The sequence below is a fragment of the Pseudomonas sp. SWRI99 genome (assembly GCF_014270125.1).
Lineage (GTDB): Bacteria > Pseudomonadota > Gammaproteobacteria > Pseudomonadales > Pseudomonadaceae > Aquipseudomonas > Aquipseudomonas hamedanensis.
Genome location: NZ_JABWQR010000037.1, coordinates 1 through 55,710, shown reverse-complemented (window position 1 = coordinate 55,710; position 55,710 = coordinate 1). Strand labels below are relative to the sequence as shown.

General features: G+C 60.2%; 53 protein-coding genes and 3 tRNA genes (1 of these 56 only partly in view). 23 read left to right on the top strand and 33 right to left on the bottom strand.

From position 1 onward, the window contains the following. Both HU743_RS24390 and HU743_RS24385 read right to left on the bottom strand, forming a co-directional pair. Positions 1–1,518: the 5' portion of an FAD-dependent monooxygenase gene (locus HU743_RS24390; RefSeq protein ID WP_186651714.1), read on the bottom strand. The gene continues 12 nt to the left of window position 1, outside the view; the window shows 1,518 of its 1,530 coding nt (coding positions 1–1,518); the start codon lies at positions 1,516–1,518; the stop codon falls past the left edge of the window. A gap of 155 nt (positions 1,519–1,673) precedes the next feature. Next, on the bottom strand, positions 1,674–3,878 hold the full coding sequence (locus HU743_RS24385; RefSeq protein WP_186651712.1) for a TonB-dependent siderophore receptor: 2,205 nt from the start codon (positions 3,876–3,878) through the stop codon (positions 1,674–1,676). Positions 3,879–4,364: 486 nt separating this feature from the next. Here HU743_RS24385 and HU743_RS24380 point away from each other — a divergent pair, with 486 nt between their 5' ends. Beyond that, positions 4,365–5,456, top strand: a complete 1,092-nt coding sequence (locus tag HU743_RS24380) for a DUF1615 domain-containing protein (RefSeq protein WP_186651710.1) — start codon at positions 4,365–4,367, stop codon at positions 5,454–5,456. A gap of 69 nt (positions 5,457–5,525) precedes the next feature. Here HU743_RS24380 and HU743_RS24375 read toward each other — a convergent pair whose 3' ends face one another. The 12 genes from HU743_RS24375 to HU743_RS24320 all read right to left on the bottom strand — a co-directional run bounded on the left by HU743_RS24375 (position 5,526) and on the right by HU743_RS24320 (position 18,828). Beyond that, a complete protein-coding gene (locus HU743_RS24375) occupies positions 5,526–5,927 on the bottom strand; it encodes a hypothetical protein (protein WP_186651708.1) in 402 nt (133 codons plus the stop codon). Between the two features lie 132 nt (positions 5,928–6,059). After that, a complete protein-coding gene (locus HU743_RS24370; protein WP_186651706.1) occupies positions 6,060–6,752 on the bottom strand; it encodes an anti-sigma factor in 693 nt (230 codons plus the stop codon). Then, on the bottom strand, positions 6,749–7,276 hold the full coding sequence (locus HU743_RS24365) for a sigma-70 family RNA polymerase sigma factor (protein ID WP_186651704.1): 528 nt from the start codon (positions 7,274–7,276) through the stop codon (positions 6,749–6,751). The genes HU743_RS24370 and HU743_RS24365 overlap by 4 nt, the downstream gene beginning before the upstream one ends. Before the next feature lie 158 nt (positions 7,277–7,434). Further along, positions 7,435–7,956 (bottom strand): DUF3455 domain-containing protein, encoded by a 522-nt coding sequence (locus tag HU743_RS24360; RefSeq protein WP_186651702.1) that lies wholly within the window; start codon positions 7,954–7,956, stop codon positions 7,435–7,437. Between the two features lie 170 nt (positions 7,957–8,126). Then, positions 8,127–9,761, bottom strand: a complete 1,635-nt coding sequence (locus tag HU743_RS24355) for an ABC transporter ATP-binding protein (RefSeq protein WP_186651700.1) — start codon at positions 9,759–9,761, stop codon at positions 8,127–8,129. A 14-nt stretch (positions 9,762–9,775) separates the two neighbouring features. After that, positions 9,776–10,798 carry an ABC transporter permease gene (locus HU743_RS24350; protein ID WP_186651698.1) on the bottom strand — a complete coding sequence of 341 codons (1,023 nt, stop codon included), beginning with the start codon at positions 10,796–10,798 and terminating at the stop codon, positions 9,776–9,778. Continuing rightward, positions 10,798–11,862 (bottom strand): microcin C ABC transporter permease YejB, encoded by a 1,065-nt coding sequence (gene yejB, locus HU743_RS24345; protein WP_186551784.1) that lies wholly within the window; start codon positions 11,860–11,862, stop codon positions 10,798–10,800. The genes HU743_RS24350 and yejB overlap by 1 nt, the downstream gene beginning before the upstream one ends. A gap of 1 nt (position 11,863) precedes the next feature. Further along, complete coding sequence (locus HU743_RS24340; protein ID WP_186651696.1) at positions 11,864–13,729, bottom strand: extracellular solute-binding protein; 1,866 nt, start codon at positions 13,727–13,729, stop codon at positions 11,864–11,866. Between the two features lie 200 nt (positions 13,730–13,929). Then, positions 13,930–16,641, bottom strand: coding sequence for a TonB-dependent receptor (locus HU743_RS24335; protein ID WP_186651694.1), 2,712 nt, complete (start codon positions 16,639–16,641; stop codon positions 13,930–13,932). Positions 16,642–16,849: 208 nt separating this feature from the next. Then, positions 16,850–17,251 (bottom strand): biopolymer transporter ExbD, encoded by a 402-nt coding sequence (locus HU743_RS24330; RefSeq protein ID WP_186551787.1) that lies wholly within the window; start codon positions 17,249–17,251, stop codon positions 16,850–16,852. Beyond that, a complete protein-coding gene (locus HU743_RS24325; protein WP_122703670.1) occupies positions 17,251–17,958 on the bottom strand; it encodes a MotA/TolQ/ExbB proton channel family protein in 708 nt (235 codons plus the stop codon). The genes HU743_RS24330 and HU743_RS24325 overlap by 1 nt, the downstream gene beginning before the upstream one ends. A 45-nt stretch (positions 17,959–18,003) precedes the next feature. Further along, positions 18,004–18,828 (bottom strand): energy transducer TonB, encoded by an 825-nt coding sequence (locus tag HU743_RS24320; protein WP_186651692.1) that lies wholly within the window; start codon positions 18,826–18,828, stop codon positions 18,004–18,006. Positions 18,829–19,909: 1,081 nt separating this feature from the next. On the opposite strand from HU743_RS24320, the gene HU743_RS24315 reads away from it, so the two are divergent. Further along, the gene (locus HU743_RS24315; RefSeq protein WP_186634019.1) at positions 19,910–20,539 is read left to right on the top strand and encodes a glutathione S-transferase N-terminal domain-containing protein; all 630 of its coding nucleotides are present in this window, start codon (positions 19,910–19,912) and stop codon (positions 20,537–20,539) included. Positions 20,540–20,664: 125 nt separating this feature from the next. On the opposite strand, the gene HU743_RS24310 is transcribed toward HU743_RS24315, so the two are convergent. Further along, positions 20,665–21,105, bottom strand: coding sequence for a CBS domain-containing protein (locus HU743_RS24310; RefSeq protein WP_186551790.1), 441 nt, complete (start codon positions 21,103–21,105; stop codon positions 20,665–20,667). 294 nt (positions 21,106–21,399) lie between these two features. On the opposite strand from HU743_RS24310, the gene HU743_RS24305 reads away from it, so the two are divergent. Next, positions 21,400–23,760: a DNA polymerase II gene (locus tag HU743_RS24305; protein ID WP_186651690.1), complete on the top strand. Its 2,361-nt coding sequence runs from the start codon at positions 21,400–21,402 to the stop codon at positions 23,758–23,760. Between the two features lie 13 nt (positions 23,761–23,773). Here HU743_RS24305 and HU743_RS24300 read toward each other — a convergent pair whose 3' ends face one another. Both HU743_RS24300 and HU743_RS24295 read right to left on the bottom strand, forming a co-directional pair. Further along, positions 23,774–24,595, bottom strand: coding sequence for an aldo/keto reductase (locus tag HU743_RS24300; RefSeq protein ID WP_186651688.1), 822 nt, complete (start codon positions 24,593–24,595; stop codon positions 23,774–23,776). Positions 24,596–24,874: 279 nt separating this feature from the next. Further along, a complete protein-coding gene (locus HU743_RS24295; RefSeq protein WP_186651686.1) occupies positions 24,875–26,023 on the bottom strand; it encodes an aldose epimerase family protein in 1,149 nt (382 codons plus the stop codon). Positions 26,024–26,268: 245 nt separating this feature from the next. Between HU743_RS24295 and HU743_RS24290 the strand changes: the two genes are divergently transcribed. The 3 genes from HU743_RS24290 to HU743_RS24280 all read left to right on the top strand — a co-directional run bounded on the left by HU743_RS24290 (position 26,269) and on the right by HU743_RS24280 (position 29,447). Beyond that, positions 26,269–27,018 carry a hypothetical protein gene (locus HU743_RS24290; protein WP_186551795.1) on the top strand — a complete coding sequence of 250 codons (750 nt, stop codon included), beginning with the start codon at positions 26,269–26,271 and terminating at the stop codon, positions 27,016–27,018. A 197-nt stretch (positions 27,019–27,215) separates the two neighbouring features. After that, the gene (locus HU743_RS24285; RefSeq protein WP_186651684.1) at positions 27,216–28,430 is read left to right on the top strand and encodes an MFS transporter; all 1,215 of its coding nucleotides are present in this window, start codon (positions 27,216–27,218) and stop codon (positions 28,428–28,430) included. Between the two features lie 231 nt (positions 28,431–28,661). Continuing rightward, entirely contained in the window at positions 28,662–29,447 is a 786-nt protein-coding gene (locus HU743_RS24280; protein WP_186651682.1) for a sulfite exporter TauE/SafE family protein, read from the top strand. Position 29,448: 1 nt separating this feature from the next. On the opposite strand, the gene HU743_RS24275 is transcribed toward HU743_RS24280, so the two are convergent. After that, positions 29,449–29,913, bottom strand: coding sequence for a GNAT family N-acetyltransferase (locus tag HU743_RS24275; RefSeq protein WP_186651680.1), 465 nt, complete (start codon positions 29,911–29,913; stop codon positions 29,449–29,451). 208 nt (positions 29,914–30,121) lie between these two features. Here HU743_RS24275 and HU743_RS24270 point away from each other — a divergent pair, with 208 nt between their 5' ends. Beyond that, on the top strand, positions 30,122–30,679 hold the full coding sequence (locus HU743_RS24270; protein WP_186651679.1) for a DUF4174 domain-containing protein: 558 nt from the start codon (positions 30,122–30,124) through the stop codon (positions 30,677–30,679). A 180-nt stretch (positions 30,680–30,859) separates the two neighbouring features. Here HU743_RS24270 and ampC read toward each other — a convergent pair whose 3' ends face one another. Further along, the gene (gene ampC / locus HU743_RS24265; RefSeq protein WP_186651677.1) at positions 30,860–32,026 is read right to left on the bottom strand and encodes a class C beta-lactamase; all 1,167 of its coding nucleotides are present in this window, start codon (positions 32,024–32,026) and stop codon (positions 30,860–30,862) included. A gap of 159 nt (positions 32,027–32,185) precedes the next feature. On the opposite strand from ampC, the gene HU743_RS24260 reads away from it, so the two are divergent. Beyond that, positions 32,186–33,058: a LysR family transcriptional regulator gene (locus HU743_RS24260; protein WP_186651675.1), complete on the top strand. Its 873-nt coding sequence runs from the start codon at positions 32,186–32,188 to the stop codon at positions 33,056–33,058. 262 nt (positions 33,059–33,320) lie between these two features. Here HU743_RS24260 and gudD read toward each other — a convergent pair whose 3' ends face one another. Then, complete coding sequence (gudD, locus tag HU743_RS24255) at positions 33,321–34,664, bottom strand: glucarate dehydratase (protein ID WP_186651673.1); 1,344 nt, start codon at positions 34,662–34,664, stop codon at positions 33,321–33,323. Between the two features lie 25 nt (positions 34,665–34,689). Next, complete coding sequence (locus HU743_RS24250) at positions 34,690–36,036, bottom strand: MFS transporter (RefSeq protein ID WP_186549765.1); 1,347 nt, start codon at positions 36,034–36,036, stop codon at positions 34,690–34,692. A gap of 356 nt (positions 36,037–36,392) precedes the next feature. On the opposite strand from HU743_RS24250, the gene HU743_RS24245 reads away from it, so the two are divergent. Both HU743_RS24245 and HU743_RS24240 read left to right on the top strand, forming a co-directional pair. Beyond that, positions 36,393–37,106 (top strand): FadR/GntR family transcriptional regulator, encoded by a 714-nt coding sequence (locus HU743_RS24245; RefSeq protein ID WP_186549767.1) that lies wholly within the window; start codon positions 36,393–36,395, stop codon positions 37,104–37,106. Positions 37,107–37,197: 91 nt separating this feature from the next. Next, entirely contained in the window at positions 37,198–37,428 is a 231-nt protein-coding gene (locus tag HU743_RS24240) for a hypothetical protein (RefSeq protein WP_186651671.1), read from the top strand. Positions 37,429–37,651: 223 nt separating this feature from the next. Here the strand turns inward: HU743_RS24240 and yegQ are convergent, their stop codons facing one another. After that, positions 37,652–38,983 carry a tRNA 5-hydroxyuridine modification protein YegQ gene (gene yegQ / locus HU743_RS24235; protein WP_186651669.1) on the bottom strand — a complete coding sequence of 444 codons (1,332 nt, stop codon included), beginning with the start codon at positions 38,981–38,983 and terminating at the stop codon, positions 37,652–37,654. A gap of 153 nt (positions 38,984–39,136) precedes the next feature. Between yegQ and HU743_RS24230 the strand changes: the two genes are divergently transcribed. Then, entirely contained in the window at positions 39,137–40,198 is a 1,062-nt protein-coding gene (locus tag HU743_RS24230) for an AI-2E family transporter (protein WP_186549773.1), read from the top strand. Here the strand turns inward: HU743_RS24230 and HU743_RS24225 are convergent. From HU743_RS24225 to HU743_RS24215, 3 genes are all read right to left on the bottom strand, one after another. Continuing rightward, the gene (locus HU743_RS24225) at positions 40,195–40,377 is read right to left on the bottom strand and encodes a hypothetical protein (RefSeq protein WP_186635141.1); all 183 of its coding nucleotides are present in this window, start codon (positions 40,375–40,377) and stop codon (positions 40,195–40,197) included. The genes HU743_RS24230 and HU743_RS24225 overlap by 4 nt on opposite strands. A 105-nt stretch (positions 40,378–40,482) precedes the next feature. After that, the gene (locus tag HU743_RS24220) at positions 40,483–40,677 is read right to left on the bottom strand and encodes a hypothetical protein (protein WP_025108897.1); all 195 of its coding nucleotides are present in this window, start codon (positions 40,675–40,677) and stop codon (positions 40,483–40,485) included. A 232-nt stretch (positions 40,678–40,909) separates the two neighbouring features. Continuing rightward, positions 40,910–41,287, bottom strand: coding sequence for a hypothetical protein (locus HU743_RS24215; protein WP_186549777.1), 378 nt, complete (start codon positions 41,285–41,287; stop codon positions 40,910–40,912). A 242-nt stretch (positions 41,288–41,529) separates the two neighbouring features. On the opposite strand from HU743_RS24215, the gene HU743_RS24210 reads away from it, so the two are divergent. Together HU743_RS24210 and HU743_RS24205 are read left to right on the top strand one after the other, a co-directional pair. Further along, positions 41,530–42,348: a shikimate 5-dehydrogenase gene (locus HU743_RS24210; protein ID WP_186635138.1), complete on the top strand. Its 819-nt coding sequence runs from the start codon at positions 41,530–41,532 to the stop codon at positions 42,346–42,348. Positions 42,349–42,531: 183 nt separating this feature from the next. Continuing rightward, positions 42,532–43,050 (top strand): cupin domain-containing protein, encoded by a 519-nt coding sequence (locus tag HU743_RS24205; protein WP_186651667.1) that lies wholly within the window; start codon positions 42,532–42,534, stop codon positions 43,048–43,050. A gap of 133 nt (positions 43,051–43,183) precedes the next feature. Here HU743_RS24205 and HU743_RS24200 read toward each other — a convergent pair whose 3' ends face one another. Next, the gene (locus HU743_RS24200; protein WP_186549783.1) at positions 43,184–43,828 is read right to left on the bottom strand and encodes a DUF480 domain-containing protein; all 645 of its coding nucleotides are present in this window, start codon (positions 43,826–43,828) and stop codon (positions 43,184–43,186) included. Between the two features lie 125 nt (positions 43,829–43,953). Here HU743_RS24200 and HU743_RS24195 point away from each other — a divergent pair, with 125 nt between their 5' ends. Then, complete coding sequence (locus HU743_RS24195; RefSeq protein ID WP_186651665.1) at positions 43,954–44,463, top strand: DUF1993 domain-containing protein; 510 nt, start codon at positions 43,954–43,956, stop codon at positions 44,461–44,463. Between the two features lie 185 nt (positions 44,464–44,648). Here the strand turns inward: HU743_RS24195 and sstT are convergent, their stop codons facing one another. Continuing rightward, positions 44,649–45,881, bottom strand: coding sequence for a serine/threonine transporter SstT (gene sstT, locus HU743_RS24190; RefSeq protein WP_186635129.1), 1,233 nt, complete (start codon positions 45,879–45,881; stop codon positions 44,649–44,651). A gap of 305 nt (positions 45,882–46,186) precedes the next feature. On the opposite strand from sstT, the gene HU743_RS24185 reads away from it, so the two are divergent. Beyond that, positions 46,187–47,350, top strand: coding sequence for an MFS transporter (locus tag HU743_RS24185; protein WP_186651663.1), 1,164 nt, complete (start codon positions 46,187–46,189; stop codon positions 47,348–47,350). Here the strand turns inward: HU743_RS24185 and nhaR are convergent. After that, on the bottom strand, positions 47,345–48,244 hold the full coding sequence (gene nhaR, locus HU743_RS24180; RefSeq protein ID WP_186651661.1) for a transcriptional activator NhaR: 900 nt from the start codon (positions 48,242–48,244) through the stop codon (positions 47,345–47,347). The genes HU743_RS24185 and nhaR overlap by 6 nt on opposite strands. Positions 48,245–48,378: 134 nt before the next feature. Here nhaR and HU743_RS24175 point away from each other — a divergent pair, with 134 nt between their 5' ends. Together HU743_RS24175 and HU743_RS24170 are read left to right on the top strand one after the other, a co-directional pair. Next, positions 48,379–48,621 carry a hypothetical protein gene (locus tag HU743_RS24175; protein WP_186651659.1) on the top strand — a complete coding sequence of 81 codons (243 nt, stop codon included), beginning with the start codon at positions 48,379–48,381 and terminating at the stop codon, positions 48,619–48,621. A 29-nt stretch (positions 48,622–48,650) separates the two neighbouring features. Next, entirely contained in the window at positions 48,651–49,400 is a 750-nt protein-coding gene (locus tag HU743_RS24170) for a TerC family protein (protein WP_186622090.1), read from the top strand. 104 nt (positions 49,401–49,504) lie between these two features. On the opposite strand, the gene HU743_RS24165 is transcribed toward HU743_RS24170, so the two are convergent. Next, positions 49,505–49,672 carry a hypothetical protein gene (locus HU743_RS24165; RefSeq protein ID WP_186651657.1) on the bottom strand — a complete coding sequence of 56 codons (168 nt, stop codon included), beginning with the start codon at positions 49,670–49,672 and terminating at the stop codon, positions 49,505–49,507. A gap of 233 nt (positions 49,673–49,905) precedes the next feature. Here HU743_RS24165 and HU743_RS24160 point away from each other — a divergent pair, with 233 nt between their 5' ends. The 3 genes from HU743_RS24160 to HU743_RS24150 all read left to right on the top strand — a co-directional run bounded on the left by HU743_RS24160 (position 49,906) and on the right by HU743_RS24150 (position 51,094). After that, entirely contained in the window at positions 49,906–50,577 is a 672-nt protein-coding gene (locus tag HU743_RS24160; RefSeq protein WP_186651655.1) for a peptidase C39 family protein, read from the top strand. 91 nt (positions 50,578–50,668) lie between these two features. Next, positions 50,669–50,875, top strand: coding sequence for a DUF6021 family protein (locus HU743_RS24155; protein WP_186549819.1), 207 nt, complete (start codon positions 50,669–50,671; stop codon positions 50,873–50,875). A 12-nt stretch (positions 50,876–50,887) separates the two neighbouring features. Beyond that, positions 50,888–51,094, top strand: coding sequence for a hypothetical protein (locus HU743_RS24150; RefSeq protein WP_186651653.1), 207 nt, complete (start codon positions 50,888–50,890; stop codon positions 51,092–51,094). A gap of 52 nt (positions 51,095–51,146) precedes the next feature. Here HU743_RS24150 and pbpG read toward each other — a convergent pair whose 3' ends face one another. The 4 genes from pbpG to folD all read right to left on the bottom strand — a co-directional run bounded on the left by pbpG (position 51,147) and on the right by folD (position 54,960). Further along, a complete protein-coding gene (gene pbpG / locus HU743_RS24145) occupies positions 51,147–52,085 on the bottom strand; it encodes a D-alanyl-D-alanine endopeptidase (protein WP_186549823.1) in 939 nt (312 codons plus the stop codon). 300 nt (positions 52,086–52,385) lie between these two features. Beyond that, the gene (locus HU743_RS24140) at positions 52,386–53,291 is read right to left on the bottom strand and encodes a hypothetical protein (RefSeq protein ID WP_186651651.1); all 906 of its coding nucleotides are present in this window, start codon (positions 53,289–53,291) and stop codon (positions 52,386–52,388) included. Further along, positions 53,278–53,853, bottom strand: a complete 576-nt coding sequence (locus HU743_RS24135) for a hypothetical protein (RefSeq protein WP_186651649.1) — start codon at positions 53,851–53,853, stop codon at positions 53,278–53,280. Before HU743_RS24135 ends, HU743_RS24140 begins: the two co-directional genes overlap by 14 nt. Positions 53,854–54,105: 252 nt before the next feature. Beyond that, positions 54,106–54,960 carry a bifunctional methylenetetrahydrofolate dehydrogenase/methenyltetrahydrofolate cyclohydrolase FolD gene (gene folD / locus HU743_RS24130; protein WP_186622080.1) on the bottom strand — a complete coding sequence of 285 codons (855 nt, stop codon included), beginning with the start codon at positions 54,958–54,960 and terminating at the stop codon, positions 54,106–54,108. A 275-nt stretch (positions 54,961–55,235) separates the two neighbouring features. On the opposite strand from folD, the gene HU743_RS24125 reads away from it, so the two are divergent. The 3 genes from HU743_RS24125 to HU743_RS24115 all read left to right on the top strand — a co-directional run bounded on the left by HU743_RS24125 (position 55,236) and on the right by HU743_RS24115 (position 55,562). Beyond that, positions 55,236–55,312: transfer RNA gene (locus HU743_RS24125), tRNA-Arg, on the top strand. A gap of 32 nt (positions 55,313–55,344) precedes the next feature. Next, positions 55,345–55,420 (top strand) — tRNA-His (locus HU743_RS24120). A gap of 57 nt (positions 55,421–55,477) precedes the next feature. Further along, positions 55,478–55,562 (top strand) — tRNA-Leu (locus tag HU743_RS24115). Positions 55,563–55,710: the final 148 nt, after the last annotated feature.

The following is a 55,710-nucleotide window of genomic DNA, read 5'->3' as shown; positions in this document are numbered from 1 at the left end:
AGGCCGAATCCCGTGATCGCGCAAGTAGCGCTCTATCACTTTCGGGTCGGCGCTGTTCTCGGCAATCGCCACATAAGTGTCCGGGCGCAGCAAGTAAAAGCCGTTACGCCCCAGACCCGCCGTTTCAAACGCCGGGCGCCAGTCGAACACATGCAGCGGCAGATGGTGTTCATGGCACCAGGCAATCATCTCGTCACTGGTATCGCCGTACACATGCACTTGCCAGCACGGCTGTCTTAGCGGTTCATAGTTATCGCCTTCACCATCATGTGCCCACGGCAAGCGGTCGCCGCCGTGCACATGCCCGGCCACGCCCTGGCTGAGTGGCATGCCGCGGTAGTTGAGGGTGACTTGCGAAACCGTACGGAAAAGGAACTCGCGGCTGGCCTCGAACGCGGCCATTTTCGGGATCAGAAACGGCGCCAAGCGCATGCGCAACATATCTGCCATGCGGCCCTCGGCGGTGACAAAACTGAAGACTTTGTCCGTGGTCGACACCAGTCGGCGGGCGAAGGCGATGCGTTCGGTTTCGTAGCTGTCGAGTAGCTTGGGCTCAGCGCCACCGCCGAGCACGGCGGCGAGTTTCCAGGCCAGATTGATCGCATCGCCGATGCCGGTGTTCATGCCCTGGCCGCCGGCAGGGCTGTGCACATGGGCGGCATCACCGAGCAGAAAGGCGCGGCCGCTGCGAAAATGCTCGGCCACGCGGTGATGCACGCGGTAGGTGGAGAACCAATGAACGTCTTCGATGTGCACTTTCAAGTGGTCGATGGCGCGGCTGCTGACGTCCGGGAATTGCAGGCTGTCGGCACGCTCGGCGCGTTCGTCACGCACGGTACCGATCAGCCGCGCACGACCTTCACTGGCCAAAGGAAACACTGCAAGAAAATCAGCTTCGTCGAGATCCAGATGCAGTTCGCCATTCATCGCCGGGCCGCTCGCGCTCACATCAGCAACATAGAAAATCTGCTGATAGGTGCCGCCGGGGAAGTCGGTGTCCAGCGTCTTGCGCACTACCGAACGGGCGCCGTCGCAACCGGCAAGATAACAGGCCTGACAGACTTCCTGCTCGCCATCGGGCAGACGCAGATGTGCGGTGAGACCGTCGGCGTTCTCTACGAAGCTTTCCAGCGAAGTATTGCGTTCGACGTTGACGCCATAGTCTTCCAGACGCTCAAGCAACAGCCGTTCGTGCTCGTCCTGCGGGAAGATTTCGACGAAGGCGTAGGGCGTCAGGCCTTCGCCGATGCGCTTGAGCGGCAATTGCGCGACGGGTTTGCCGTTGACCCAGAAATTCGCCGCCGCGATTTGATGGCCGCGACGCACGATGGTGTCGGCCAGGTCCAGTTGGCGATACAGCTCCAGTGTGCGCGCCTGCACGGCCAGGGCGCGGGAGGTGGTGCCAGGCGCCGAGGTCTTGTCGATGATGCGCACGCGCACGCCGAGTTTGCTCAGCCACAGGCCCAGCACCAGCCCGGTCGGGCCGGCGCCGATGATCAGGACGTCGCTGCGGTTCATGGGGCTGCCCTCCTGTTGCTGTGCAACAAGTATGGATCAGATGTAGAAGGTAGTCAGTTCCGGCCCCTTCGCGAGCAGGCCCGATCCAGCACCGCAAAAACAAAAAGGCTCCGCAGCCATCACGCTGCGGAGCCTTTTTCACAGGATACGGTCGCTTAAAAGTCGATAGTCCCCGACAACTTCGCCACCCGCGGTTCACCCTGGGTCAAATACCCACCCTGAGCCGACTCCCAGTAGCGCTTGTTCGCCAGGTTTTCCACGCCCAGACGAACAGTGACGTCCTTCTGCGACACCTTGAACGCGTACCGCGCGCCCGCATCGAAACGGTTCCAGGTCGGCAAGCTGAGGTTGTTCGCCGCGTCGGCATATTGCCCGCCGGTGCGCAGCATCCGCGCGTTCAGCGCTACGCCTTGCAGGCCGGGCACGTCCCAATCGGCACCGGCATTGAACTGGAAGGTCGGCACGCCAATGGCGCGGTTGCCGTCGTTGGCGCCGTTGAGGGTATTTTTCAGTTCGGTGTCCATCAGGGTCAGGCCGCTGATCAGGCGCAGGCCTTCGAGCGGCTCGCCGAACACGTTCATTTCCACGCCTTTGTTGATCTGTTCGCCTTCACGCACATAGGTGCAAGTGGTCGGACCGTTGATTTCGCAGTAGCCATCGCTTGGCTGCTCGATGCGGTACACGCCCAGGCTGGCCCCGTAGGTGCCCATGTCGACTTTCACGCCCAGTTCGGTCTGCTTGGAGCGCGCCGGTGCGTAGACTTCGTTGCCATTGGTGACGCGAAAGCCGCCGGAGCTGGTCGGCGAGGTCGGACCCTGCGCCAGGCCTTCGATGTGGTTGGCATAGAGCGACACATGCTCCCACGGCTTGAACACGATGCCGTACACCGGCGTGGTGATCGCTTCGTCGTAGCTCGATTTGCGCCCGCCGCTGCCCCAACTGGCGTAGTTGTAGCCTTGCACGACCATCTGCTGACGACGCAGGCCGGCGGTGACCAGCAGGCGATCATCGAAGAAGCCGAGGGTGTCGGAGATCGCCACGCTGCGGTTGAAGGTTTTGCCGACGATGCCCGGGTCATTGAGATCGCCGCCGGCAAAGTTGCCGACCGGCGCCGGGGTTTGTACCGGGTGATCGATGTTGTTGGGGTAGCGGGTCAAGTCGAAATCATAGGCGCTGCGCTGCTCGGCCCAGATCCCGGTGAGGCCGACATTGAGCTTGTGGCTGACAGGCCCTGTGTTGAATTTGCCGTTGAGCCCGGCCATGACGCTGGTGTTGTCCTCGTCATGGGGCACAAACGAGCCGGTGGTGAACGACGCACCGTTGTTGCCGACCAGCGTGGTCGAGTTGTAGCGGCCGACTTCGCGGGTGTGCTTGGCGCCACCGGCTGCGTAGGCCGTCCAGTTGTCGTTCAGATCGTATTCGGCGCGAAGCATGCCGAAGGTGTCTTCGATATCGGTGTAGCCCCACTCCGGCGCGTAGTTGGTGTCGGCCGACGGCGCGTCCGGCAGGTGCGTGGCGGTGCCGAGGTTGACCGAACTGCGGCCGCCGTTGACGCGTTCTTTCTGGTAAGCGAAGTCGCCGGAAAGGCGCAGCGCATCGCCGCGGTAATCGAGGCCGATGGCAAAGAGCTTCGAGCGCTGGTTTTCGTGGTCGATGGCGGTATCGCCTTCGCGTTGGGACAAGTTGATGCGCGCGCCAAACCGGTTGTCTTCACCGAAACGCTGGCCGATGTCCAGGTGCTGGCCGACGCGGCCTTCACTGCTGATGTCGGTGGTGAAGCGGCGCAGCGGTTCGTCGCCGGCACGTTTGGGTTGCAGGTTGACGCCGCCACCGATGCCCGAACCGGTCGGGGTCACGCCGTTGATAAAGGCGTTGGGGCCTTTGAACACTTCCACGCGCTCCAGGGCGTCGGTGGAAATGATCTGCCGTGGCAGCACGCCGTACAGGCCGTTATAGGAAATATCATCGCCATTGAGCGGCAGGCCGCGAATCATGAAGACCTGCGCCTGGTTGGAGAACCCCGAGGCCTGCCGCACCGATGCATCGTTGAGCAGCACGTCGGCGACGTCTTCGGCCTGTTGATCCTGGATCAATTGCTCGGTATACGACGCAGCGCTGAAGGGCACATCCATCATGTCCTGATTGCCCAGCACGCCCAACTGGCCGCCGCGGGCGACCTGACCGCCAGCGTAGACCGGGGGCAGGGCGTTGGGTGTCGGGGCCTGGGCGTTGATGTTGACGTCGTCCAGCACCAGCTCTTTGCGGTTTTCTTCAGCGGCGTGAGCGGTGAAGGGCAGGGAGCACAGAAGGGCAAGCAATGTCGGGCGCAAGGGGGCGCCGAGTCGAGCTGAAGCGGGCATGTCGATTACCTGGAGGCGCGCGGCCGGTTGGAAAAATAAGGACAGCGCGCAACTCCTTGCGCAAATACGACTCCAGGCGCGAATGATAGGTTTTCGCAGTAACGTTTTGCAATCAGATTGTGACCAGCCTGGAAGGCTCTATGGCGGGTTCTGTGGCAAGGGAGCTTGCTCCCCCTCGGGCGGGTTCTGTGGCGAGGGAGCTTGCTCCCGCTCGGGCTGCGAAGCGGCGCGAATCCTGTCATCGCGGTGCAGCAGATAACCGGGGGGCCGGGTTTGCGACGGCTGCGCCGCCGAGCGGGAGCAAGCTCCCTCGCCACAGGGGGCGGAGCGGGAGCAAGCTCCCTCGCCACAGGGATTGGAGCGGGAGCAAGCCCTCGCCACAGGGGGCGCGCAAGCCGAGGGAACAGGCGTTCGACATCGCAGTCCTAGCCTGCGCCATCCGCTGAACGTATGGTGAGCGCGGCACAACGGACTGGAAGGAACAACATGCACACCCCAAGATTGATCATTGCCCTCGGCGCTTTGCTGCTGCTCGCCGGTTGCGCCAGCCAGCGCAGCCACGAACCGGCGCCGCGCCCACCGGCTGAAGTGAAGGCTGAGATCGTTCGTCTGCTGCCGGCGAAAACCGCCGACCGCCAGGGCTGGGCCACGGATATTTACGCCGCGTTTGCCGCGCAGGGCTTCAGCACAACCACGCAGAATATTTGCTCGGTACTGGCCGTGGCAGAACAGGAATCCACCTTCCAGGCCGATCCGGCGGTGCCCGGTCTGGGCAAGATCGCCCGCGACGAAATCAACCGTCGCGCGGCCAAGGTGCACATCCCCAGCCTGTTGGTCAGCGGCGCTCTGCAAGTGCGCTCGCCCAATGGCAAGACTTACAGCGAACGCCTGAATGCAGCGCGCAGCGAAAAGGAGTTGAGCGCCATTTTCGACGATTTCATCGGCATGGTGCCGATGGGCCGTACGTTGTTCGGTGGCTTCAACCCGGTGCACACCGGCGGACCGATGCAGGTCAGCATTGAATTTGCCGAGGCACACGCCAAGGACTACCCGTACCCGGTGGACGGCACGATTCGCCGCGAAGTGTTCAGCCGTCGCGGTGGCATGTACTTCGGCATCGCCCATTTGCTCGGTTACCCGGTGAATTACCGCGAGCCGCTGTATCGCTTCGCCGATTTCAACGCCGGCTGGTACGCCAGCCGCAACGCCGCGTTTCAGAACGCGGTCAGCCGCGCTTCCGGCATTGCGTTGACCCTGGACGGTGATTTGATTCGCTACGATTCAATCATGCCCGGCAGCACCGAACTGGCAGTGCGCACCCTCGGCAAGTCGCTGGGCATGCGCAACCCGACGATTCGCGATCAACTGGAGAAGGGCAAAACGCTGGAGTTCGAAGAGACCAAGCTCTATCAGCGCGTGTTCGAACTGGCGGAGCGAGCCGAAGGCAAGCCGTTACCGCGCGCGGTATTGCCGGGAATCGTGCTGCAGAGCCCGAAAATCACCCGAAAACTCACGACAGCGTGGTTCGCCAAACGCGTGGACGAGCGCTACAAGCGGTGCATGGCCAAGGCCGGCTGATCCTGCGGACATAAAAAACCCGGCTGCGGGAGCCGGGTTTCTCTGGGGTGTTGCGCTTGCAGTCGTGCATCAGGCCACGCGACGTTCAATCAGACGATCCGAACCGCCTTCAGCCACGCGGCGTTCGATCAGACGATCCGAGCCACCCTCGGCCACGCGGCGTTCGATCAGACGATCCGAGCCACCTTCGGCTACGCGGCGTTCAATCAGACGATCCGAGCCACCTTCGGCTACGCGGCGTTCAATCAGACGATCCGAGCCACCTTCGGCCACGCGGCGTTCGATCAGACGATCCGAACCACCTTCGGCCACGCGGCGTTCGATCAGACGATCCGAGCCACCTTCAGCCAGACGGCTTTCGATCAGCTTGTCCGAGCCGCCTTCGGCGACCAGCGTGTGCGCCGGGGTGGCGGCGAAAGCGTTTACTGCGAAAACCGAGAAGGCGATGCTGAGAAGAGTCTGGCGTTTCATGAGGGTGTGCTCCGGGGTGTTGTTGGTTGGTATGGAGCCGATGTTACGCCCGGATTTTTTTATGAGAACTTCATTGCCATGATGGTGAACATCGACGGCGATGATGGTTGCTGGCAACCGTGTATTAGAGCCTTAGAGGACTTTCACCGCACGCCCGATCGCCTGAATCGGTCCGGTCGGTTTGCCGATTGGCGAGCCATTGGCGCCTTCCAGCGTCAGCTCAAACAATTGATTCGGTTGCAGCGGCGGTAACTTGTCCAGCGGCACCGACAAGGCCTGCCCCGGTTTGACCAGCCCCAATGACACCGGTCCCGACCAGCCGTCAGCCTTGGTCCAGAATTCCAGCGCCTTGTCAGCCGGCACCTCGACCACCCCCAGCGGAATCAACTGGATCTCGCGCGTATTGCTCGCCTGAATCACCCAGCCCGGCGCCTTGTCCTGCGGCGCGACCAACACCACCAGATAACTCGGTTTCGGCGTGGTCTGGGTCAGCAGAATCGTGCCGAGAATCAAAGTTGCGGCCAGACCGGCAGCACTCAAACCGCGCCACAGCGGCAGCAGGTTCCACCACGAAGTCAGCGGTTCTTTAACCGTCAGCCGTTCGAGACTGCGCTCGATGCGCGGCCACAGCTGCGCCGACGGTTGCTGAGGTTCGGCCAGATCGGTCAACTCCAGCAAACGCCGCTCCCACGCGTCGACCGCCGCACGCAGTTCGGGCTCATTGGGCAAGCGGCGTTGCACCTCGACCCGCTGCTCGAACGACAACGTGCCGAGCACATATTCGCCGGCCAGTTCATCCCGTTCCTGCGCTGATTCGCTGGTCATCCCATGCACTCCCGCAAGGCGTTGAGGCTGCGCTTGATCCACGCTTTGACGGTGCCCAGCGGCGTGTCGAGGCGCGCGGAAATCTGCGCGTGGCTGTAACCGTCGACGTAAGCGTGAAGGATGCAAGTGCGTCGTTGCGGTTCCAGTTGCTCCAGACAGCGATGAATGCGCGCCGAATGGGCGTCGAAGGCCTCGTCAGGCGCCGCTGCTTGATGTTCTTCGCGCAGCGGCATTTCCCGAGCCTGATTGCGCAGCTGGTTCAAGGCCAGGTGCCGGGTCACGCTGAACATCCAGCCCCGCGCCGAACCGCGCGCGGGGTCGAACCCGGCGGCGCCGTTCCAGATCTTGATGAAGGCTTCCTGCACGATGTCCTCCGCCAGCGCCGTATCGCGCACCAGCCGCCTGGCGACACCGAGCAGCCGCGCACCTTCCTGCACATACAAATCGCGCAGGGCCGCACGCTCGCCCCGGGCACAGGCTTTGAGGCGGGCTTCGTAATCGAACATGGAATCGGGTAAGGGCATGGCGTGCAATCTAGCTCACATTCTTCAAAACCACACAGTTCCCCTTGTAGGAGTGAGCCTGCTCGCGATGGCGGTGTGTCAGTGAACAATATGTCGGCTGACACACCGCTATCGCGAGCAGGCTCACTCCTACAGGGGATTTGCTGTGTGCCCGACGATCAGCTAGCCGCCCAGAAAATATAATCGGCCTGATATTTCACCACTTCCTGCTTGCCCTTGTTCGCCACCGTGCATTCGCTGGCCGGGGCCACACCGCCCTTGAGCGCGACACGCTGGATGTAACTCACTCCGGTCATCGCGCCTTTGCCCTCGGCGGGATTGGCCTTGACCAACTGGTAGGGCAGGTTGCCGGGCGTCGACGGTGCCACGGCCAATTGCGTGCCGGTGACCTTCGAACCGTCTTTGGCCTGCCAGGTGGCGGGAGGGCCGAAGTAGGTGCCGACCTGCTTGCCGCTGCGATCATTGAGCACCGCTTTGGGGCCGACAAACGTCCACTCGGTCTGGCCGGCGGCATTGGGCTTGTCGCGGCATTCATACGTGATCTCGCCGACCCCGGTGGTTTCCAGCGCAACCTTGTGCCCGTCCGGCACCTTGATCGCGTCGGGATAACTGCTTTGCGCAAAAGTCGTCGAGGTCATGGCGAGCAAACCGGTGAGGCCAATCAACTGGGTGATGTTCATCCGATGTTTCTCCGAAAAAGGCTAGGTCACTGACAACCCGGGAGTGGGCTGTTACAGGGACTACCCGTGGCGGAGGCGATTGGATGCAGGGCCGGGAAAATAAATTCCAGACACCACCGATCCCCCTGTAGGAGTGAGCCTGCTCGCGATAGCGTCGTGTCAGCCAGCATTTATGTCACAGGCATACCGCTATCGCGAGCAGGCTCACTCCTACAAGGGGTTGTGTGTGGCTTGAGGCCCGAGGCGTTGAGCAGTTCCTGGGTGTAGGGGTGTTGTGGCGCAGCGAAAATCTCCCGCGACGAACCCTGCTCAACCACCTTGCCATCCTTGATCACCAGCAAGTCATGCGCCAGCGCATGCACCACCGCCAAGTCATGGCTGATGAACAAATAGGTCAGCCCATGCTTGATCTGCAATTGCCGCAGCAACTCCACCACCTGTTTCTGCACCGTGCGATCCAGCGCCGAAGTCGGTTCGTCGAGCAGGATCAGCGAAGGTTCCAGCACCAGCGCGCGGGCGATGGAAATGCGCTGGCGCTGGCCGCCGGAAAACTCGTGGGGATAACGATGGCGGCTCTGCGGATCGAGACCGACTTCACCGAGCACGCGAATCACCGCCGCCTCACGCTCGGCCTCGCTGCCGATGCCATGGGTCAGCAGGCCTTCGGCGATGATCTGCTGCACCGACATGCGCGGGCTGAGGCTGCCGAACGGGTCCTGAAACACCACTTGAATCTGCCGCCGCAACGGGCGCATCAGACGCTGATTAAACAGGCTCAACTGCTTGTTGCCGAAGCGGATATTGCCCTGCGATTCGACCAGCCGCAGGATCGCCTGACCCAGCGTCGACTTGCCCGAACCGGACTCGCCAACAATGCCCAGCGTCTTGCCGCGTTGCAGGGTGAAACTGACACCGTCCACGGCTTTGATGTAATCCTGTTTGCGGCTGAACAGGTTTTTCGGCAATGGAAACCACACCTTCAAATCATCGACTTCCAGCAGGTTGTGATCGTACTCACTGGGTACCGGCGCGCCGCTCGGTTCAGCCTCGATCAACAAGCGGCTGTAGGGGTGTTGCGGCGCTCGGAACAGCGTCTCGCAATCGGCCTGCTCGACAATCTCGCCCTGACGCATCACGCACACGCGCTGAGCGATTCGCCGCACCAGATTGAGGTCGTGGCTGATCAGCAACAGCGACATCCCAAGGCGTTGCTGCAGCTCGATCAGCAGTTCGAGAATTTTCTGCTGCACCGTCACGTCCAGCGCCGTGGTCGGCTCATCGGCGATCAGCAACTCCGGTTCGTTGGCCAGCGCCATGGCGATCATCACCCGTTGTCGCTGGCCGCCGGAGAGTTGATGGGGATAGGCTTTGAGTCGCTGCAACGGCTGGCGAATACCAACCAGTTCCAGCAGCTCCAAGGTGCGCGCGCGGGCAGCGCGGCCCTTCAGACCCTTGTGGACTTCCAGCACTTCGCTGACTTGTTTTTCCACCGTGTGCAGCGGATTCAGCGAGGTCATCGGCTCCTGGAAAATCATCGCAATGCGGTTGCCACGCAAGCCGCGCATGTGCTGTTCGCTGGCGTGCAGCAAGTCGACCCCGTTGTAGCGGATTGCGCCGCTGCTGCTAACGCTGTTGCCTGGCAGCAGACGCAGGATCGAATGCGCCGTCACCGACTTGCCCGAGCCGGACTCGCCGACCAGCGCCAGGCACTCGCCACGGCGAATGTCGAGGTTCAAACCGTGGACCACTGCCTGCCCGGCGAAGGCCACACGCAGGTCGCGAATTTCGATCAGATTGTCGTTCATCTCAGCTCCGGGGATCAGGATCGGGGATCGAATGCATCGCGGCAGGCCTCACCCATGAAAACCAGCAAGGACAGAATCAGCGCCAGGGAAAAAAACGCTGTCAGTCCCAGCCACGGCGCTTGCAGGTTACGCTTGGCCTGGCCGATCAGCTCGCCCAGCGACGCGGTGCCGGCGGGCATGCCGAAGCCGAGAAAATCCAGCGCGGTCAGCGTGGCGATGGCGCCGGTGAGAATGAACGGCAGGTAGGTGAGGGTAGAGGTCATCGCGTTGGGCAGAATGTGCCGACGCATCAGTTCGCTGTCGCTCAGGCCCAGCGCCCGCGCGGCTTTTACGTACTCCAGATTGCGCCCACGGAGAAACTCGGCGCGCACCACATCGACCAGCGCCAGCCACGAGAACAGCGCCATGATCCCCAACAACCACCAAAAACTCGGCGAGACGAACCCGGACAAAATGATCAGCAGGTACAGCACCGGCAGCCCCGACCAGATTTCCAGTACGCGTTGCCCTATCAAGTCGACCCAGCCACCGTAGTAACCCTGCAACGCCCCGGCAACGACGCCAATCAATGCGCTGATGGCGGTGAGGATCAGCGCAAACAGAATCGAAATCCGTGTGCCGAAAATCACCCGCGCCAACACATCCCGCGCCTGATCATCGGTGCCCAGCCAATTGCTCGATGACGGCGGACTCGGCGCCGGTTCAGTGAGGTCATAGTTGACCGTGTCGTAGCTGAACGGGATCGGCGGAAACAGCATCCAGCCGCCCTGATCCTCGATCAGCTTGTGCACGTAACTGCTGGCGTAGTCAGGCTGAAACGGCAGCTCGCCGCCGAAATCGGTTTCCAGGTAATCGCTGAGGATCGGAAAGTAAAAGGCATCGTGGTAGCGGATCACCAGCGGCTTGTCGTTGGCGATCAGCTCACCGCCCAGGCAGATCAGGCACAGACCGATAAACAGCCGCAACGACCAGCGCCCACGGCGGTTGGCCTTGAATTGCGCCACGCGGCGCTGACCCAGTGGAGACAGTGTGAACATCAGGCAGTCCTCGCCGAGAAATCGATGCGCGGGTCGAGCAGGGTGTAGCAGAGGTCGCCGATCAGCTTGATCAGCAGGCCGAACAGGGTGAACAGAAACAGCGCGCCGAACACCACCGGGTAATCGCGTGACACCGCTGCTTCGTAGCTCATGCGCCCGAGGCCATCGAGATTGAAGACGGTTTCAATCAGCAGGGAGCCGGCGAAAAACACTTCGATCAGCGCTGACGGCACCCCGGCCACTACCAACAGCATCGCGTTGCGGAACACATGGCCGTAAAGCACGCGGCGTTCGGTCAGGCCCTTGGCCCGCGCCGTGATTACGTACTGGCGGCTGATCTCGTTGAGAAAGCTGTTCTTGGTCAGGATCGTCAGCGTGGCAAAACCGCCGATCACCAGCGCTGTGACCGGCAACACCAGGTGCCAGAGGTAGTCGCCGACCTTGCCCAATGTGCTCAATGTGGCGAAATCGTCCGAGACCAGCCCCTGCACCGGAAACCAGTTGACGTAGCTGCCGCCGGCGAACACCACGATCAACAGGATCGCGAAGAGAAACGCTGGCAGGGCGTAGCCGATGATGATCGCCGTGCTGCTCCAGACGTCGAAGGCGCTGCCGTTCCTGATCGCTTTGCGAATGCCCAGCGGGATCGAAATCAGGTAGGTGATCAACGTCGCCCACAAGCCCAGTGACAGCGACACCGGCAGCTTCTGCACGATCAGGTCAGTGACCTTGGCGCCGCGAAAGAAGCTGCTGCCCAGATCCAGCTGCGCGTAGTTTTTCAGCATCAGCCACAGGCGTTCGTGCAGCGGTTTGTCGAAGCCGTAATGGTGTTTTATTTCCTCGATCAGCGCCGGGTCCAGACCACGGCTGCTGCGCCCGGCGCCGCCAGTCGCGGCGACCTCGCCACCGCCGCCCATGCTGTGCCCGCCGAAGCCTTGCAGGCGCGCGATGGCTTGTTCCACCGGCCCGCCGGGCGCGGCTTGTACGATCAGAAAATTCACCACCAGAATGCACAACAGCGTCGGGATGATCAGCAGCAAACGGCGGCTCAGATAACGCAGCATGTCATTGGCCCCCCGCGAGTTGAGTGCTCATCTGCTGAGTCGTCAGCGGCTTGGCCGAGACTTCCCACCACGTGTTGAGGCCTTCGTCATAGGCCGGCTGCACGGCGGGCATGCCGAAGCGGTTCTGATACACCGTCGGCGTGCCTTTGGAGTAGTAGTTGGGAATCATGTAGTAACCCCATTGCAGCACCCGATCGAGCGCACGGGCGTAATGCACCATGGCCTCGCGGCTGTTGGCCTGGACCAGCCCGTCGATCAGTTGATCGACCGCCGGATCGGCCAGCACCATCGCGTTCGAACTGCCGACTTGCGTGGCACTTTGCGAGGCGTACAGGCTGTACAACTCGCGGCCCGGGGAAACGATCGGATCGCCACTGCGCGGGAAAGCGCAGACGATCATGTCGTAGTCGCGAGCGTTGAGGCGGTTGATGTACTGCGCCGAGTCAATGCGACGCAAATTGAGCGTGATGCCGATCTGCGCGAGGGTGCGTTTGAACGGCAGCAGCATGCGATCGAAGCCACCCTGGCCGTCGAGAAAAGTGAACTCCAGCGGCTCGCCGGCGGCGTTGACCAAGTGATTGTTTTTCGCCGTCCAGCCAGCCTCGGCGAGCAGCTTCAGCGCTTGCAGTTGCTTGTCGCGGATGTAGCCGCTGCCATCGGTTTTCGGCGCCTCATACACCGTGGTGAACACTTCGTCGGGCACCTTGCCGCGCAGCGGTTCGAGGATCTTCAGTTCTTCGGCGTCGGGCAGGGCGCTGGCGGCCATTTCGCTCTTGGGCCAAAAGCTGTTCTGGCGCACGTAAAAGCCGCGCATCATCTGCTTGTTGGTCCACTCGAAATCCCACAGCAGGCTGATCGCCTGGCGCACCCGGCGATCCTGGAAGATCGGGTTCTGCAGGTTGAATACAAAGCCTTGGGCAGCGGTAGGTTTTTCCGGTGCCAGAATGGCTTTTTGCAGGCGCCCGTCGCGCAGGGCCGGGCTGTCGTAGCCAACGACGTAACCCGAGGACGAAAACTCACGGTTGTAATCGAACGCACCAGCCTGCAACAACTGACGGGCGACGTCGGTGTCGCCGTAGAAATTCACCGTCAGGCTGTCGAAGTTGTACAGGCCGCGACTGACCGGCAAGTCCTTGCCCCACCAGTCCGGGTCACGCTGAAAACTGATGCTGCGCCCGGCGTCGACCTTGCTCACCCGATACGGGCCGCTGCCCAGCGGTGGCTCGAAACCGCCGCCATCGGCGAAGTCGCGGGTTTTCCACCAGTGCTCGGGCAACACACGCATCGTCGCCAGATCCAGCGCCAGGGTGCGATTGAGGTTGTTCTTGAAGGTGAAGCGCACCTGGCGCGGACCTTCGATCAAGACGTCTTGCACGTCGGCGTATTGCTGGCGATAACTCAAGCTGCCCTTGGTCATCAGCAGGTTGAAGGTGTAACGCACGTCTTCGGCGGTGATCGGCGTGCCGTCGGCGAAGCGTGCCTTGGGGTTAAGGGTGAAACGCACCCACAAACCTTCGGGGTCGCGCTCGATCTGCTGCGCGACCAGCGCGTAAACCGTATAGGGCTCATCGAGCGAACGGAACGCCAGTGGCGCGTACACCCAGTCATTGACCTGCACCACGGAAATGCCTTGATCGGCATACGGGGTGATGTAGTTGTACTGGCCGATTTCCATCGAAGCACGGCTGAGCGAACCGCCTTTGGGGGCGTCGGGATTGACGAAATCGAAATGCTTGAAGCCGGCCGGATACTTCGGCGCCTCGCCGTAGACCGTCAGCGCATGACTGCCGGCGGCCAGCGCTGGGGTGCCGGCGCAGAGCAGCGCACTGCCGAGTAGCAAGCCAGCCATGTTGCGCATGAATCTCATGAAGTTTTTCCTCTAAGCCCGAAAACTCACTAGCAACGCTGAAAACTGTGGCGAGGGAGCTTGCTCCCGCTGGGCTGCGAAGCGGCCCCCAAAATCAGCTTGACCATGCAGATTCCTTGTGAGTGCTGCGCACTCAAGCGGGAGCTAGCTCCCTCGCCACAAAGGTTTGCATTCATCCGGTGTTGCGGTGTTTTGTGCCGTTAGAAGTGATACGTCATGCGCGCAAACAAGGTCCGGCCCAGCGGGTCGGTGTAGCGCGGGTCATAACCGCTCTGGAAGTTGTAGGCCTGGTTGGAAAACGGCGGGTTGCGGTCGAACACGTTTTTCATCCCGGCATCGACATCCAGCACCTTGTTGAAGGTGTAGCCGGCCGACAGGTCCCACACCGAATACGACGCCACGCGCGCATGAGTTTCGCGGTCGTAGTCGTTGTAACCGGTGGTGAAACGGTTGGTCAGCGCTGCCCGCGCCGCGCCAAAGCTCCAGCTGCCGGTGAGGTTGTGCTTCCAGCGCGCGATCACGCCGTCACCCTGGAAATCGCCAACCTTGTCAGTGAACGGTCCCTTGATGGTGCTCTGGAAGTCGTACTCGTCAACATAGGTGCCTTGCAGGCCCAGGCCGAACTGACCGTACGGCGTGTTCGGGAAGCGATAGTCGAGCGACACGTCGACACCGTTGGTTTCGACGATGCCGAGGTTGGCGTTGCCGGTGACGATGTAGTTGAGCGTGCCGTCGGCGTTGCGCACGAAGCGATCCTGATAAGAGCCGGCCTGATCGAACACGGTGGATTCCGGGAACGGCTGAATCTGGTTGGAGATGTGAATCCACCAGAAGTCCAGACCTACCGAGAGGTTGCTGATCGGTTGATAGACGAAGCCCAGGGTCACGTTGCGCGCTTTCTCCGGGGCCAGATCCTCGTTGCCGCCAATCTGGTTGAGGAACTGCTGACCGCAATCGCGACCACCGTTGCCGCCCGGTTGCACCACGCCGCCGGTACACAGCACCGGATCGTTGTAGTAGCCCTGGGTGTAAGTGATGCTGCGCGGCGAATACAGCTCGTACAGCGATGGCGCACGGAAGCCTTCGCTGTAGGCGCCGCGCACCACCAGCTCTTTGAGCGGCTGATAACGGAACGAGTATTTCGGGTTGGTGGTGCTGCCGAAGTCGCTGTATTTGTCGTGGCGCACGGCGGCGGACAACTCGAGGCTGTCGAGCACCGGCACGTTGATTTCGGCATAGGCGGCTTTGACGCTACGGTCGCCTTCGACGCTGCCCGCCGGGTCGATGCCCAGGCTCTGGATGTCGCCGGCAAACGCCTCGAAGTCCTGATGGAATTTCTCTTTGCGGTACTCGCCGCCCAAGGCCAGACCGGCCGGGCCTGCGCCGAACCAGTCACCGATTTCACGGCTGACCCGGCCATCGAAACCGGCGACGCGGCCCACGGCGGTGGTATAGGCGCCGTGGTACGCAGCGGCGTCGATGTACTGCTGACCCGCGGCAGTTTGTGGGCCGAACGGGTTGAGCAAACCACTGGCCAGACCGTCGATCATCGCTTGATCGCTGACATAACCGCTGGTGACGCTGGAGACGATTTTATTCTGGTTATACGAGGCGCCGAGGTTGTAATCCCAGCCGCCGACCAGACCGTCGAAGCTCAACAGAAAACGCTGGCTGGTGTTCTGGTCTTTGGATTCGCGCGGACCTGCGGCAGTCTCGCGCCAGTTGACGTCGACTGGTTGCGTTGGGTCGAGGGCGAAATCGGTTGGCGCCGGGGTGATGCCGTTGCCGGGGTAGTAGGGCGATGAGGAATCCAGGCTCAGACCGGTCAGTGGCGCCGGGCCGACGGCGGTGGCGTTGTTGTTGCGCGACCAGAAATATTCGAGGTTGACGTTGTGGTCGTCGCCCAGCTTGCCGGTGGTCTTGCCGAAGAACGAGGTCTTCTCGGTCTGCGGCACCAGGTCGATGTATTCACGGGTGCTGAAGCGGCACAAACCGTCGCGGCCGATCAGGTTGGGACCGTTGCAATTGCTGTTGGCCAACGGGTTGGTGGCGTTGCCGTTCTGGCTGTAGTTGCCGGGGAACGCGGTGCCGGAGGTCTGATCGAGACCACGACCGGGCGAGTAGTCATTGGCGAACGAGCGGTCGTTGGCGTCGAGGTTCTGCTGCTTGTTGTAGTTGAACACGCCGAGGACGTTGAAGCGGTCTTCTTCCAGATCGCCGTAGCCCCAACTCGCGCTCATGTCCTTGGTCGCACCGCCGCCGCTGTGGGTCGGGGTTTCGCCGCCGAGGGTCAACGCGCCATCGGTCAGGGATTTTTTGGTGATGAAGTTGATCACGCCGCCGATGGCGTCGGTGCCGTACAGGGCCGAGGCGCCGTCGCGCAGCACTTCGACACGCTCGATGGCGGCAAACGGGATCATGTTCAGATCCACCGCGCCGCCCGCCGAGTTGGTGCCCGACAAAGCGTTGTTGGCCAGGCGCCGACCGTTGAGCAGCACCAGCGTCTTGTTCGCGCCGATGCCGCGCATGTCGGCAAACGACGCACCGCCCGTGGCCGCACCGACCGAGCCGGCGCTGTTATTGATCGACTGGCTGCCGGTGATGCGCTGGACCAGCTCGGCGGTGGTGGTCACGCCCTGTTTGCGTAGCTCGTCGGCCTTGAGAATGGTGATCGGCACCGCCGTTTCCGCATCGACCCGGCGAATCGCCGAACCGGTCACTTCGACCCGTTGCAGTTGCGTGGTCGGCGCCGCCACGACAGCGGCTGCCGGCACGCTGCTGTTGTCGTCCTCGGCCGCTTGCACGGTCCCGGCGCCCATCCCCATGGCCACCAGATACAGCGGAACAAAACGGTGGCGAGACATCGTTGCCACCAAAGGTTTGAGCGTGAAGCGTGGAGTGTTCATCAGCATGGTTATTTCCGATTATCAGACGTTATCGAATTGGCCTTGTGAGCCGCTCATTGCTCCGCTTCCGGTGATACCGCGTGCGGAAAACCACTTTCTTCAAGCAAGCCGATCCCCTCCGAAGACGCGTGGCGTTTTTTCGGTCGGCCGGGTGCGACGGGATTCTTTTCAGCGGTGCCGGGTGGCTGCTTTCAACAGCCGCCCGGCACCGCACTCAGTGGGTGGTCATCACCGAAATCTTGCTGATGCCCGAGCGTTCGATGGACGCCATGGCCTTGGCCACCTGGCCGTAATTGACGGCGGCGTCGGCCTGCAACTGCACGCGCACCTCGGCGTCTTTGGCCTTGACCTCCCTGAGGCTGGCCTCGAGGGATTCCGGTGCCAGTTCGGTCTTGGCCAGATAGAACTTGCCGTCCTGATCAACGCTGACCACCACCGGGTCTTTCTTCTCGGCGGGTGCGACGGCATCAGTTTTTGGCAGATTGACCTTGATCGCGTTGGTCATCAGCGGCGCGGTGACGATGAACACCACCAGCAGCACGAGCATCACATCGACCAGCGGCGTGACGTTCATTTCGCTGAGCACTTCATCGCTGTCTTGAGTGGAGAACGACATCAGCTGGCCTCCCGCACGGCGTTGGTGCTTTTGCTGGCGATGGCCTGGCGGCTGATGGAAAACGCACTGCGCGAGGCGAGGGCGTCGAAGTCGTGGGCGAAGTCATCCATGTCGGCCGAGGCGAGTTTCAGCCGGCGCAGGAAGAAGTTGTAAATCAGCACCGCCGGCACCGCGACGGCAATGCCCACGCCTGTAGCGATCAGCGCGTGGCCGATGGGGCCGGCGACTGCTTCAAGGCTGGCCGAGCCGGTTTCGCCGATGCTTTGCAGGGCTTCCATGATTCCCCACACGGTGCCGAACAGACCAATGAACGGCGCGGTGCTGCCGATACTGGCGAGGATCGCCTGGCCGTTTTCCAGCGAACGGCGCTCCTTCTGGATCTGCTGGCGCAGGTTGCGTTCCAGCCTGTCGGAGCGGTTGATGGTGTGTGCCAGTTGCTGGGTGGTGCGCGGCGAATCTTCGACCAGCAAGGCTTCGAACCCGCTGCTGGCGATGCGCGCCAGCGAGCCGGGATACTGGCTGGCGTGTTCGGCGGCGGTGAGCAGGTCGGGGGCACTCCAGAAGGCTTTGGTGAACTGCTTGTTCTGCGCTTTCTGGCGCAGGTACTGGGCCGACTTGACCAGCAGAATCGCCCAACTGACCACAGAAAACAGCACCAGGCCCCAGAGCACACCGGGGACAATCATCGAAGACAGTGAATCGTTCATGGCTACACCTCGCTTGCTTTAATCAGTAATGAGTCGGTTGCGCCGTCATTGCGGCAATTTGAAATCGATGGTCTGGGTGGCGAAGCCGTCGATCGGCGTGTCGCCGCGCTTGGCCGGAATGAACTTCCAGTTCTTCACCGCCGCGACGGCCGCCTCATCCAGTTGCGGCTTGCCGCTGGACTTGGTCACCGTCACCGCACCGGCACGCCCGTTGGCCAGCACTTGAATGCGCAGCACCACGCTGCCTTCCCAGTTACGTCGCAGCGCCAGCGACGGGTATTCCGGCGGCGGGTTGCCGAGGCTGGCGAGGCCGGAAATCGCTGCCGATTCCTTGACCGGACCGGGCGCAGCAGCCGGCGCCGGCGGTGCACTCGGTGTGCTCGGCGCAGCAGGGGCGGCCGGTTGTGCCGGGGCGGGTGGCGCTTTCGGCGGCTCGACTTTTTTCACTGGTTTTGGCTTCTCGACCGGTTTCGGTTTCTCGATCGGCTTGGGTTTTTCCACCGGTTTAGGTGGCGGCTTGACCGCGTCCTCGTCCTCCACCGGCTGCTCGGGTTCCGGCGGCGGTGGAGGCGGGGGCGGCGGTGGTGGTTCCGGTGTCGGCGGTGCCGGAGGCGTCGGGCTGGTCAGCTCGACGGTCATTTCCGGAATCTCGGGCGGCGTAGGCAGCGGCTCCGGCCGCGCCTGATGAAAGAACCACCACGCGCCGCCGTGTATCAGCGCCGACACGGCAATCAGCAGCACCATCTGTGGTTTGTTCAACCCGCCGGGTCGTGAAGTGTTGGCTGTAAACGCCGGCCTGCCCGTTGGCGGCGGGATCGGCGCTTCCCGCAACGGTCCCGGCAGGGTTTTGTGCTTTACCGCATCGTTCATTAAAGCTCCCTCGGGTCAGATGAAGGGCAATAAAGTGCCGTCCGAACATATGGCGAATGTTCGAGTGTTTGGGTGCAACTTTCTTCAAGGTGTGCGCGAGCCGATAGTTTGACTATCTGTTTATGCAGGCTCGGACAAACTTACTGGCTCAGCGCCAGCTATTCTGATTGTTCATTACCCTTTCCCTGGCTGTTGTTAGAGACGTTCTGTATGTCTCTCGCCTGTTACACTTTGCAACGGATGTGCCAAAACTTGCAGAGCTGCGTAAGGCTAATTATCTTCGGGTTACCGATGTCGCATTTATATAAGTTCCCCGCTGAGTATGGCTTGCCTGTAGCGCACACGGGGCCTTCAGTCCTCGCAAGAGGGCTTTTTCGAGTGCGAGACAGGGTGAGCGCTGTATCGCGCAAATCAGCGGGATAGAGCGCCTGCTCTGCGATCAGGCTTAGCGCGCGATGGTGCGCGGCGGATCGATTTGGTGCGGGTCAATGTATTAGTGGCTCACAGGGCATGTTCCTTGTTTTTGTTTGAGTGAGTTGAATGCCAACAGCGAACTGCGTCACAGTGGCGGGTTCATTTTTGGTGCAACTTTTAAACTTCGAAACTTATTGTTCGACAATCCGCTTTCAGGTTGTTAATGCAAAGTCATATTTAAAAACTAAATAGCACGCTGCGCTCGGCGAATATTGATCGCCAAGCACATTCGGTGTGCGTATGGGTTCAGGTAATAAAGGAGAAGTGCGCCAGTCCGATGATGTTCAGATGAACTCGAGCCTGGTGATGAATATGAGTGGTGTCGATTGGGCGGCGCAGCGTTTGAAGATTCACGCGGTGAACTCCTTGTTGCCAGCTCGGATACACGAACTTTTGGCTCGGTATCGCACCTTACAAGAACGCGGATAGCGTTCGATGAATGCTCTTGGTGCGGGATGGGCACCGCCAGCGCTGTTTTGCGAGGATTGAATTCGCAAGTCGGCAGTGCATGGGAAAAACGTGCCAAACGCGATACATCGGCAGAATTTTCTACATCAGGCCGGCCAGCCATCTACCCTGTTGCCATGGCCTTTTAGGGGGAACGGACATGTACCAGCTCTACGGGCATAAAAATTCCGGCGCAGCTGCCATCGAGGCAGCCTTGGAGTTGTGCCAGATTGCCTATCGTTTCATCGACACCGAAGCCAGCGCGGAGGCCGCCGAGGCGCTGGGCAAACTCAATCCGCTGAAACAGATCCCGACTTTGCAACTGCCCGACGGCAGTGCCCTGACCGAGAGCGCGGCGATCCTGATTCATCTGGGCCTGACGTTTCCCAAGTCCGGTCTGCTGCCGGCCAAGGCGCCTGATCGCGATCAGGCGATTCGCGGCCTCGCGTATATCGTCAGCAATTGCTACGCGGCCATCGGCATCATCGACTACCCCGAGCGTTGGCTGATGACGGCGGACGAGAGCGCACGGCAGAACTTGATCGCCGGCACGCGTCAGCGTCTGCACTTCAGTTGGGAGGTGTTTGCCGACCAGTTTTCCGGCGAGCTGTACCTGGACGATGAAACGCCGGGCGCGCTGGATGTGCTGGCGGCAGTGGTGAGCCGTTGGGCTGGCAGTCGTGAACACTTGCGCCAGACCCGGCCGGGGTTTTATGCGTGGTTGCAGAGGATTGACCGCCACCCGGTGCTGGCGCCGGTGTTTGAGCGGCATTGGCCGTCTCAAGGCTGACAAAGCACCCCCTGTAGGAGTGAGCCTGCTCGCGATAGCGGTCTGTCAGCCAACTGTATTTCTAGCTGACAGACCGCTATCGCGAGCAGGCTCACTCCTACAAGGGGGCTGTGGTGTCTGGTCGATTATTCCCCGCGAATGTACTGCTCCAGCTGTTTGATCAGCTCGGCCTGTTCGGCAATGGCTTCCTTGACCAGGTCGCCGATCGACAGCAAGCCGATCAGTTTGCCGTCCTCAACCACCGGCAAGTGGCGCAGGCGGCGGTCGGACATGATGCCCAGGCAGGTGTCGACGGTTTGTTTGGTGTCCACCGTGATCACATCCTTGACCATGATGTCGCGCACGGGTGTACCGACCGAAGAGCGCCCGTGCAGCACCAGTTTGCGTGCGTAATCGCGCTCGCTGATGATGCCGACCACATTGTCGTCTTCCACCACCAGCAGGGCGCCGACGTTTTTCTCGGCCATTTTCATCAGCGCTTCGAGCACCATGTGATCGGGTTTGATCTGGTGCACTTCCTGATTTTTCTGGTCTTTGAGCTTGAGCAGTTGGGCGACGGTCTTCATGGCGGTTACTCAGGTGTTGTCGTTGTTAATCAAGCATCGTAGACCCTGCGCGGCAGGGCAAGGCCGCAAAGCGGCAGATAACACGCAAAAAACGCCATTTTCGCTAAATATCCCTGTGGCGAGGGAGCTTGCTCCCGCTGATTTCGGGCTCGTCAGTCTGGCGCGCTGCGTGGGCCGTTTTTTACGACTGCTTCGCAGCCGGGCGGGAGCAAGCTCCCTCGCCACAGTGGATGAGGGCATAACCGGTAATGCCGCGTAGAATGCCGGTCTGATTCAGTTCCCGAGGTTGCAGTGGTGGATTTACCGCAGGGCTTCGTCCTGACCCGGCACTGGCGTGATACGCCGGCCGGCACCGAAGTCGAATTCTGGCTGGCGACCGACGCCGGGCCGCGCCGTGTGCGCTTGCCGCACCAGCCTTCGGTGGCGTTCATCCCCGCCGAACAGCGTGAAGCGGTCGAACGTCTGCTGCACGACGAAAAGAACGTCGAACTGCGGCCGTTGGCTTTGCTGGATTTCGAGCATCGTCCGGTGCTCGGTCTGTATTGCCAGCAGCACGGTCAGTTGATGCGCCTGGAAACCGCGCTGAACCGCGTCGGGGTCGATGTCTTCGAGGCCGATGTGCGCCCGCCGGAGCGCTATCTGATGGAGCGCTTCATTACCGCACCCGTGCGGTTCAGCGGTACGCCGGACGCCGACGGCGTGCTGATCAACGCCCACCTCAAGCCCGACCCCGATTATCGACCGAAACTGCGCCTGGTCTCGCTCGATATCGAAACCACCGAGACCGGCGAGCTGTATTCCATCGCACTGGAAGGTTGTGGCGAACGTCAGGTATACATGCTCGGCGCGCCGAACGGCGATGACAGCATTGTTGATTTCGATCTCGAATATTGCGATTCGCGCACTCTTATCCTGAAGAAACTCAACGAGTGGTTTGCCCGCCACGACCCCGACGCGATCATCGGCTGGAACGTTGTGCAGTTTGACTTGCGCATTCTCCACGAACACGCGCGGCGCCTCGGCGTGCCGCTGAAAATCGGTCGCGGCGGTGAAGAAATGCAGTGGCGCGAGCACGGCAGCCGCAATCACTATTTCGCTTCCGCCGCGGGGCGGCTGATCATCGACGGTATCGAGTCGCTGCGTTCGGCGACCTGGAGCTTCCCCTCGTTCAGCCTGGAAAACGTCGCGCAGACGTTGCTTGGCGAGGGCAAGGCCATCGACAACCCGTATCAGCGCATGGACGAGATCAATCGCATGTTCGCCGAGGACAAACCGGCGCTGGCCAAATACAACCTCAAGGACTGCGAACTGGTCACGCGGATCTTCGCCAAGACCGAGCTGCTGACGTTTCTCCTCGAACGTGCCAGTGTCACCGGTCTGCCGGCGGATCGCAGCGGTGGCTCGGTGGCCGCGTTCACGCATTTGTACATGCCGCTGATGCACCGTCAGGGCTTCGTCGCGCCGAACCTCGGCACCCATCCGCCTCAGGCCAGCCCCGGCGGGTTCGTCATGGATTCGCAACCGGGCCTGTATGAATCGGTGCTGGTGCTCGACTACAAGAGCCTTTATCCGTCGATCATCCGTACGTTCCTGATTGATCCGGTGGGGCTGATCGAAGGCTTGCAGCACCCGGACGATGCCGATTCGGTACCGGGCTTTCGTGGTGCACGCTTTTCGCGCACCCGCCATTGCCTGCCGTCGATTGTGTCGCGAGTGGCTGAGGGGCGCGAGACTGCCAAACGTGAGCACAACGCGCCGTTGTCGCAAGCGCTGAAGATCATCATGAACGCCTTCTACGGCGTGCTTGGCTCCAGCGGTTGCCGGTTTTTCGATACGCGCCTGGCCTCATCGATCACTCTTCGCGGCCACGAAATCATGCTGCGCACCCGCCACTTGATCGAAGCGCAGGGCCATGCGGTGATCTATGGCGATACCGACTCCACATTCGTCTGGCTACGTCGCGCCCATGGTCAGGAGGAGGCGGCGCAGATCGGTCATGCGCTGGTCAACCAGGTCAACGAGTGGTGGCGCGAGCATGTGCGCGAAACCTACGGCCTGGAAAGCGCGCTGGAACTGCAGTTCGAGATCCACTACAAACGCTTTTTGATGCCGACCATTCGCGGCGCGGAGGAGGGCAGCAAGAAGCGTTACGCCGGCCTTGTCACCCGCGCCGATGGCCGCGAGGAAATGATCTACAAAGGTCTGGAAACCGTGCGCACCGACTGGTCGCTGCTGGCCCGGCAATTTCAGCAGGAGTTGTACGAGCGGATTTTCCAGCGCAAGCCGTATCAGGATTACGTGCGCGACTATGTGCGCAAGACCCTGGCCGGGGAGTTCGATGATCGATTGATCTACCGCAAGCGCCTGCGCCGCACCCTCGACGATTACGAGCGCAACGTCCCGCCGCACGTGCGCGCAGCGCGGCTGGCCGACGACTACAACGCGCAGCACGGCCGGCCCCGGCAGTACCAGAACGGCGGCTGGATCAGCTACGTCATCACGTTGGCCGGCCCGGAGCCGCTGGAAGCACGCCGCGCCGCCATCGATTACGACCACTACATCACCCGGCAACTGCAACCGGTGGCGGATGCGATTCTGCCGTTTGTCGATGACGACTTTTCAACCCTGATCGGCGGGCAAATGGGCCTGTTTTGAGGCGCGCTTGCCCTCAGACCATCGCCAGGCGCTGCTTGCGTTGCGGCGCTGGAAAAACCTGATCCAGCGCAGCCAGATCGCCAGCCTCCAGTTGCAGTTGCGCCGCTTGCGCATTGAGCTGCACGTGCTCCGGATGGACGGCCTTGGGGATTGCGATCACTCTGTCCTGACGCAGAATCCACGCCAGTGCAACCTGGGCCGGCGTCACCTTGTGGTGCGCTGCGATGTGTTTGAGCACCGGCTCGGCGAGCATTGCACCGCCCTGGCCGATCGGACAGTAGGCCATCAGCGGCATGCGCTGTTGCCGGGACCACGGCAGCAGGTCGAACTCAATGCCGCGCGCTTCCAGGTTGTAGAGCACCTGATTGGTGGCGCAGGCCGGGCTGGAGAGTTCTTCAAGGTCATCGACATCGAAGTTCGACACGCCCCAACGGCCGATCTTGCCGTCCTCGCGCAGGCGTTCGAAGGCTTCAACGGTTTCTTCCAGGGGATACTGGCCGCGCCAGTGCAGCAGATAGAGATCGATGTAATCGGTGTCGAGCCGGCGCAGACTGCGCTCGCAGGCCAGGGGGATGCCTTTGCGGCTGGCGTTGTGCGGGTAGACTTTGCTGACCAGAAACACCTGATCGCGCAGCCCGCTGATGGCTTCGCCGACCACCGTTTCGGCGCCGCCCTCGGCGTACATTTCCGCAGTGTCGATCAGGGTCATGCCCAGTTCGATGCCGCTGCGCAGCGCGCTGACTTCACGCTTGTGCGCCGAGCGATCCTCACCCATGCGCCAGGTGCCCTGGCCAATCACGGGTACCTGCACGCCAGCCAATTCAAGGGTACGCATTCAAACCTCCTTTACGAAAATCTCGTTACCTTTGGTGGGCAGCAGGATAGACCAAGGGTGGGTGAATGTCGGCTTGCTGTGGTGAGGGAGCTTGCTCCTACTGTGGCGAGGGAGCTTGCTCCCGCTGGGGCGCGAAGCGGCCCTGCTTTTCATTGCAACTGGAGAACGCAGTCCAGTGGGAGCAAGCTCCCTTACCACAGGGGCCTGCTGCGCAGTCCAGCGGGAGCAAGCTCCCTCGCCACAAGCAAGCTCCCTTGCCACAAGGTGGGGTGATGCGGGTTATTTTGCGAAGAATTTCAGAATCACGCTGTGGGTGTAGGTCTGCCCCGGATCCAGTCGTGTGCTCGGGAAGCCCGGCTGGTTTGGCGAGTCGGGATAGTGCTGAGTCTCCAGGGTAAACGCGCCCCAGTGCGGATAGACCTTGCCGCCCTTGCCCTTGACCGTACCGTCGAGAAAGTTACTGGTATAGAACTGCACCCCCGGCTCGGTGGTGAACAACTGCAGGGTTCGTCCCGATTGCGGATCGCTGACTTCGGTGGCGACTTTACTGATATCGCCTTTGGTGTCCAGCGCCCAGTTGAAGTCGAAGCCGCCCTGTTTCGGCTCGGCAAATTTCAGCTGCGGATGATCAGCCTTGATGTGCGTACCGATCGCGGTCGCTTTGGTGAAGTCCATCGGCGTGCCCGCGACGGGCGCGAGTTCTCCGGTCGGGATCAGTTTGGCCGTCACCGGTGTGTAATGGCTGGCATTGAGCCTGGCGACTTGTTTGAGAATGTCGCCATTGCCGGCGCCGGCGAGGTTGAAGTAGCTGTGGTTGGTCAGGTTCAGCACCGTGGGCTTATCGGTGCTGGCTTTGTAGTCGATGCGCAGTTCGTTGTTCTCGGTCAGGCGATAGGTCACTTCGGTGCTGAGGTTGCCGGGGAAGCCCATTTCGCCGTCCGCCGACAGATAGGTCAGGGTCACGCCGACCGAATCCTTATCCTTGGTTTCCTTGGCCTTCCAGACCTTTTTGTCGAAACCCTGAGGGCCGCCGTGCAACGCGTTGGACTTGTCATTCTGCGGCACCTGATAGCGCTTGCCGTCGAGTTCGAAGGCGCCGTCGGCGAGGCGATTGCCGAAGCGCCCGATGGTCGCGCCAAAGTACGCCGTGCCTTTCTGGTAGCCCTGCACATCGTCGAAACCAAGCACGACGTCGTCAAACTTGCCGTGCTTGTCGGCGACTTTCAGCGCTTGCAGGGTCGCGCCGTAAGTAATCACGGTGGCTTGCATGCCGTGGCTGTTGCGCAGGATGTATTGCTCGACGGGCGTGCCATCATTGGTTTTACCGAAGGCTTTGTGTTCGGCGGTCAGGCCCGCTGCGTTGGCGGAAAGGGAAGCGATCATCAGTGACAGTCCAAGGCCGGAAAGCAGGTGACGGGATTGAAGCATGGTAGACCTTCCTTTTTGTTGTTGTTTTGAGAATTTGCAATTAGTCAGGCTATTGAATCTATAGCAGAAGATTTATAGCCGATTTACCCACCATCGCAAATATAAAGTCGGACTAATTGGTGTCGAGCAAGACGCCAAAGGTCGGCAAACCGCGCCAGCACTGCACTTTTTCGCAATCGGCGGCTCTATCCATGGCCAGGATGCGGTGACTCCCGCCGCACAGGAACGTACCTGCCCGAGAATTCATGCCGAGTGCTTTTACCCTGATCACTGCTTGTTTGCGCCGAGCGTGCCTGTTGCTGGCCGGTTTGTTTTTGCTGGTGCTGAGCGGCTGTAGCCATCAGAACGGCAACGGCTTCATCAATCAGATGCGTGACGGCAAGCCGCAGGAGTTTCTGCAGACCAGCGTCGATCGCATGGCAACGCTGGCGATGCGCGACAACCTCAACAGCCTCTATCGTCTGATGGGCAAGCTGTACCTGCGCAACCCGCAAGAGCTGCGCAAGTCCGGGTTCCTCAACATTCATGCCGCGGTGAAACAGGTACGCCTGGCCATCGAACAGCAACAGCCACTGCCGGTACTGGGCGGCAGGAAGGATCTGGCCGCGCTGAACTACGCGATGAGTCCGGAGTTTCTCGGTGATCGGGTCGGCGCTTTCATCTATGCCATCGGCAGCATGCTGGTCACCGCCCACGGCAATCGCACCGAGTTCTACATGACGGACGCGATTAATCCGACGTTCGTGCACAACGCTGCGCGCAACATCGAGAAAGCGACGTGGATTCTGTCCCAGCGACAGAACCAGGACGGCCAGCCGCTGCTGTTTTCCAATGAAATCTCAGAGGAGGGCAGCAACCTCAGCTTCGCCACCGAGTTCGGCAAGGTGGTGGCACGCCTGGACTTGCTGACACAAATGCTCGATGAGCGCTATCGGCGCATCGGTCTGAATTACGCGCAGAGTCTGTTGTTTTTGAATTTTCTGCCGGTTCAGTGAGCTTTCACTGGATTGTGAATTTTGCAGAGATCCATTGTAGGAGTGAGCCTGCTCGCGATAGCGGAGGATCTTTTAACTCATCAACATCTGAAAGACCGCTATCGCGAGCAGGCTCACTCCTACAGAGATCGCATCGCGAACTGGATATTTGTATACAATCCTTCGCTCCAATTGATCCAAAAGGAGCTGCCCCCGTCATGACCGACCCCGCAAGCGCCGATTTCAGCCGCGTCGATCACACCGCCCGCACCGACAGATTGCCCTACGCCGCGCTGCTCGCGTTCGCCATGACCGGTTTCATCGCCATCCTCACCGAAACCCTGCCCGCCGGGCTGCTGCCGCAGATTGGCGCCGGGTTGAAGGTCAGCGAAGTGTTCGCCGGGCAACTGGTGACGCTGTACGCGTTGGGTTCGATAGTTGCGGCGATTCCATTGACCGTGGCCACCCGCGCCTGGCCGCGGCGACGGGTGCTGTTGATGACCGTAGGCGGATTTCTGCTGTTCAACACCATCACCACGTTCTCCAGCCATTACGGACTGACACTGGCTTCACGCTTTCTCGCCGGCATGGCGGCGGGGTTGTCCTGGGGAATCATGGCGGGCTATGCGCGCGGGATCGTCCCAGTGCATCAGCAGGGCCGGGCACTGGCGATTGCCATGCTCGGCACCCCGGTCGCCTTGTCGCTCGGCACCCCGGCGGGGACGTGGCTGGGCCAATGGATCGGCTGGCGCGCTTCGTTCGGGATCATGTCGGCGCTGGCGCTGGTGCTGGCGGCGTGGATTGTCATCGCAGTGCCGGATCGTCCGGGACAGGCCAGTGGCGAGCGCTTGCCGTTGCTCGAATCGTTACGCCTGCCCGGTGTGCGTCCGGTGCTGTTCGTGGTGCTGGCGTGGATGCTTGGGCACAACATTCTCTACACCTACATCGCACCGTTTCTGGCCGAAGCCGGGCTGGCCGACCGGGTGGATCTGGTGCTGCTGGTGTTCGGCCTGTGCTCGCTGGTAGGGATCTGGATCATCGGCCTGCTGGTGGATCGCTGGTTGCGCGGGCTGACGCTGATCAGCCTCGCCGTGTTTGCGTTGACCGCGCTGGTCCTTGCACTGGCAGTGCCGTCGCCGTGGCTCATTTACGCTTGCATGGCGGTGTGGGGCTTGTCGTTCGGCGGTTCGGCTACGCTGCTGCTGACCTCGGCGGCGGATTCAGCCGGAGAACATGTCGACGTGGTCCAGGCGATGCTGACCACTTCGTGGAACGTGGCGATTGCCGGCGGCGGGCTGTTTGGCGGTTTGCTGCTGGATCGCGCCGGGGCGATGTCATTTCCGTGGGTGCTGTTGATCCTGTCGCTGATTGCGCTGGCCACGGTGTGGGTCAATCGCACTCACAGCTTCAAACCGGGACGGCGGGTGCATTAACTTTCGAAACCACCCCTTGATCTCTGTAGGAGTGAGCCTGCTCGCGATAGCGGTGTGGCAGTCACATGGCATTTGTCTGATACACCGCTATCGCGAGCAGGCTCACTCCTACAAAGAGAACGGCGGTGATTTTCGATAATGCATAACCATAGACCGCATCGATATATGTAGTTATAAGAAAAATCGCTATGCTGCGGGCCAGATTTTTCCTGTCGTTTTCTGGACGTCTTAATGGATTTGGTCAATTTCGGTCTGGTGGTTGCCGGGCTGGTGGTGGGTTTTATTGTCGGCATGACCGGTGTCGGCGGTGGTTCGTTGATGACGCCGATCCTGCTGTGGTTCGGCATCAACCCGGCGACGGCGGTGGGCACTGACCTGCTGTACGCCGCCATTACCAAATCCAGTGGCGTCCTCGTTCACAGGAAAAACCAGAACATCGATTGGGCCATCACCGGTTGGCTGACCTTGGGCAGCGTGCCCGCGGTGGCGATGACGCTGTGGTTCCTCAGCACGTTGCACACCGCCCCCGAGGCGATGAACGCGATCATCAAGCAGGCCTTGGGCTTTGTCTTGTTCGCCACGGCGCTGGCGATTTTCTTCAAGAAACGCTTGCTCGACTTCGCCCACAAACGTGCCGGTGGCAACTACAACCCGAGCGGTTCGCGGCTCAACGTGATGACCGTAATCACCGGCCTGATCCTCGGCACGATGGTCGCCCTGACCTCGATCGGTGCCGGCGCACTGGGCACGGTTGCGTTGTTCATCCTCTATCCGCTGCTGCCGACCCGTCGTCTGGTCGGCACTGAAATCGCCCACGCGGTGCCACTGACCCTGGTCGCTGGCCTGGGCCATGCGAGCATGGGCAATATGGATTGGGGCGTGTTGGGCTACTTGCTGCTGGGCTCGCTGCCGGGCATCTGGCTCGGCAGCCACCTCACCGGGCGCATCTCCGATGAAGTGCTGCGCCCATGCCTGGCGACGATGCTGGTGTTGATCGGTTACAAGCTGGCGTTTTGAGTCACTTGCCAGTAACGAATTTCATCACCACCACTGGCAGATCTTCGTAAATCAGTTCCTCGACTACTTGCCAACCCAGTCGCGCGTACAGCGACTGCGAAGTGTCGGTGTACAGATACAGTTCAGGTATGCCCAGCTTCTGCGCTTCTTCGACCACTCGCATGACCAGTTGCGAAGCGACCCCGCGCCCACGATCTTCAGCCTTCACATAAACGCCTGCCAGCCATGGTGTCAGGTTCGGCCGTAGCTTCAGATCGCTTTCGATCAGTAGTGCGCCGCCCAGCAAACGCGAATCTTCAAGCGCCACCACCACGCTGGGCACTGAACCTTTGCCACAGGATTCACGCATGTGCTCGACGCGATCCTCGACTGTTTGACCAGGGCGAAACTCTCCCCACTCCTTGAAGTTGAGGGTGGCCAGTTCTTCGATAAATTCGGGGTGATCGCACAGGTAATCAATGTGCATGCGGGTGAACTCCATTTCGTTAGCAGAGCGGCCACCCTAATGCGCTCATAACCAGTAATCAAATCTGCGTAGCGATCGCTCCCGTCATGTTGCGCAATGTTCGGCCTGACCTAAGCTTCTGACAGAGCGATGCCTTTTTGCCAGACGCACCCGGAACAATCGCCACGATGCGCAATCAGTAGAGCGTGGATATCAAAAGGAGATGCGCATGCTCATCAGGTCCCTGACCCTGACATTCTTGCTGGCGATGGCCGGCCCCTTGTTCGCCGCCGACAGCGATTCCCCCTTGGCCGGGGACGTCGGGCGCGCCCGGCCGCTGATCGTGATCGCCCAAAGCACGGTCGATCCGGTGTGGCTGAGCCTGAAGAAATCGCTGGAAGACCCGGCCAATAAAAAGGGCGTCACCGACCGCAATATCAAGGTCTATACCATCCTCAGCATGTCCGGTCAGCTCGACGGCAAGGACATGGGCCAGCAGGACACCATGGCGCTGTTGCGCTCGCTGAAACTCGGCGCCGGTGCTTATCCGAAAGTGTTCCTGGTGGGCAAGGACGGCGAGACCAAGCTTTCGGCTTCGGGGGACGAAGCGAAGGCCCTGGACCTGAAGAAGATCTTCGAGACCATCGACGCCATGCCGATGGCCGAGAAAGAAGCCGCCGCTGCCGCCGCACAAGCACCCGCCGCCACCGAGCCAGAACCGGCCAAGGGTACGAAGCCGAGCAAACCGGCGAAGCCTGCCAAGCCGCCGCAAATGCCGGATGACTGATTACGCATGGCGTGAATGAAGCACGTCCCTGTGTGTGGCAAAGCCCCCACAGGTTTCTGTGGAATGCACAGATCCAGTGGGGGAGCGAGCCTGCTCGCGGCAGCGGTTTACGAGCGCTGAGAAGTGACCGATTCAGCGCATTCGCAAGCAGGCTCGCTCCCACAATTCATCTACCGGCCATTAGTCCACCAGTGCACCGAAAATCGTATGCGCAATCTTCACGCGCTCGGCATTCGGATAATTCTTGTTGGCGAGAATCACGATGCCGATCTTTTGCGACGGCACGAACGCGACATACGCGCCAAACCCCCGGGTGGAGCCGGTTTTGTTGAACAGCACGTTCGCCGGTTCGGGCTGGGGCGGGGTCAGCCAGTCGGTTTTATGCGCTTGCATCGCCATGGCTGTCGAGTTGCCGTTCAGCAACTTCTCCAGGCTGATCGGGTAGGCGTAGCGCTCCCAGCCCAGGCCCTGAGTCATGTCGCCGACGCGGTAGTAACCGGTGTGGGTGAGGGCGATGGCTTTTTGCAGGTCGGGGGCAAGGCTGGCCGATTTCAGCTGGGCTTCGACGTAGCGCAGGAGGTCGGCGGCGCTGGTTTTCATGCCGTAGGCTTCGGCGTCCAGCGCGCCGGGGCTGACGCGTACCGGCTGGTCGGCGCTGTCATAGCCTTGGGCGTAGAGCTTCGATTGCGCTGGCGGCACGCTGAGGAAGGTGTGCTGCAAACCGAGTTTCGGCAGCAGGGTTTGCGTCATCGCCTGGTCGAAGGGTTGGCCCAGGCTTTTCGCCGCCAGATAACCGAACAAGCCCAGACTCGGGTTGGAATACTGGCGATGGCTACCGGCCGGATACTGCGGTTGCCACTGTTGGTAATAGCCGAGCATCTTGTCGGCCGAATCCGCCTCGGCGGGAAATTGCAGCGGTAGCCCGCCGGCGCTGTAGGTGCCCAGTTGCAGCACGCTGATGTTGTCGAATGCAGTGTCTTTGAGCGCCGGCCAAAGCGTGCTCGCCTTGCTCGACAGGTCCAGCTTGCCGGTCGCTTGAGCGTAACCGGCGAGGGTCGCGGTGAAGGTCTTGCTCACCGAACCGATTTCGAACAGGGTGTTTTCGCTGACCTTTTGCCCGCTGTCCCTGGCGGCGATACCGTAATTAAAGTAATGCGCCTGGCCGTTGACTGTGAGGGCAACGCTCAGTCCGGCAATGTTGTTTTGTTGCATCACTGGGGTAACGGCTTGCGTGACCAGTGCCTGCCACTGCGCCTCGGTCGGTGTGGCCGCCTGGCAGACAACGCTGCTGAAGATCAAGGTGAAAGCGCTGTAGGAAAAGAGCTTGCTCGGCTTGAATGAACACATAAATGAACCACTCTCCATGAGTGTCGATTGTCGTATGCCGCTACACTGCGGCTGATTTTTTATCGGTTGGCTGATCAGCGCCGCCAATGTAGGCACTGTTGCCACACTGGACAAACGATGAAATCTCGCATGAGCCATTAGAAAAATTTGGGGCTGGGCATGATTCGACCGCAATTGCCACTCAACGCACTGCGCGCTTTCGAAGCGTCGGCGCGCCACTTGAGTTTCACCCGCGCTGCCGTGGAACTGTGCGTGACGCAGGCGGCGGTGAGCCATCAGGTCAAAAGTCTGGAGGCGCAACTCAACGTCACCCTGTTCAAACGCCTGCCCCGCGGGCTGATGCTGACCAGCGAGGGGGAAACCTTGCTACCGGTGCTCAGCACCTCATTCGATCACATCGCGCAGATGCTCGAACGACTGGCCGGCGGTCAGTATCGGGAAATGTTGACGGTTGGCGTGGTGGGGACATTTGCCGTGGGCTGGCTGCTGCCGAGGCTGGCGGACTTCCGGGCGAAACATCCGCACATGGATTTACGCCTGTCGACCCACAACAACCGTGTGGATGTGGCCGCGGAAGGCCTGGATTATGCGATCCGGTTTGGCGCCGGGGCGTGGCATGGCATCGAGGCAACGCGTTTGCTCGACGCGCCGCTGTCGGTATTGTGCGTGCCGGAAATTGCCCGGCAATTGCAGTCGCCCGGGGATCTGTTGCGTCAGACCTTGCTGCGCTCCTATCGCACCGATGAATGGCCGGAGTGGTTCCACGCCGCCGGCCTGGCCACTCAGGCGCCACCGCCGCAGAGCATCGTCTTCGACTCGTCGCTGGCAATGATGGAGGCTGCATTGCAGGGCAGCGGGGTGGCGCTGGCGCCGCCGCTGATGTTCGCCCGGCAACTGGCGGCGGATGCGATCTGCCAGCCGTTCGCGATCGAGATCACAACGGGGAGTTATTGGTTGACGCGGTTGCAGTCGCGACCCGAAACGGCGGCGATGGCGGCGTTCAAAAGCTGGCTGCTGCAAATCTCTCGCTAAACAGATCCCTGTGGGAGCCGGGCTTGCCCGCGAAAGCGCAAGATCAGTCGACACATTCGTTGACTGGCTCACCGCCTTCGCGAGCAGGCTCACTCCTACAATGACCGGGTCTGCCCACAATATTTGTGTTCGGCCCAAAACCCTGTGGGAGCCGGGCTGATCTGGCCCGCGAAAGCGCTAGATCAGTCGACACATCATTGACTGGCTCACCGCCTTCGCGAGCAGGCTCGCTCCCACAGTGGGTATCAGTGCATCTGCAGATTCATCGCACCAGACAAGGCCGCTTGTTATCGAATTTCCAGCCCGGGATCAGGAACTGCATCGCCACGCTGTCATCCCGTGCGCCGAGGCCCATGCCCTTGTACAGTTCGTGGGCCTTGGCCACTTGATCCATGTCCAGTTCGACGCCCAGCCCAGGTTTCTTCGGCACTTGCACGCAGCCGTCGACTATTTGCAGCGGTGCCTTGGTCAGGCGCTGGCCGTCCTGCCAGATCCAGTGGGTGTCGATGGCGGTGATATCGCCCGGCGCAGCGGCGGCGACGTGGGTGAACATGGCCAGGGAAATATCGAAGTGGTTGTTGGAGTGCGAGCCCCAGGTCAGGCCCCATTCGTGGCACATCTGCGCCACGCGCACCGAACCCTGCATGGTCCAGAAGTGCGGGTCGGCCAGCGGGATATCAACCGACTGCAACTGGATCGCGTGGCCCATTTCGCGCCAGTCCGTGGCGATCATGTTGGTGGCCGTTTTCAGGCCGGTGGCGCGACGGAATTCAGCCATGACTTCGCGCCCGGAATAACCGTTTTCCGCACCGCACGGGTCTTCGGCATAAGCGAGCACTTGATGCTGGTCGCGGCACAAACGGATTGCCTCTTTCAGTGACCAGGCGCCGTTCGGGTCGAGGGTAATCCGCGCCTCGGGAAAGCGCTCGGCCAGTGCCGTAACAGCTTCGATTTCGGCATCGCCGCTGAGCACGCCACCCTTGAGTTTGAAATCCTTGAAGCCGTACTTCGCATGGGCCGCTTCGGCCAGGCGAACCACCGCTTCGGCTGTCATGGCTTTCTCATGACGAACACGGAACCAGTCGTTGTCGGCGTCCGGCTCGCTGCGATAGGCGAGGTCGGTCTCGCGCTGATCGCCAACGTAAAACAGATAGCCAAGCATCTTCACTTCATCGCGCTGCTGACCTTCACCGAGCAGCGCCGCGACCGGTACGTCGAGGTGTTGACCGAGCAGGTCGAGCAGGGCAGCTTCCAGGCCGGTGACCGCGTGGATGGTGATGCGCAGGTCAAACGTCTGCAAGCCACGACCGCCGGCATCGCGCTCGGCGAAGGTCTGGCGCACTTGATTTAGAATCTTCTGGTAGGTGCCGATCGGGCTGCCGATGACCAGATTGCGCGCGTCTTCGAGGGTCTGGCGGATGCGCTCGCCACCAGGCACTTCGCCGACGCCGGTGTGGCCGGCGTTGTCCTTGAGGATGACGATGTTGCGGGTGAAAAACGGCCCGTGGGCGCCGCTCAGGTTGAGCAGCATGCCATCGTGACCGGCCACCGGAAGGACCTGCATATCAGTGATGATCGGAGCTTTGGCGGTGTCGTGAACAGTCATTGTTGTTTTCCTTGTCGAGACGAAGTCAGGCGTGTTTCGGCGCGGCATCGGCCACGGCGATGTCAGCAGTGCGTTTCGGCGTGGTGCGTGCTGCGAAGACGATGATCGCGGCGATGATCGAGGTCGCGGCCAGGCCGTAGAGGCCGCCCTGGATCGAGCCGGTGTGTTGTTCGAGCAGGCCGAAGGTGGTCGGCGCGACGAAGCCGCCAAGATTGCCCACCGAGTTGATCAGCGCGATGACCGCTGCGGCGATGCGTGCATCCAGATAGGCCTGGGGAATCGGCCAGAACAGCGACGAGGCGGACTTGAAGCCCAGCGCCGCAAAGCAGATCGCTACAAAGGCGAAGATTGGCCCGCCAGTGGTGGACATGAACATCCCCGCCGCCGCGATCAATAGCGCCGTGGCAACCCACGCCTGTTGGTGTTTCCACTTCGCCGAGAGCGAGGCGAAGGCGTACATGCCGACAATCGACAGCAACCACGGAATCGAGTTGAACAGGCCGACCTGCACGTCGCTGAGTTCGCCCATCTTCTTGATGATGCTCGGCAGCCAGAACGTCGCGGCATAGATAGTCAGCTGGATAAAGAAATAGATCAGGCAGAACAGAATAATCTGGCGATCCTTGAGCAGTTTGCCCATGGACGGCCGGATCGGCGTCGCGGCTTCGCGGGCCTTCTGCTCATCGTCGATGGCAGTCACCAGTGCGTCCTGCTCGGCGCGCGTCAGCCATTTCGCATCGTGGGGTTTGGCATCGAGCCAGAACCAGACGAACACGCACAGGCACACCGAGAACATTCCTTCGATGAAGTACATCCACTGCCAGCCGTGCATGCCCAGCCCGTTGATTTGCAGGAGCAGGCCGGACAGCGGGCCGGAGATCAGCGACGCGATGGCCGAGCCGCTGAGGAAGATCGCAATCGCCTTGCCGCGCTCGACGCCCGGCAGCCAGCGGGTGAAGTAATAGATCACTCCGGGGAAGAATCCGGCTTCGGCGACGCCGAGCAGGAAACGCAGGATGTAGAAGTGGGTTTCGTTCTGGATAAACGCCATGCAGGCCGCGACCACGCCCCAGGTGAACATGATGCGGGTCAGCCAGATGCGTGCGCCGACTTTTTGCAGAAGCATGTTCGACGGTACTTCGAACAGCGCGTAGCCGATGAAAAACAGACCGGCGCCGAAGCCGTAAGCGGCGGCACCAATGCCCAGGTCGGTTTCCATGTGAGTGCGGACGAAACCGATGTTCACCCGGTCAATGTAATTGACGATGAACATGATCACGAAGAGGGGCAGGACGTGGCGTTTGACTTTCGAGATGGCCGAGGCGAGCGTCGGGTCGACGCTTTCCTGAATCCCGGAAACGGAGGTTTTCACTTGGTTTTCTCCCACGGATTATTTTTATGCGGGTAGGGCTGGGTACTGCGTTGTTGATAGACATCATACAACTGAAATTTTTTGTCCTACAAGTATTGGTTCGCGATTAAATTCATCTGAGCAGATCTTTGGTTATGCTTTTTTAACCAAGGTTGCCGTTTTTACGGGCTTTTAGGCAGGTGTGGCGAGCGGTCCCCAGGCGTGCGAGTTGGTTTGCGGCGTAACGGCTTGTAGATTCGCCGTTGTTCTTTTTGAGTGTTGTCATACAAGTTGGTCGCGTTGTTCGCGCTAAAATCGATCTCAACGCTGATCAACGCAGTGCTACGATCCACAAGCCCTGTCCGCCGGAATCGACCATGCAAGAAGACCTCGACGCGCCCGCGCGCAAACGCACGCACAACCTCGCTCACGACCTGGTGGAAAAACTCACCCAGAGCATCCTGCTCGGACAGATGTTGCCCGGTGACAAGCTGCCTTCCGAGAATTCCATCGTTCAAGAACACGGCGTCAGCCGCACAGTGGTGCGCGAGGCGATTTCCAAGTTGCAGGCTTCAGGGCTGGTCGAGACGCGCCACGGCATCGGCACGTTTGTCATCGAACGCGCGCCTGAGCAGGGCTTGCGTTTGAATGTCGACACGGCGCTCGGTGTGCGCAGCATTCTCGAATTGCGCCTGGGCCTGGAGACGCAGGCGGCGGCACTGGCGGCGCAACGGCGCACAGAGCAGCAATTGCTGCAAATGCGTCAGGCGCTGGATGATTATCAACGGCTGCTGGACAACAACGACAGTTGCGTGGAAGCCGATCGGCGTTTTCATCTATTGATTGCCGAGGCCACCGGTAACGTCTGCTTCAGCGAGATCATGCAGCACCTGGGCAGTGCGATGATCCCGCGCAATCGACTCAATGCCGCCGAGCGTGGGGCGGCGGATCTGAGCAAGCTCGGGCAACTGGCGAATCTGGAGCACGAGGCGATTCTCAATGCGATCAAGCGTCAGGATCCGGATGCCGCGCGCGCGGCGATGTGGCTGCACCTGACCAATAGCCGCGATCGGTTTATCGCCCAAGGATGACGCCGCTGGTCTGACGCGTCGCACGCTGTCGTCAGTCGCGTTTCCAACGACTATGGCCCGGGTGTTCCGGGTGTTTTTCGTGAGGTGCACGATGGCTGACGATTCGTTGTTTCCGGGCGGCATTGCGCCCACCGACCAGACCCGCCCGGTGTCCGGCATCGACGAGCCGACCCTGAGCGATCACGACGCGCCGCCGGGCATGGATCCGGGACGCGATCCATTGAGTGATGCCGACCGGCCGGATGACTGGAAAGATCCTGCGGCGGACGACGATGTGCCGCCAGCGGATGAGCCGACGCCGTTGTCGGACGATCGACGCTAACAGGCGATTCGCGCTATTGATAGTCGCCTTGTAGGGCCTCATCGCGAGCAGGCTCACTCCTACAATACGGGTACACTACAAAAACATTCTAGGAGTGAGCCTGCTCGCGATAGCTGAATACAATTCACCGAAAATCCTCAGTCAGCCCGAAGCTGCTCGAACCGCTCCAAGCCCATGCCTCACATCCAACGCCAACCCACTCATCAACCGATGAAGCGGCTTTTCATCCCCCACGCAAATCGCGCATCAACAAGCCAAACCGCAAATCCACCGCATCCGGGATCGGCACATACACCGTATGCCCGTCACCCGGTGCGACCTCGATTGCCTCGCCGGTGAGGCTCTGCAACTGGTGCAGATCAAAATGGAAATTGCCCTTGGGCGTCATCAATTCCAGATGATCGCCCAGGGCAAAACGGTTTTTCACTTTCACTTCGGCCAGGCGATCCCGGCGCTCACCGGTCAGTTCACCGACAAACTGCTGACGCTCCGAAACCGAGCTGCCGTGCTGATAGTTCTGGTATTCGTCGTGCACATGCCGACGCAGGAAACCTTCGGTGTAGCCGCGCTGGGCCAGCGATTCGAGGTCGGTCATCAAGCTGCGATCGAACGCGCGGCCGGCCACGGCGTCATCGATGGCGCGGCGATACACCTGAGTGGTGCGCGCGCAGTAGAAGTGCGACTTGGTCCGGCCTTCGATTTTCAATGAATGCACGCCCATGCGCGTCAGGCGTTCGACGTGCTGCACGGCACGCAGGTCTTTGGCGTTCATGATGTAAGTGCCGTGTTCGTCTTCGAAGGCTGGCATCAAGTCGTCGGGACGGCTGGCTTCCTGCAACAGAAACACCTGATCGGTCGGTGCGCCGAGGCCCAAGGTCGGCTCGGGCTGGAAGGTCTGGACGATCTCGCCGAGCTGATTTTCCGTGGCCTCCTGCGCTGAATATTTCCAGCGGCAAGCGTTGGTGCAAGTGCCTTGATTGGCATCGCGTTTGTTCATGTAGCCGGACAGCAGACAGCGCCCGGAATAGGCCATGCACAGCGCGCCATGGACGAACACTTCCAGCTCCATGCCCGGCACGTGCTCGCGGATCTCGGCGATTTCTTCCAGCGATAACTCCCGCGACAGAATGATCCGGCTCAACCCTTGCTGCTGCCAGAATTCGACGCTGGCCCAGTTCACCGTGTTGGCCTGCACCGAGAGGTGGATCGGCATCTGCGGGAAGTGCCGGCGCACCAGCATGATCAACCCCGGGTCGGACATGATCAGTGCGTCCGGGGCCATTTCGATCACCGGCGCCAGATCCTTGAGAAAGGTTTTCAGCTTGGCGTTGTGCGGCGCGATGTTGACCACCACGTAGAAGCGTTTGCCCTGGGCCTGCGCCTCTCGAATGCCCACGGCCAGATTGGCGTGGTCGAATTCGTTATTACGCACGCGCAGGCTGTAGCGCGGTTGCCCGGCATACACCGCATCAGCGCCGTAGGCGAAGGCATAGCGCATGTTTCTCAGGGTGCCGGCGGGGGCGAGCAGTTCGGGGGCGGCAAGGGTCGCAAGCATAGTGTCGGTCGCAAAAGCCGCGCAGGGTAGGGCAGGCGGGGCGAGGATTCATTGATCTGGATCTATGCTCCATGAATAAAGATGGCACTCGCGCGCACCGCGGCTGACTAAGGGGTGCGGGCGTGCGTGACGCCTGACTGACATGGATCGGACATGAACGAAAAGAGCTTGCAATTCAAATCCCTGACTGTGCTGTTGGTGTTGGTCACCGTGGCCTTTATCTGGATTCTGCTGCCGTTCTACGGCGCGGTGTTCTGGGCGGTCATCCTCGGCATCCTGTTCGCGCCGATACAGCGCAAGTTACAGCTGAAATTCGGCTGGCAACGCAACCTGACATCGCTGTGCACGCTGAGTCTGTGTCTGGTGATCGCGATTCTGCCGGTGATCATCGTCAGCATCTTGCTCGTGCAAGAGGGGGCGACGGTCTACAAGAATATCGAAAGCGGTCAGTTGGACATCGCCGCGTATCTGGCGCAGTTCAAGCAGAGCCTGCCGCCGTATTTCCAGAACCTGCTCGATCGTTTCGGCATGGGCGAACTCGACAGCCTGCGCGAGAAAATCGTCAAGACTGCAATGCAGGGCAGTCAGGTGTTGGCCACGCAGGCGTTCAGTTTCGGCCAGGGCACGTTCGAGTTCGTGGTGAGCTTTTTCATCATGCTGTATCTGCTGTTTTTCTTTCTGCGTGACGGCCCCGAACTGGCGCGCAAGATGCGCACCGCCGTGCCGCTGGAGGAAAACCACAAGCGCCGTCTGCAATTGAAGTTCAACCGGGTGGTGCGTGCGACGGTCAAGGGCAATGTGCTGGTGGCCGTGACGCAAGGTGCGCTGGGTGGGGCGATTTTCTGGTTTCTCGACATCCCCAGCGCGTTGCTGTGGGCGGTCTTGATGGCTTTTCTGTCGCTGTTGCCAGCGGTCGGCGCGGGGATTGTCTGGGCGCCGGTGGCGGTTTACTTCCTGCTCAGCGGGATGATCTGGCAGGGCGTGGTGCTGGCGGGGTTCGGTGTTTTCGTGATCGGCTTGGTGGACAACGTGTTGCGCCCGATTCTGGTGGGCAAGGACACGAAAATGCCGGACTACCTGATTCTGGTTTCGACCCTCGGCGGCCTGGCGGTATTTGGTCTTAACGGCTTTGTGATCGGGCCGTTGATTGCCGCGTTATTTCTGTCGAGCTGGGCGCTGTTCGTCGAAACCAAACCCAAGGTGCAACTGCCTTAGGCCCGGAACGCACCGGCGCCGAGCTGTTGCGACAGCGCCTGGGCAGCGGGCAGCGAAGTGAGCGGGCCGCTGATCGGCTCGCCGTCGCGCACCAGATACCAGCAGGCAAGCAGCCCCGACGCCCTGAGCGCAGCGGGAACGGCGCTGCCGATAACCGACATGATTTGAACCTGAGCCATGACGCGTAACCTCCATCCATCTGATGGGGCTACCTTAGGGACTCGTCGGCCCGACGGACAATCAACGCTTTCGATAGTGGTCATTGATGCCAGTGAGGTCTGGCGTCAGTCGACCACCTGATCGAGCATGTGCACGACTTCGCGCTCGTTGAGCAGTCCTTTGTGCACCAGGTTCTCGGCCAGCAACGAAAGAAACTTGGCGCAGCGATGGCCTTCCAGGTGCTTGAGCTCGGTGAGTGCGCTGTACACCTTGCTTGAGGTGCACAAACCGACAATGCGGTGCGGGTTTTGTGTGGGCATACCGTCGTCCTTGTTGTTATCAACCTGTTGTTTACGGACGGATTCAGATTGCGGTTCCGTCATGACAAAGAGGTGACCGTTTGATGAAAAAAGTCAGAGCGGTCAAAACCATCATGACGACTTTAGCCGCTGAAACTGTCCTCACAGCGACCTTGGCGAGATTTTTTCAGACCTTCGCCGACCAACGGTCATAAAAAAGCCCCGCTGAAAAAGCAGGGCTTGGCTCGCTGGATTACCAGCGCGGGCCGCCGTAATAACCATGTGGCCCACCGTAGTAGCCGTGTGGCCTGCCGTAATAGCCGCGCGGCGGACCGTAATAGACAGGGGCCGGCTGCACGTAGACCGGTTGTTGCACATACACCGGCGCCGGTTGGTAATAGACCGGTGGCGGTTGTTGCACGTAGACCGGTTGTGGCTGCACGTAAACCGGCTGCTGCTGTACATACACCGGCCGATCCTGATTGATCAGTGCCGAGCCGATGATGGCCGAGCCGACGATCGCGCCAAACACCGCCGGGCCCTGCCAGCCATGGCCACCACCCGCTTCAGCCTGGCCGGTGACCGCGAGTGCGCCAATCAACAAAGCCATGATGGGAAGTTTACGAATCATGATAAGTCCTCGGTTCTTCGACCCGGCGCCGCGGCCTGAACCAGGCCCACAGTTGTCGCGGGGATACAGCTAAGACAGCAAAATTGGCAAAATCAGCACGGCTGCCGGGTAAATTTTGTGTAAGGTCTGTACCGGCTTCTTTACCGCGCCGCGCCGCGCCTTTGACAAGCCTTAATATGATTCAGAACCCGATGGACTGGCCAATCCCGTCCATCCGAAAGTGCGTTTGAAGGAGAAGTTTCATGCAGATGAACCCGAACAAAGACACCCGGTTGTGCATGTCCCTGTCCGGACGTCCTGGCAATTTCGGTCTGCGTTTTCACAACCATTTGTATGAGCAGTTGGGCCTGAATTTCTATTACAAGGCGTTCGCCAGCCAGGATCTGGACGGTGCGGTCCGCGGCATCCGGGCGTTGGGCATTCGCGGCTGCGGCGTGTCGATGCCGTTCAAGGAAGCCTGCATTGCGCTGGTGGATGAGCTGGATGCGTCGGCAGCCGCGATCCAGTCGATCAACACCATTGTCAACAGCAACGGTCATCTGAAGGCCTATAACACCGATTACATCGCTGTCGCCCAATTGCTGGTAAGCCACGCGGTGCCCAAGGATTCGACGTTCGCCCTGCGCGGCAGCGGCGGTATGGCCAAAGCCGTGGCCAGTGCCTTGCGTGATGGCGGCTATAAAAACGGTTTGATTGTCGCCCGCAACGAGCGGGCCGGGCATGCTTTGGCAGATTCGCTGGGCTATCGCTGGCAGGCCGAACTGGGGGATGAGCGCCCGCAGATGCTGATCAACGTCACGCCGGTGGGCATGGACGGCGGGCCAGAGGCAGGGCAACTGGCGTTTGCGCCTGAAGCGATTGAAGCCGCTGACACGGTTTTCGACGTGGTCGCGATTCCTTCAGAAACGCCATTGATCGTTCGCGCCCGGGCCGAGGGCAAGCGAGTGATTACCGGGCTGGAAGTCATTGCGATCCAGGCACTGGAGCAATTCGTACTGTACACCGGGGTGCGGCCGAACGAGGCGCAGTTTGCGGCGGCGGTGGATTTCGCCCGTAGCTGATTGAGTTTTGTATTGGCTGGGCGGACCTCATCGCGAGCAGGCTCACTCCCACAATTGAAATGCAATCAATCTGTAGGAGTGAGCCTGCTCGCGAAGGCCGCGCTGCAGTGTTCGATCAATCTCTATAATCCTCCACAACTAGCCCAGACCTGCCCACCACAAAAACCATAACCGAGGCCGCCCATGCATCCACCCATCCTCAACCTCAACGAGGTCGAACTCCAACCCCTGCCCGAAGCCCTCGCCCCCGAAGGCGAAACCGCTGGACGCTATCAACAGCGATTCGCACGGATCGGCCAGCAACTGGGCGCACAAAAACTTGGTTATCGGCTTTACGCGCTGCCGCCGGGCATGCGTGGCAGCCCGTTTCACAGCCATCGGGTCAATGAGGAAATGTTCTACGTGGTGGCCGGCGAGGGCGAGGTGCGGCTGGGTGCCGAACGTTTTCCGATTCGCGCGGGCGATGTGATTGCCTGCCCGCCGGGCGGCCCGGAAATGGCCCATCAGATCATCAATACCAGCGCGGCCGAATTGCGTTATCTGGCCATCAGCACGCAGCAGCAGCCGGAAATCTGCGAATATCCGGATTCGAACAAATATGCGGTGATGGACAACTTCACAATCGACAGCGAGGGCAATGCCTCGGGCTTTGTCGCCGTGGCGCGGCAGGCGGATGGCGTGGATTATTGGGATGGGGAATAACAGATCTGGAATTCGCTGATGTCCACTGTAGGAGTGAGCCTGCTCGCGATAGCGGTGTGTCATTCAAATCAGTTGTGCCTGACAATCCGCTATCGCGAGCAGGCTCACTCCTACAGGTGGGGGGCTTCGGTGGTTATTCGAGGCGCGCCAGGCGTTCTTCCAGTGCCGCGATCCGCGCTTCCAGCTCTTCAATGCGCTCGACCGAAACGCCACCGCCCGAACGCTCACCGGCATTCTGCCGCGCCGCCAATATCACCTCGATATCAGCCGGGTCCCCCAGCGCATGGGTATAGCGATCCTCGCGCTGCCCGGCCTGACGCGGAATCAGCACCGCCAGTCCGCGCGCAATCAGGCGCTCAAGCTGATGCACGACCTGCTCGGCGTCTTCGAAGTCGTGCATGCGCCCGCTGCGGGTGAGCAGTTCGTTAACGGTTTGGGGGCCGCGCAAAAACATCAATCCGGTGAGAATCACCTGCGCCGGCACCAGTTCCAGCGCCTTGTCGACCTTGTGTTCCCAGCGGTCGGCTCGACTGCCCATCACCAGCCGGGTGAAACCGCGACCTTCGAGCGCGCGCAGGCTCTGGCCGACCTGGCCCTGATTGAGGTTCATCACCGGTTCGCGGCTGGTTTTCTGATTGCAGGCCAGCACCAGCGCGTTGAGGGTCAGCGGGTAGGTTTCCGGGCTGGTGGCCTGTTTCTCGATCAGGGCACCCAGAATGCGGATTTCCGTGGCGTTGAGCCGTGATTGTTCGGAGATGGATTCTTGTTCGGTGGTCATCGCGCGTTCCCTCTGCAGTCGAAGCCGCCTAGCCTAATCCTTGCCAAACAAAAGGCAAGCCGTGTGGTCATCAAGCATGGCTATAATCGCCACCACGTATTACCCAGCCATCACACGAGACTGTCATGACCATTTCCCTGTATGCCGCATCCGTCCCGGTTTTCCAACAAATGCTCAACGCCCTGAGCGATGTGCTGAAAAAGGCTGAAGCCCACGCCACCGAGAAAAACATCGACCCGAACGCGTTCCTGCAAGCGCGCCTGTACCCGGACATGTTCCCGCTGGTGCGCCAGGTGCAGATCGCCGTGGACTTCGCCAAAGGCGTGTCGGCGCGTCTGGCCGAAGTCGAACTGCCGAAGTATGACGACAGCGAAACCACCTTCGCCGACCTGCAAGCGCTGATCGCCAAGGTTCTGGCCTTTATCGGCGAGATCAAGCCTGAGCAGATCAATGGCAAGGAAGGCATCGAAATCGTCACCCGTCCAGGCACGCCGAAAGAGAAGCGCTTCAGCGGTCAGTCGTATCTGCTGACCTATGGTCTGCCGCAGTTCTTCTTCCACGTGACGACGACTTATGCGCTGCTGCGTCATAACGGTGTTGAAGTGGGCAAGCGCGATTACATGGGCGCGTTCTAAAACGCCCTGATACGAAAAAGCCCGCCAAGGTTTGCGCCTTGGCGGGCTTTTTAATTGATCGCTCCCACGCGCAGCAAAGGAATGCAGCCCGGGACGCTCTGCGTCCCATCCAGTGCCGAACGCGGAGCGTCCGTTGAGGCATTCCCACGCAGAGCGTGGGAACGATCTGTACAGAGTATTCGGGTTTATGCGGTGCGTCGGGCCTTCTCTTCCTCGCCCAGGCACGCGGCTGCGGTAAACAAAACGTCCGTCGAGGAATTCAGCGCCGTCTCCGCTGAATCCTGCAGCACGCCAATGATGAAACCGACCGCCACGACCTGCATGGCAATCTCGCTTGGGATGCCAAACAGGCTGCACGCCAGCGGAATCAACAGCAGCGAACCGCCGGCCACACCCGACGCACCACAGGCGCAGATGGCCGCGACGACGCTGAGCAGAATCGCGGTGGGAATGTCCACGGCAATGCCCAGAGTGTGCACCGCCGCCAGCGTCAGCACGGTGATGGTGATGGCTGCGCCGGCCATGTTGATGGTCGCGCCCAGCGGGATCGATACCGAGTAAGTGTCTTCATGCAGGCCCAGGCGCTTGCTCAGTTCCAGGTTGACCGGAATGTTTGCCGCCGAGCTGCGGGTGAAGAACGCGGTGATGCCGCTTTCGCGCAGGCACATCAAGGTCAACGGGTACGGGTTGCGACGCAGCTTCCAGAATACGATCAGCGGGTTCATCACCAGCGCCACGAACAGCATGCAGCCGAGCAGCACCGCCAGCAGGTGCGCGTAACCCAGCAGCGCGCCGAAACCGGAGGTGGCGAGGGTCGAAGCGACCAGACCGAAAATACCCAGCGGGGCAAAGCGAATCACCACGCGTACGATTACGGTCACACCGTTGGATAGATCGCCGAGCACCTCGCGGGTAGTGTCGCCGGCATGACGAATGGCGATGCCCATGCCGATCGCCCAGGCCAGAATGCCGATGAAGTTGGCGTTCATCAGCGCGCTGACCGGGTTGTCCACCACGCTCAGCAGCAGGCTTTGCAACACTTCACCGATACCGCCGGGGGCGGTGACCGTCACGTTCTCGGTCGACAACACCAGGCTCGATGGAAAGCTCATGCTGGCGATGACGGCCACCACCGCTGCGGCAAAAGTGCCGAGCAGATAGAGGAACAGAATCGGCCGGATATGGGTTTCCTGACCGTGCTTGTGGTTGGCAATCGAAGCCATCACCAACACGAACACCAGAATCGGTGCCACGGCTTTCAGTGCGGAGACGAAGACCTTGCCGATGAACGCGGTGGACTTCGCCGCTTCTGGTGCGAGCAGAGCCAAGGCGATACCGGCGATCAGGCCGATGACGATCTGGCTGACCAGACTCAGGTTTTTCAGACGTTGCAGGAGAGAAGGGGATGAAGCGGTCATAGCGGCATCTCTGTTTTTATAGGTTGCGAAGCGTCGTGGGCAGTCACGAATCGCCTGTCGAAGTGACAACAACGCCGCCAAACGGCACGTTGAACAGCTGTACGATTTTCAGGGCGCGGACTTTATCACAGCGTGCGCGTTAACCTTCAGACCTGTGACGATCTGCCACCGGATCAGCCTTGCACATCGACAGGTTTGTGCAAGTCAGTCCCGACACACTCTGTTAAGATTGCGCATCCTTATTTTCCATTCCGCCAGCGGGCCTCCGGGTCAACGCTGGTGTCGTCGTTTTGCTGGAGTTGCGCATGCTGTTGCCCATTCTTCTGTTGTCTGCCGCCGGGTTTACGGTGCTGACCACGGAATTCGTCATCGTCGGCCTGTTGCCGGCGATTGCCCGAGACCTCGAAGTCACCATCCCCCAGGCCGGGCTGTTGGTGACGTTGTTCGCTTTTACCGTGGCGCTGTTCGGGCCGTTCCTGACCGCGTATTTCGCCAGGTTCGAACGGCGTAAATTGTTTATCAGCATTTTGATCATGTTTGGTCTGGCCAACACCGTTGCGGCACTGGCGCCGAATATCTGGGTGATGGCCGTTGCCCGCCTGATCCCGGCGCTGGGTTTGCCGGTGTTCTGGGCGCTGGCGAGCGAGACGGCGGTGGACATCGTCGGCCCTGATTTCGCCGGTCGCGCCATCGCCAAGATTGGCTTCGGTATCGTCTGCGCCACGGTGTTCGGCATTCCGGTCGGCACGTTGATTTCCGATGCGTTCGGCTGGCGCAGTGCATTCGGCATCCTCGCGCTGATTGCGTTTGCCAAAGCCTTGCTGCTGTTTGTTTATCTGCCGAAAACCAGCCTGCACCAACATCAGGTCAGCTTCGCGTCGCAGTTCAAGATCCTGCGCAGCCCATTGATGATCGGGCATATCGTGCTGTCGATTCTGGTGTTCAGCGGCATGTTCACGGCCTATACCTATCTGGCCGACATCCTTGAGCGTCTGGCCGGTTTCAACGGCACCGTGGTCGGCTGGTGCCTGATGGGGTTTGGTGCGGTGGGGCTGATCGGTAACTCGCTCGGCGGTCGCGCGGTGGACCGGCATCCGTTGGGCGCCTCGGTGCTGTTCTGCGCGTTCATGATTGCCGGCATGGTCTCGCTGGTGCCGAACATTCATTCGCCGCTGGGGCTGGCGGTGGCGATGGGCATCTGGGGCGTGACCCAGGCGGCACTGTTCCTGGTCAGCCATGTGCGCCTGATGAAAGCCGCACCCGAAGCGCCGGCTTTTGCCGCCTCGTTGAATATCGCCGGGGCGAATCTCGGAATCGGCCTGGGCGCCATGGTCGGTGGCCGCGTTATCGATAGCGCGGGCCTGGGCTTTCTCGGGTTCGCCGCCGCCGGCTTCATTTTACTGTCGGTGTTTCTGGCCATGGTGCTGATGACACTCAAGCCGCGCGAGATCTGCGCCGGGGCGTCATAACGCGGTAAACAATTCACGTCGGGCACCTTCGGTAATCGCAACGATGCCGGGGTGCTTGACTTTGCGCTCCACCGAAATGGCATAGAACGACTCGGTCACAGCGTCCGTCTGGCCGATCAACTGCACGCCGTACTGTCGCTTCACCTCATCGGCGATCACGCTCGGGCCGATGAAAATTCCGCTGCCGGACTGGCCGAACGCCTGCATCAAGGCACTGTCATCGAATTCGCCGACAATCTGCGGCTGGATCTGCTGTTCGGCAAACCAGCGCTGCAAGCGGCTGCGTACCACGGTTTCCGGGCCGGGAATCAACAGCGGTGCGCCGTGCAGGCTGCGCGGAAAATCTTGGCCGTAGCGCTCGGCCAATTCAGCAGTGGCGAAGAAGCTGATGCCGCATTCCCCCAGCTTCTGGCTGTAGCCCTTGATATCCAGATGCGACGGCATCGGGCTGTCGGAGATCACCAGGTCCAGGCGCTGGATGGCCAGATCCGCGAGCAAGCGCTCGAGTTTGTCCTCGCGGCAGGTGATGCGCAGCGGTTCTTTCAGCTCCATGGTCGGGGCGATCAGGCGATACACGATGGATTTGGGCACGACGTCGGCGACACCCACGCGAAACAGGATCTGTTGTTCATTCGGTCGTGCGCGCAGCATCAACTCCAGTTCGCCGCCGAGCTGGAACATCTGCTCGGCGTAGGGCAGGGCCTGACGGCCGGCTTCGGTCAATTCCAATTGCCGGCCGACCCGGCGAAACAGTTCGATGCCATACGTCTGTTCCAGCAGGGAAATCTGCCCGCTGATGGTTTGCGGGGTCAGGTTAAGCTGCTCGCAGGCCCTTACGATGCTGCCGGTCTTGGCCACGACCCAAAAATAATGCAGTTGTCGATAATTCAGCATGGCGCCCCCACAGTTCGTTAAATCCGAAGTATAGACGCTAAAAATACGAATTTTCCTGAAGTGTTCACCTCCCTAGAATGCCCACCCATCGACGGCCGGTCTGTACGCCTGTCTGTTCATTGCAAGGAAATCTTATGAAATACACATTCCCCGCGCTGTTATTTGCGTCTTTACTGGTTCTGGCCGGTTGCGATCAGGCTGAAAAAAGTGCCCAGCAGTTGATGGGCGCAGCGGCCGAAAGCGCCAAACAGGCGATCGACGACACCCATAAAGCCGCCGAGCAAGCGCTTAGCGATGCCACCGGTGGGTTGATCAAGAAAAAAGAAACAACGGAAAAAGACTCGGAAGAATCCGAATCTTCCTCCGAGACTATCTAAACCGTCTTACAAAGACTCAGGACTGACCCATGGAATATCTGTTAGAACTCGCCGCCAGCCCGACCGCCTGGATCGCGTTGGCCACACTGGTGGTGATGGAAATCGTGCTGGGCATCGATAACCTGATCTTTATCTCGATCCTGACCAACAAGCTGCCCAAGCAGTATCAGCAGAAAGCTCGCCGCATCGGTATCGGTATGGCGTTGATTCTGCGACTGGCACTGTTGAGCACCATCGCATTCATCGTGCAGTTGACGGAGCCGGTGTTCGAGATTCTCGGTCAGGCGTTCTCCTGGAAGGACATGATTCTGATCGCTGGTGGCCTGTTCCTGGTCTGGAAAGCAACGACTGAGATCCACCACAGCATGGACCCGGCGCCGGAAGATCCGAAAACCGCGACCTCCACGGTAACCCTGGGCTTTGCGGCGGCTATCGGTCAGATCCTGATGCTCGACATGGTGTTCTCGATCGACAGTATCATCACCGCCGTGGGCATGACCGAGCACTTGCCGATCATGATCATCGCAGTGGTGGCCTCGGTGCTGGTGATGCTGTTCGCCGCTGAACCGCTGGCCAAGTTCATCAACGACAACCCGACCGTGGTGATGCTGGCGCTGGGCTTCCTGATCATGATCGGCATGACGCTGATTGCCGAAGGCTTCGGCGCCCACGTACCGAAAGGTTATGTGTACGCAGCCATGGCGTTCTCGGCCGGCATCGAAGTGTTGAATATGCTGTCCCGACGGGCCAAGCAGAAGAAAGTTACTCAGCAAGCGTAAACGCTGAGAAACACAAAAACCGCCTGAGCTTTTTGAGTCAGGCGGTTTTTTTTGGGAATATGAATGGGTGGTGGATTGCGCAGCCCACGACGTGGCTTTAACCGTCAGTGAGCCGTTGCATGCTCTGCGTGTTGCTTGCGCGGTTTTTCGGCCGGAGTCGTCGGAGTCGGAGGGTGGTGGCGCCGCGAAATCCGCAGTACGCCCCACAACATGGCAGTCGCCACGGCCAGCCAGCCGGCTATCAACATTACGATGGTCATGGTCAGGCTCATTTGTGCCTCCTCTTCGCCCTGCGGCGGGCGCCCGCTTTGCGCAAATCGCTCTCTTCCAGTGACAGTCTAGTCAAAGGCGTGTTTCAGGCTATTGACCAAAGGTCGGCAGCGACCAATCAGTTCGCTCTATCTAACCGATACGTCTGCGGTTTAAGGCTATACCGCAGGCGAGTGCGGCTCTATGATCGCTGGCGTTGCCGGAACACGATGACCGGCGTCTGAAGAGAATGACGATGGTGCAGGTATTTTCTCGAGCGCGTGGAGCGCTGTTGGTTGCCGCTTGCGTGGCGGCGCTGGCAGGATGCGCAGGCAGCGTAGCGCCTGAAGTCAAACGCCTGCCGGAGCGGGTTGAACTCAGCGGCACGTTTTACCGTGGCGAAGCCAACCAGAGTGGCCCGCAAGTACTGGCCAGCCTGCTATCGCAGCAGGGCATCGTAATCACTCCGGGCCTGCTGGAAAAACCGCTGCGCTTGCCGGGTGCCGAAGACAAGCTGCAGCAAAACATGCAGAACCTCGCACGCGAATACGGCCTGGTGGTGTATCCGCTGGACGACAAGCTGCCGGCCTTGCTTGCCCAGGTTGCCGCGGGCTATCCGGTCATGGTGCGTTTCAGTGAAGGTTCGGCATTCTGGGCCGAGCCGCGTTACGCGATCCTGTCCGGCTACGACCGCAATAAACAGAAAGTGCTGCTGCGCGCCGGCATGAACCGTCGCCAATTGATGGATTTCAGTGCCTTCGAAGCGGCGTTCGAAAAATCCGGCGGCTGGGCCGTTTTGCTGCAGAAACCCTCGCAGATCCCGGCGTCCGTCGACCGTTCCCGTTGGTTGAAAGCCGCTGATGAGCTGGCGCAGGCAGGTGAGGAAAACGCAGCGGCACAGGCGCGAAAGGCCTTGGCGGCGCAGTAAGCCTCCGTTCGTCATCTGCCGGGCACGACTGCGCCCGACCAGCCTCTGAACAATAGCGCCCGTGTTTTTGCGGGCGAATCAAGGAGGCAACATGGCAGATTCCCACACCCCGAAAGGTCCGCACTCGTCCGAGCATTCTTCCGGCGATGATCTGGGCTTCGATCCGGACTCGCCGGACCTCGATGATCCGCAAGTTGACCCGGTCGGTCCGGCGAAAGCGCCGCGGGACGTCGAGCCTGGCGAGGATCCGAAGAAACCGGCCAGGCCCTACGACCCGTTAGCCGATCTGAAACCTTGATGTGAGGTGCGTATGAGTACCGATTCAAGCTTCGATGACCAGAAACCTGGCAGCGTACCGACCACGCCGGAGCCGGAAGTTGATCCGGTGCTGGACCCGGACAGCCCCCTGCGCGATCCGCTGGCCCGCCCGAACGTGCTGACGCCGGATGTTTCGCCAGAGCCAGGCTTGGGAGACGGTATCCCGGATGACGACAAGATGCCGCTGCCCAACGACTGACGGCACAGATGAAAAAGCCCCGAAGATTCGGGGCTTTTCACGTTCGCTGTGTTTATTTTGCGGCTTCGACCACGCCGCTCTGACGACTCTTGAGGTTCTTGTCGGCTTTGTATTGTTGCGCCACCGCAGGAACGTTAGCGCTGCGCCCGGTTTCGACCCAGCTGCGGATACGGCTGGCATCGGCAAAATGCGTGTATTTGCCAAAGGCGTCGAGAATCACCAGGGCAACCGGACGGTTGCCCATCTTCGTCACCAGCACCAGGCAATGGCCGGCCGGGTTGGTGAAACCGGTCTTGGTGATCTTGATGTCCCAGTCGGCTTTATTGACCAGGTGATCGGTATTGCGAAAGCCCAGGGTGTAATTGGGCTTGCGGAAGGACACGGTCTTTTCCTTGGTGGTGGTCAGTTCGACGAGGAGCGGGTGCTTGTGCGCGGCCACCAGCAACTTGCTCAGGTCGCGGGCGGTGGACACGTTGCGCTCCGACAGGCCGGTCGGCTCCACGAAGTGGGTGCTGGTCATGCCCAGCGCCTTGGCCTTGGCGTTCATCGCCGCAATAAAGGCCGCATAGCCGCCCGGGTAATGATGCGCGAGACTCGCGGCGGCACGGTTTTCCGAGGACATCAAGGCGATCAGCAGCATCTCGCGGCGCGGCAGTTCACTCTTGAGTTTGACCCGGGAGAACACACCTTTCATTTCCGGGGTGTTCCTGATGTCGACATTGATCCATTCGTCCATGTTCTGCCGGGCTTCAACCACCACCAGGCCAGTCATCAGCTTGCTCACCGAAGCGATCGGCACGATCACGTCAGGATTGCTGGAATAAATGACTTTATTGGTCTGCATATCCATGAGCAGGGCGCTGCCGGAAGCGATCTTCAATGTCGAAGCGTCACGGGGGGCAGCGGTGGTTTCCGCAGCGTTGATCGTTGGCGTGATGAAAGTGCCTGTAAACGCAAAAAACAGGCTCAGAATCGAAAGACGAATTTTCACGCGGGCGAACTCATTAGGTTGGATATTCCGTTAGTTTGTAACGGGTTATTTCTTCAAAGCGTCGCATTCTAGGAGTATGGCTGAAGATCTGTCGATGGTTGTTTGAATGGCCTGAAAATCTTGTGAAAAGGCCTTGAACATGAAGGGTTTCCGGCGAACGGTTAGTGTTTTTTCTCAGGCATGAAAAAACCCGCACCTGGCGGGTTTTTCTACGGCTGGAACGCCCGCTTAGACGTGCAGGGTTTCTGCTGCATACAGCGTGTTTTCCAAAAGGCAGGCGCGGGTCATCGGGCCGAAAATCTAGCTCCAAGGAAGCGCTTTGAGCGTATATCTGGGATTGCTCGAACCTATCCTCCTTGCAGTTACGTGGATGCTCACTTCAGTGTAAAGGTGGTCGTTGATGACATTCGGGCCGCCAATTTCCGCTGAAACTCTCCCGTGCAATACCTCGCCTCCCGTTGTCTTGAACTCGAAAATCCGTTTATCAGGCAAGACACCTACAAAGGACCCTGTGAAAGTCTCCTGTTCTTCTTTGATGTTGTCTCGGCTGAGCCGCGCTTTGCTGCGGCGCACCTGTTCAACATCAGAAAACTGAAACCGACGGGTACTGGTTGCCACTCCGCAGGAGGCGTTATTTTCGGATAGCTCGCTAAGAAAATCAGATACGGCGGCAATTGCTCTATCGGCCAAGCGGGAAACTGGCTCGGATAGTTCCTCGTCACTTTTTGTTGCCGTCGCTTCCAGCAACTCTGCAAGAATTTCGATTGCTTGCGATACCGGCGTGGTGCCCTCTATATCAAGCTGCTTGTCCGCCGGTATTTCCTCAAGCTCGAATCCAAAGGAGCCGCGAGCTGGCCCGGTTATTAAAAGCTGATTGGCTAACCGGTTCGGGATTGGACCCTTATCCGCCAATGAGCCTGACAGCGATGCTGCGATTGCTGTTATCGCGACGCTGAATGCCTGAGTAGCGGAAGCACCAAATTCAGCAAGTACGCCATGGGTGCCCCATACAGGTGCGCCGCGGTATGTCAACCGGACTTTGGCGGGGCGATAGGCATGTTTGCCATTGTCTTCCAGGAATGCCCGCGCCTTTTCTATCCTTGCCTGTACCGACATCAGGGTGAGCTTGCTAATGCCGGGAGCGGCAGCTTGTTTTTCAAGGAAGCCCAGCTCTGCAGCTTTATAGGCATATTCAGATCTGTCCATCTTCTAGCTCCTGCCGACGTGTTGCGAGCAAGGTCTTTGCAGCTTCATCCTGTACAGGCGAAAGATCAACTCGCAAAAAACCCTTCCATTGTCCGGTGCGCCTGTGGGACCACATGCTGTACCAATAAGTCGTCATGGCTACCAACGATTCGGCTGGATCAGTCAACGATTGAATGTAGAAGTCGATCTTGAACGCTTTCTTAAGATTAGCTCGGTCGCCACCAAGAAGGTTGACCTCATCATTCCCGAGCGCATCAAAAAAAACGTTGCCGGCATCAGTGAAGGTAACAACATCAATATCTCGTGGAACCCGATTTTCAAGCATTTCGATGTCTTCGGTAAAGCTTCCATCCAGCCATTGAAATCCGCTGTCCATACCCATTCGGTGAAGCTCTGCGCGGTGAGCGAGATAGCCTGCGAAAATATCACACCGGTCTGGACTGGTCGCGAACCTGTCGACCACCTGCTCAAGGCTCACGTGATACGGAGCCCGGTCAGACCCAATTGGGTCATTGTTATTGATGGGAGGTAAAACTCCCTCAGCATTCCATTCTGGGATCAAGCCAGCCTCCTTGCATTTCGTCATCGACAGCCAGGCCTGGAAATACGCTCAAGCCTAAAGGCGGGGCGTTGGCGCTGAGACGTCAACATACGCGCTATGGGCAGACTCTCAAATGGTGGAGTTGCTACAACACGTTAAATCACAGGTAGGCTGCTTTTTACATTTGCATCGGGAAATGAAGAGGCTCAGGTTTTCCAGTCGAAACAAAAAACCCCGCACGAGGCGGGGTTTCGGTGTTGCGGAAAAAGCCAATCAGACGTGCAGGGTTTCTGCCGCATACAGCGTGTTTTCCAACAGGCAGGCGCGGGTCATCGGGCCGACGCCGCCAGGCACTGGCGTGATCCAGCCGGCGCGGGGCAGGGCGGTTTCGTAAACGACGTCGCCGACCAGCTTGCCGTCGTCCTGACGGTTGATGCCGACGTCGATCACGATTGCGCCTTCCTTGATCCACTCACCCTTGACCAGGCCCGGCTTGCCAGCAGCCACCACCACCAGATCGGCGCGACCGACATGCCCGGCCAGATCCTTGGTGAAGCGGTGAGTGACCGTCACGGTGCAACCGGCCAGCAGCAGTTCCATCGCCATCGGGCGACCGACGATGTTGGACGCGCCAACGACCACCGCATCCATCCCGTAGAGATCGGCGCCGGTGCTTTCCAGCAGCGTCATGATGCCTTTGGGTGTGCACGGGCGCAGCAGCGGAATGCGTTGGGCCAGGCGACCGACGTTATAAGGGTGAAAGCCGTCGACGTCTTTGTCCGGGCGAATGCGCTCCAGCAGTCTGGAGGCATCCAGGTGCTCGGGCAGGGGCAGTTGCAGCAGGATGCCGTCGATGGCCGGGTCGTCGTTGAGACGATCGATCAGATCGGTCAATGCGTCTTGCGTGGTTTCGCTGGGCAGGTCGTAGGCTTGAGAGAGGAAGCCGACCTCTTCACAGTCTTTACGCTTGTGCGAGACATAAACCTGAGAGGCAGGATCGCTGCCGACCAGGATCACCGCGAGGCCGGGGGTGCGCAGGCCTTGCTGGCGACGCTCGGCAACTCGTAGGGCGATCTGCTGGCGCAGGCTGGCGGCGATCGATTTGCCGTCGATTAGTTGTGCAGTCATTGCGCGTGATTAACCATCGAGAGGGGAAAAAAAGAGAACGCATTCTCGCATGTCGAGCGGTGAGGGCAAAGGCGCTTGGTCAGCAAATTCCCCTAACTCCTTTAATTAAATGAATTTTTTTCAAAAAGGATTTGACGGCCTTGGGAGCGCTCTATACTATTCGTCGCACTTGTCGGGCACAGCCTAGCACTGGTTAAGAAGGTGGGGCGGAACAACAGTTCTGCGACACTGGAAAGCACTTAGTTTGTAGTCCTTTAAGAGTACAGATTAACAAGGCGCCCGTAGCTCAGCTGGATAGAGCATCCGCCTTCTAAGCGGATGGTCGCAGGTTCGAGTCCTGCCGGGTGCGCCATTAGGCAGCATTGGCACAAGTAACGCGATATGGTGGGCGTAGCTCAGTTGGTAGAGCACGGGATTGTGACTCCCGTTGTCGTGGGTTCGATCCCCATCGTCCACCCCATATTTCGAAAGGCGCCAGATTTAACGGTCTGGCGCCTTTGCTTTAAAAGCTTCATCTGCGGATGTGGTGGAATTGGTAGACACACTGGATTTAGGTTCCAGCGCCGCGAGGCGTAAGAGTTCGAGTCTCTTCATCCGCACCAATCAAAGCTTCATTCAGATCTTCGGGCTGGTGAGGTTCAACAAAGAAGTTGTTTGGCTTTTTTGTTACGCAATATGGTGGGCGTAGCTCAGTTGGTAGAGCACGGGATTGTGACTCCCGTTGTCGTGGGTTCGATCCCCATCGTCCAC

Bases quoted from the DNA above. Each gene is read 5' to 3' on its own strand.
- HU743_RS24385 (WP_186651712.1), bottom strand. From the start codon at position 3,878: ATGCCCGCTTCAGCTCGACTCGGCGCCCCCTTGCGCCCGACATTGCTT.
- HU743_RS24380 (WP_186651710.1), top strand. From the start codon at position 4,365: ATGCACACCCCAAGATTGATCATTGCCCTCGGCGCTTTGCTGCTGCTC.
- HU743_RS24375 (WP_186651708.1), bottom strand. From the start codon at position 5,927: ATGAAACGCCAGACTCTTCTCAGCATCGCCTTCTCGGTTTTCGCAGTA.
- HU743_RS24370 (WP_186651706.1), bottom strand. From the start codon at position 6,752: ATGACCAGCGAATCAGCGCAGGAACGGGATGAACTGGCCGGCGAATAT.
- HU743_RS24365 (WP_186651704.1), bottom strand. From the start codon at position 7,276: ATGCCCTTACCCGATTCCATGTTCGATTACGAAGCCCGCCTCAAAGCC.
- HU743_RS24360 (WP_186651702.1), bottom strand. From the start codon at position 7,956: ATGAACATCACCCAGTTGATTGGCCTCACCGGTTTGCTCGCCATGACC.
- HU743_RS24355 (WP_186651700.1), bottom strand. From the start codon at position 9,761: ATGAACGACAATCTGATCGAAATTCGCGACCTGCGTGTGGCCTTCGCC.
- HU743_RS24350 (WP_186651698.1), bottom strand. From the start codon at position 10,798: ATGTTCACACTGTCTCCACTGGGTCAGCGCCGCGTGGCGCAATTCAAG.
- yejB (WP_186551784.1), bottom strand. From the start codon at position 11,862: ATGCTGCGTTATCTGAGCCGCCGTTTGCTGCTGATCATCCCGACGCTG.
- HU743_RS24340 (WP_186651696.1), bottom strand. From the start codon at position 13,729: ATGAGATTCATGCGCAACATGGCTGGCTTGCTACTCGGCAGTGCGCTG.
- HU743_RS24335 (WP_186651694.1), bottom strand. From the start codon at position 16,641: ATGCTGATGAACACTCCACGCTTCACGCTCAAACCTTTGGTGGCAACG.
- HU743_RS24330 (WP_186551787.1), bottom strand. From the start codon at position 17,251: ATGTCGTTCTCCACTCAAGACAGCGATGAAGTGCTCAGCGAAATGAAC.
- HU743_RS24325 (WP_122703670.1), bottom strand. From the start codon at position 17,958: ATGAACGATTCACTGTCTTCGATGATTGTCCCCGGTGTGCTCTGGGGC.
- HU743_RS24320 (WP_186651692.1), bottom strand. From the start codon at position 18,828: ATGAACGATGCGGTAAAGCACAAAACCCTGCCGGGACCGTTGCGGGAA.
- HU743_RS24315 (WP_186634019.1), top strand. From the start codon at position 19,910: ATGTACCAGCTCTACGGGCATAAAAATTCCGGCGCAGCTGCCATCGAG.
- HU743_RS24310 (WP_186551790.1), bottom strand. From the start codon at position 21,105: ATGAAGACCGTCGCCCAACTGCTCAAGCTCAAAGACCAGAAAAATCAG.
- HU743_RS24300 (WP_186651688.1), bottom strand. From the start codon at position 24,595: ATGCGTACCCTTGAATTGGCTGGCGTGCAGGTACCCGTGATTGGCCAG.
- HU743_RS24295 (WP_186651686.1), bottom strand. From the start codon at position 26,023: ATGCTTCAATCCCGTCACCTGCTTTCCGGCCTTGGACTGTCACTGATG.
- HU743_RS24290 (WP_186551795.1), top strand. From the start codon at position 26,269: ATGCCGAGTGCTTTTACCCTGATCACTGCTTGTTTGCGCCGAGCGTGC.
- HU743_RS24285 (WP_186651684.1), top strand. From the start codon at position 27,216: ATGACCGACCCCGCAAGCGCCGATTTCAGCCGCGTCGATCACACCGCC.
- HU743_RS24280 (WP_186651682.1), top strand. From the start codon at position 28,662: ATGGATTTGGTCAATTTCGGTCTGGTGGTTGCCGGGCTGGTGGTGGGT.
- HU743_RS24275 (WP_186651680.1), bottom strand. From the start codon at position 29,913: ATGCACATTGATTACCTGTGCGATCACCCCGAATTTATCGAAGAACTG.
- HU743_RS24270 (WP_186651679.1), top strand. From the start codon at position 30,122: ATGCTCATCAGGTCCCTGACCCTGACATTCTTGCTGGCGATGGCCGGC.
- ampC (WP_186651677.1), bottom strand. From the start codon at position 32,026: ATGTGTTCATTCAAGCCGAGCAAGCTCTTTTCCTACAGCGCTTTCACC.
- HU743_RS24260 (WP_186651675.1), top strand. From the start codon at position 32,186: ATGATTCGACCGCAATTGCCACTCAACGCACTGCGCGCTTTCGAAGCG.
- gudD (WP_186651673.1), bottom strand. From the start codon at position 34,664: ATGACTGTTCACGACACCGCCAAAGCTCCGATCATCACTGATATGCAG.
- HU743_RS24245 (WP_186549767.1), top strand. From the start codon at position 36,393: ATGCAAGAAGACCTCGACGCGCCCGCGCGCAAACGCACGCACAACCTC.
- HU743_RS24240 (WP_186651671.1), top strand. From the start codon at position 37,198: ATGGCTGACGATTCGTTGTTTCCGGGCGGCATTGCGCCCACCGACCAG.
- yegQ (WP_186651669.1), bottom strand. From the start codon at position 38,983: ATGCTTGCGACCCTTGCCGCCCCCGAACTGCTCGCCCCCGCCGGCACC.
- HU743_RS24230 (WP_186549773.1), top strand. From the start codon at position 39,137: ATGAACGAAAAGAGCTTGCAATTCAAATCCCTGACTGTGCTGTTGGTG.
- HU743_RS24225 (WP_186635141.1), bottom strand. From the start codon at position 40,377: ATGGCTCAGGTTCAAATCATGTCGGTTATCGGCAGCGCCGTTCCCGCT.
- HU743_RS24220 (WP_025108897.1), bottom strand. From the start codon at position 40,677: ATGCCCACACAAAACCCGCACCGCATTGTCGGTTTGTGCACCTCAAGC.
- HU743_RS24215 (WP_186549777.1), bottom strand. From the start codon at position 41,287: ATGATTCGTAAACTTCCCATCATGGCTTTGTTGATTGGCGCACTCGCG.
- HU743_RS24210 (WP_186635138.1), top strand. From the start codon at position 41,530: ATGCAGATGAACCCGAACAAAGACACCCGGTTGTGCATGTCCCTGTCC.
- HU743_RS24205 (WP_186651667.1), top strand. From the start codon at position 42,532: ATGCATCCACCCATCCTCAACCTCAACGAGGTCGAACTCCAACCCCTG.
- HU743_RS24200 (WP_186549783.1), bottom strand. From the start codon at position 43,828: ATGACCACCGAACAAGAATCCATCTCCGAACAATCACGGCTCAACGCC.
- HU743_RS24195 (WP_186651665.1), top strand. From the start codon at position 43,954: ATGACCATTTCCCTGTATGCCGCATCCGTCCCGGTTTTCCAACAAATG.
- sstT (WP_186635129.1), bottom strand. From the start codon at position 45,881: ATGACCGCTTCATCCCCTTCTCTCCTGCAACGTCTGAAAAACCTGAGT.
- HU743_RS24185 (WP_186651663.1), top strand. From the start codon at position 46,187: ATGCTGTTGCCCATTCTTCTGTTGTCTGCCGCCGGGTTTACGGTGCTG.
- nhaR (WP_186651661.1), bottom strand. From the start codon at position 48,244: ATGCTGAATTATCGACAACTGCATTATTTTTGGGTCGTGGCCAAGACC.
- HU743_RS24175 (WP_186651659.1), top strand. From the start codon at position 48,379: ATGAAATACACATTCCCCGCGCTGTTATTTGCGTCTTTACTGGTTCTG.
- HU743_RS24170 (WP_186622090.1), top strand. From the start codon at position 48,651: ATGGAATATCTGTTAGAACTCGCCGCCAGCCCGACCGCCTGGATCGCG.
- HU743_RS24165 (WP_186651657.1), bottom strand. From the start codon at position 49,672: ATGAGCCTGACCATGACCATCGTAATGTTGATAGCCGGCTGGCTGGCC.
- HU743_RS24160 (WP_186651655.1), top strand. From the start codon at position 49,906: ATGGTGCAGGTATTTTCTCGAGCGCGTGGAGCGCTGTTGGTTGCCGCT.
- HU743_RS24155 (WP_186549819.1), top strand. From the start codon at position 50,669: ATGGCAGATTCCCACACCCCGAAAGGTCCGCACTCGTCCGAGCATTCT.
- HU743_RS24150 (WP_186651653.1), top strand. From the start codon at position 50,888: ATGAGTACCGATTCAAGCTTCGATGACCAGAAACCTGGCAGCGTACCG.
- HU743_RS24140 (WP_186651651.1), bottom strand. From the start codon at position 53,291: ATGGACAGATCTGAATATGCCTATAAAGCTGCAGAGCTGGGCTTCCTT.
- folD (WP_186622080.1), bottom strand. From the start codon at position 54,960: ATGACTGCACAACTAATCGACGGCAAATCGATCGCCGCCAGCCTGCGC.